The sequence below is a fragment of the Pseudomonas sp. KNUC1026 genome (assembly GCF_021650705.1).
In the GTDB taxonomy this organism is placed as follows: domain Bacteria; phylum Pseudomonadota; class Gammaproteobacteria; order Pseudomonadales; family Pseudomonadaceae; genus Aquipseudomonas.
The window spans coordinates 1,429,012-1,484,399 of record NZ_CP087138.1; the positions used below are offsets into that span (position 1 = coordinate 1,429,012).

55 protein-coding genes, 1 tRNA gene, 4 pseudogenes and 1 riboswitch (2 of these 61 only partly in view) are annotated in these 55,388 nt (G+C 63.5%); of the genes and pseudogenes, 39 read left to right on the plus strand and 21 right to left on the minus strand.

Annotated features, from left to right (window positions below; translation table 11 throughout):
* Positions 1-608: the 5' portion of a transcriptional repressor LexA gene (gene lexA, locus LN139_RS06405; RefSeq protein ID WP_236359204.1), read on the minus strand. It extends 1 nt beyond the left edge of the window; 608 of the gene's 609 nt are visible here — the first part of the coding sequence; it begins with the start codon at positions 606-608; its stop codon straddles the left edge of the window (only 2 of its three bases are visible, at positions 1-2).
* 188 nt (positions 609-796) lie between these two features.
* Here lexA and LN139_RS06410 point away from each other — a divergent pair, with 188 nt between their 5' ends.
* From LN139_RS06410 to LN139_RS06420, 3 genes are read left to right on the plus strand one after another with little or no spacing between them, the layout of a single operon-like run.
* Entirely contained in the window at positions 797-1,501 is a 705-nt protein-coding gene (locus LN139_RS06410) for a TetR/AcrR family transcriptional regulator (RefSeq protein ID WP_236359205.1), read from the plus strand.
* A gap of 58 nt (positions 1,502-1,559) precedes the next feature.
* Positions 1,560-2,570 (plus strand): beta-N-acetylhexosaminidase, encoded by a 1,011-nt coding sequence (gene nagZ, locus LN139_RS06415; RefSeq protein WP_236359206.1) that lies wholly within the window; start codon positions 1,560-1,562, stop codon positions 2,568-2,570.
* 14 nt (positions 2,571-2,584) lie between these two features.
* Positions 2,585-3,319, plus strand: a complete 735-nt coding sequence (locus LN139_RS06420; protein ID WP_236359207.1) for an S-methyl-5'-thioinosine phosphorylase — start codon at positions 2,585-2,587, stop codon at positions 3,317-3,319.
* On the opposite strand, the gene LN139_RS06425 is transcribed toward LN139_RS06420, so the two are convergent.
* Entirely contained in the window at positions 3,240-3,866 is a 627-nt protein-coding gene (locus LN139_RS06425; protein ID WP_236359208.1) for a TetR/AcrR family transcriptional regulator, read from the minus strand. The genes LN139_RS06420 and LN139_RS06425 overlap by 80 nt on opposite strands.
* A 289-nt stretch (positions 3,867-4,155) precedes the next feature.
* On the opposite strand from LN139_RS06425, the gene LN139_RS06430 reads away from it, so the two are divergent.
* From LN139_RS06430 to LN139_RS06460, 7 genes and pseudogenes are all read left to right on the plus strand, one after another.
* Positions 4,156-5,184 (plus strand): efflux RND transporter periplasmic adaptor subunit, encoded by a 1,029-nt coding sequence (locus tag LN139_RS06430; RefSeq protein ID WP_329611017.1) that lies wholly within the window; start codon positions 4,156-4,158, stop codon positions 5,182-5,184.
* A pseudogene (locus LN139_RS06435) lies at positions 5,162-8,292 on the plus strand (multidrug efflux RND transporter permease subunit). Before LN139_RS06430 ends, LN139_RS06435 begins: the two are co-directional and overlap by 23 nt.
* A 239-nt stretch (positions 8,293-8,531) precedes the next feature.
* Positions 8,532-8,873, plus strand: a complete 342-nt coding sequence (locus LN139_RS06440; RefSeq protein WP_236359210.1) for a hypothetical protein — start codon at positions 8,532-8,534, stop codon at positions 8,871-8,873.
* Between the two features lie 62 nt (positions 8,874-8,935).
* A riboswitch (yybP-ykoY riboswitch) is annotated at positions 8,936-9,108 on the plus strand.
* The gene (gene mntP / locus LN139_RS06445; RefSeq protein ID WP_236359211.1) at positions 9,107-9,685 is read left to right on the plus strand and encodes a manganese efflux pump MntP; all 579 of its coding nucleotides are present in this window, start codon (positions 9,107-9,109) and stop codon (positions 9,683-9,685) included. Its footprint overlaps the riboswitch before it by 2 nt.
* Complete coding sequence (locus tag LN139_RS06450) at positions 9,682-10,524, plus strand: hypothetical protein (protein ID WP_236359212.1); 843 nt, start codon at positions 9,682-9,684, stop codon at positions 10,522-10,524. Before mntP ends, LN139_RS06450 begins: the two co-directional genes overlap by 4 nt.
* A gap of 264 nt (positions 10,525-10,788) precedes the next feature.
* On the plus strand, positions 10,789-11,346 hold the full coding sequence (locus LN139_RS06455; protein WP_236359213.1) for a cytochrome b: 558 nt from the start codon (positions 10,789-10,791) through the stop codon (positions 11,344-11,346).
* 141 nt (positions 11,347-11,487) lie between these two features.
* Positions 11,488-12,732 carry a DUF1835 domain-containing protein gene (locus tag LN139_RS06460; protein ID WP_236359214.1) on the plus strand — a complete coding sequence of 415 codons (1,245 nt, stop codon included), beginning with the start codon at positions 11,488-11,490 and terminating at the stop codon, positions 12,730-12,732.
* Here the strand turns inward: LN139_RS06460 and LN139_RS06465 are convergent.
* From LN139_RS06465 to LN139_RS06485, 6 genes and pseudogenes are all read right to left on the minus strand, one after another.
* Entirely contained in the window at positions 12,698-15,226 is a 2,529-nt protein-coding gene (locus LN139_RS06465; RefSeq protein ID WP_236359215.1) for a bifunctional diguanylate cyclase/phosphodiesterase, read from the minus strand. The two genes, LN139_RS06460 and LN139_RS06465, sit on opposite strands and share 35 nt — an antisense overlap.
* A 70-nt stretch (positions 15,227-15,296) precedes the next feature.
* Positions 15,297-16,478: an MFS transporter gene (locus LN139_RS06470; RefSeq protein WP_236359216.1), complete on the minus strand. Its 1,182-nt coding sequence runs from the start codon at positions 16,476-16,478 to the stop codon at positions 15,297-15,299.
* Positions 16,479-16,613: 135 nt separating this feature from the next.
* Positions 16,614-17,141 (minus strand): GYF domain-containing protein, encoded by a 528-nt coding sequence (locus tag LN139_RS06475; protein ID WP_236359217.1) that lies wholly within the window; start codon positions 17,139-17,141, stop codon positions 16,614-16,616.
* 232 nt (positions 17,142-17,373) lie between these two features.
* Positions 17,374-18,237, minus strand: coding sequence for a methyl-accepting chemotaxis protein (locus LN139_RS25495; protein ID WP_442964416.1), 864 nt, complete (start codon positions 18,235-18,237; stop codon positions 17,374-17,376).
* A pseudogene (locus LN139_RS25500) lies at positions 18,232-18,999 on the minus strand (MCP four helix bundle domain-containing protein); the annotation flags it as partial. The pseudogene LN139_RS25500 and the gene LN139_RS25495, both read right to left, overlap by 6 nt.
* Positions 19,000-19,138: 139 nt before the next feature.
* Complete coding sequence (locus LN139_RS06485; protein WP_236359219.1) at positions 19,139-19,759, minus strand: LysE family translocator; 621 nt, start codon at positions 19,757-19,759, stop codon at positions 19,139-19,141.
* Positions 19,760-19,880: 121 nt separating this feature from the next.
* On the opposite strand from LN139_RS06485, the gene pdxR reads away from it, so the two are divergent.
* The 3 genes from pdxR (at position 19,881) to LN139_RS06500 (ending at position 22,803) form a co-directional block, all read left to right on the plus strand.
* Positions 19,881-21,323: a MocR-like pyridoxine biosynthesis transcription factor PdxR gene (gene pdxR / locus LN139_RS06490; RefSeq protein WP_236359220.1), complete on the plus strand. Its 1,443-nt coding sequence runs from the start codon at positions 19,881-19,883 to the stop codon at positions 21,321-21,323.
* 170 nt (positions 21,324-21,493) lie between these two features.
* A complete protein-coding gene (locus tag LN139_RS06495) occupies positions 21,494-22,030 on the plus strand; it encodes a cysteine hydrolase family protein (RefSeq protein WP_236359221.1) in 537 nt (178 codons plus the stop codon).
* An 83-nt stretch (positions 22,031-22,113) separates the two neighbouring features.
* The gene (locus LN139_RS06500; RefSeq protein WP_236359222.1) at positions 22,114-22,803 is read left to right on the plus strand and encodes a hypothetical protein; all 690 of its coding nucleotides are present in this window, start codon (positions 22,114-22,116) and stop codon (positions 22,801-22,803) included.
* Positions 22,804-22,817: 14 nt separating this feature from the next.
* Here the strand turns inward: LN139_RS06500 and LN139_RS06505 are convergent, their stop codons facing one another.
* From LN139_RS06505 to LN139_RS06530, 6 genes and pseudogenes are all read right to left on the minus strand, one after another.
* Positions 22,818-23,381 (minus strand): NUDIX hydrolase, encoded by a 564-nt coding sequence (locus LN139_RS06505; RefSeq protein WP_236359223.1) that lies wholly within the window; start codon positions 23,379-23,381, stop codon positions 22,818-22,820.
* A gap of 2 nt (positions 23,382-23,383) precedes the next feature.
* A complete protein-coding gene (locus LN139_RS06510) occupies positions 23,384-24,133 on the minus strand; it encodes a GntR family transcriptional regulator (protein WP_236359224.1) in 750 nt (249 codons plus the stop codon).
* A gap of 227 nt (positions 24,134-24,360) precedes the next feature.
* Positions 24,361-24,846 carry a flavin reductase family protein gene (locus LN139_RS06515; protein ID WP_236359225.1) on the minus strand — a complete coding sequence of 162 codons (486 nt, stop codon included), beginning with the start codon at positions 24,844-24,846 and terminating at the stop codon, positions 24,361-24,363.
* Positions 24,847-24,863: 17 nt separating this feature from the next.
* A complete protein-coding gene (locus LN139_RS06520; RefSeq protein ID WP_236359226.1) occupies positions 24,864-26,345 on the minus strand; it encodes an aldehyde dehydrogenase in 1,482 nt (493 codons plus the stop codon).
* A pseudogene (locus tag LN139_RS06525) lies at positions 26,342-27,176 on the minus strand (alpha/beta fold hydrolase). The gene LN139_RS06520 and the pseudogene LN139_RS06525 overlap by 4 nt, the downstream one beginning before the upstream one ends.
* The gene (locus tag LN139_RS06530) at positions 27,176-27,769 is read right to left on the minus strand and encodes an amino acid synthesis family protein (protein ID WP_236359227.1); all 594 of its coding nucleotides are present in this window, start codon (positions 27,767-27,769) and stop codon (positions 27,176-27,178) included. The pseudogene LN139_RS06525 and the gene LN139_RS06530 overlap by 1 nt, the downstream one beginning before the upstream one ends.
* 156 nt (positions 27,770-27,925) lie before the next feature.
* Between LN139_RS06530 and LN139_RS06535 the strand changes: the two genes are divergently transcribed.
* Both LN139_RS06535 and LN139_RS06540 read left to right on the plus strand, forming a co-directional pair.
* On the plus strand, positions 27,926-29,362 hold the full coding sequence (locus LN139_RS06535; RefSeq protein ID WP_236359228.1) for a short-chain fatty acid transporter: 1,437 nt from the start codon (positions 27,926-27,928) through the stop codon (positions 29,360-29,362).
* 30 nt (positions 29,363-29,392) lie between these two features.
* Positions 29,393-30,205 (plus strand): AraC family transcriptional regulator, encoded by an 813-nt coding sequence (locus tag LN139_RS06540; RefSeq protein ID WP_236359229.1) that lies wholly within the window; start codon positions 29,393-29,395, stop codon positions 30,203-30,205.
* Here LN139_RS06540 and LN139_RS06545 read toward each other — a convergent pair.
* From LN139_RS06545 to LN139_RS06555, 3 genes are all read right to left on the minus strand, one after another.
* A complete protein-coding gene (locus LN139_RS06545; RefSeq protein WP_236359230.1) occupies positions 30,184-30,765 on the minus strand; it encodes a LysE family translocator in 582 nt (193 codons plus the stop codon). The two genes, LN139_RS06540 and LN139_RS06545, sit on opposite strands and share 22 nt — an antisense overlap.
* A 78-nt stretch (positions 30,766-30,843) precedes the next feature.
* Complete coding sequence (locus LN139_RS06550; protein ID WP_236359231.1) at positions 30,844-31,104, minus strand: hypothetical protein; 261 nt, start codon at positions 31,102-31,104, stop codon at positions 30,844-30,846.
* A gap of 12 nt (positions 31,105-31,116) precedes the next feature.
* Positions 31,117-31,452, minus strand: a complete 336-nt coding sequence (locus LN139_RS06555) for a hypothetical protein (RefSeq protein WP_236359232.1) — start codon at positions 31,450-31,452, stop codon at positions 31,117-31,119.
* Between the two features lie 266 nt (positions 31,453-31,718).
* On the opposite strand from LN139_RS06555, the gene ilvA reads away from it, so the two are divergent.
* Positions 31,719-33,275, plus strand: a complete 1,557-nt coding sequence (ilvA, locus tag LN139_RS06560; RefSeq protein ID WP_236359233.1) for a threonine ammonia-lyase, biosynthetic — start codon at positions 31,719-31,721, stop codon at positions 33,273-33,275.
* A 57-nt stretch (positions 33,276-33,332) separates the two neighbouring features.
* Here the strand turns inward: ilvA and LN139_RS06565 are convergent, their stop codons facing one another.
* Both LN139_RS06565 and LN139_RS06570 read right to left on the minus strand, forming a co-directional pair.
* Positions 33,333-33,545, minus strand: a complete 213-nt coding sequence (locus LN139_RS06565; protein ID WP_236359234.1) for a cold-shock protein — start codon at positions 33,543-33,545, stop codon at positions 33,333-33,335.
* A 137-nt stretch (positions 33,546-33,682) separates the two neighbouring features.
* Complete coding sequence (locus LN139_RS06570) at positions 33,683-33,979, minus strand: hypothetical protein (RefSeq protein ID WP_236359235.1); 297 nt, start codon at positions 33,977-33,979, stop codon at positions 33,683-33,685.
* A 271-nt stretch (positions 33,980-34,250) separates the two neighbouring features.
* Between LN139_RS06570 and thrS the strand changes: the two genes are divergently transcribed.
* The 23 genes and pseudogenes from thrS to LN139_RS06685 all read left to right on the plus strand — a co-directional run bounded on the left by thrS (position 34,251) and on the right by LN139_RS06685 (position 52,755).
* Positions 34,251-36,173: a threonine--tRNA ligase gene (thrS, locus tag LN139_RS06575; protein ID WP_236359236.1), complete on the plus strand. Its 1,923-nt coding sequence runs from the start codon at positions 34,251-34,253 to the stop codon at positions 36,171-36,173.
* Between the two features lie 17 nt (positions 36,174-36,190).
* Complete coding sequence (gene infC / locus LN139_RS06580) at positions 36,191-36,724, plus strand: translation initiation factor IF-3 (protein ID WP_236359237.1); 534 nt, start codon at positions 36,191-36,193, stop codon at positions 36,722-36,724.
* Between the two features lie 59 nt (positions 36,725-36,783).
* Positions 36,784-36,978: a 50S ribosomal protein L35 gene (gene rpmI, locus LN139_RS06585; RefSeq protein WP_236359238.1), complete on the plus strand. Its 195-nt coding sequence runs from the start codon at positions 36,784-36,786 to the stop codon at positions 36,976-36,978.
* A 31-nt stretch (positions 36,979-37,009) separates the two neighbouring features.
* Positions 37,010-37,366 carry a 50S ribosomal protein L20 gene (gene rplT, locus LN139_RS06590; RefSeq protein ID WP_097083861.1) on the plus strand — a complete coding sequence of 119 codons (357 nt, stop codon included), beginning with the start codon at positions 37,010-37,012 and terminating at the stop codon, positions 37,364-37,366.
* 114 nt (positions 37,367-37,480) lie between these two features.
* A complete protein-coding gene (pheS, locus tag LN139_RS06595; RefSeq protein WP_236359239.1) occupies positions 37,481-38,497 on the plus strand; it encodes a phenylalanine--tRNA ligase subunit alpha in 1,017 nt (338 codons plus the stop codon).
* Between the two features lie 24 nt (positions 38,498-38,521).
* The gene (gene pheT / locus LN139_RS06600; RefSeq protein ID WP_236359240.1) at positions 38,522-40,900 is read left to right on the plus strand and encodes a phenylalanine--tRNA ligase subunit beta; all 2,379 of its coding nucleotides are present in this window, start codon (positions 38,522-38,524) and stop codon (positions 40,898-40,900) included.
* A gap of 3 nt (positions 40,901-40,903) precedes the next feature.
* The gene (ihfA, locus tag LN139_RS06605; RefSeq protein WP_002553164.1) at positions 40,904-41,206 is read left to right on the plus strand and encodes an integration host factor subunit alpha; all 303 of its coding nucleotides are present in this window, start codon (positions 40,904-40,906) and stop codon (positions 41,204-41,206) included.
* On the plus strand, positions 41,187-41,543 hold the full coding sequence (locus LN139_RS06610; protein ID WP_097083864.1) for a MerR family transcriptional regulator: 357 nt from the start codon (positions 41,187-41,189) through the stop codon (positions 41,541-41,543). The genes ihfA and LN139_RS06610 overlap by 20 nt, the downstream gene beginning before the upstream one ends.
* Before the next feature lie 156 nt (positions 41,544-41,699).
* Positions 41,700-41,776 (plus strand) — tRNA-Pro (locus LN139_RS06615).
* Positions 41,777-42,043: 267 nt separating this feature from the next.
* Entirely contained in the window at positions 42,044-42,262 is a 219-nt protein-coding gene (locus LN139_RS06620; protein WP_236359241.1) for a hypothetical protein, read from the plus strand.
* A gap of 199 nt (positions 42,263-42,461) precedes the next feature.
* A complete protein-coding gene (locus tag LN139_RS06625; RefSeq protein ID WP_236359242.1) occupies positions 42,462-42,977 on the plus strand; it encodes an acyloxyacyl hydrolase in 516 nt (171 codons plus the stop codon).
* Positions 42,978-43,286: 309 nt separating this feature from the next.
* Complete coding sequence (locus tag LN139_RS06630; RefSeq protein ID WP_236359243.1) at positions 43,287-43,466, plus strand: hypothetical protein; 180 nt, start codon at positions 43,287-43,289, stop codon at positions 43,464-43,466.
* 17 nt (positions 43,467-43,483) lie between these two features.
* Positions 43,484-43,675 (plus strand): hypothetical protein, encoded by a 192-nt coding sequence (locus LN139_RS06635; protein WP_236359244.1) that lies wholly within the window; start codon positions 43,484-43,486, stop codon positions 43,673-43,675.
* Positions 43,676-44,145: 470 nt separating this feature from the next.
* Positions 44,146-45,282: a phosphoribosyltransferase domain-containing protein gene (locus LN139_RS06640; protein WP_236359245.1), complete on the plus strand. Its 1,137-nt coding sequence runs from the start codon at positions 44,146-44,148 to the stop codon at positions 45,280-45,282.
* Positions 45,272-46,027 carry a trehalose phosphatase gene (locus LN139_RS06645; protein WP_236359246.1) on the plus strand — a complete coding sequence of 252 codons (756 nt, stop codon included), beginning with the start codon at positions 45,272-45,274 and terminating at the stop codon, positions 46,025-46,027. Before LN139_RS06640 ends, LN139_RS06645 begins: the two co-directional genes overlap by 11 nt.
* Positions 46,020-47,110, plus strand: a pseudogene (locus LN139_RS06650) (cysteine protease StiP domain-containing protein). Before LN139_RS06645 ends, LN139_RS06650 begins: the two are co-directional and overlap by 8 nt.
* Positions 47,110-48,069, plus strand: coding sequence for an HpcH/HpaI aldolase/citrate lyase family protein (locus tag LN139_RS06655; protein WP_236359247.1), 960 nt, complete (start codon positions 47,110-47,112; stop codon positions 48,067-48,069). Before LN139_RS06650 ends, LN139_RS06655 begins: the two are co-directional and overlap by 1 nt.
* Before the next feature lie 209 nt (positions 48,070-48,278).
* On the plus strand, positions 48,279-48,866 hold the full coding sequence (locus LN139_RS06660; RefSeq protein ID WP_236359248.1) for a TerD family protein: 588 nt from the start codon (positions 48,279-48,281) through the stop codon (positions 48,864-48,866).
* On the plus strand, positions 48,863-49,993 hold the full coding sequence (locus LN139_RS06665) for a TerD family protein (RefSeq protein ID WP_236359249.1): 1,131 nt from the start codon (positions 48,863-48,865) through the stop codon (positions 49,991-49,993). Before LN139_RS06660 ends, LN139_RS06665 begins: the two co-directional genes overlap by 4 nt.
* Before the next feature lie 44 nt (positions 49,994-50,037).
* Positions 50,038-50,487, plus strand: coding sequence for a tellurite resistance TerB family protein (locus LN139_RS06670; RefSeq protein ID WP_236359250.1), 450 nt, complete (start codon positions 50,038-50,040; stop codon positions 50,485-50,487).
* An 11-nt stretch (positions 50,488-50,498) separates the two neighbouring features.
* Positions 50,499-51,533, plus strand: coding sequence for a TerC/Alx family metal homeostasis membrane protein (locus LN139_RS06675; protein WP_236359251.1), 1,035 nt, complete (start codon positions 50,499-50,501; stop codon positions 51,531-51,533).
* A gap of 30 nt (positions 51,534-51,563) precedes the next feature.
* Positions 51,564-52,142 carry a TerD family protein gene (locus LN139_RS06680; protein WP_236359252.1) on the plus strand — a complete coding sequence of 193 codons (579 nt, stop codon included), beginning with the start codon at positions 51,564-51,566 and terminating at the stop codon, positions 52,140-52,142.
* A 34-nt stretch (positions 52,143-52,176) separates the two neighbouring features.
* Complete coding sequence (locus tag LN139_RS06685) at positions 52,177-52,755, plus strand: TerD family protein (RefSeq protein WP_236359253.1); 579 nt, start codon at positions 52,177-52,179, stop codon at positions 52,753-52,755.
* Between the two features lie 48 nt (positions 52,756-52,803).
* Here the strand turns inward: LN139_RS06685 and LN139_RS06690 are convergent, their stop codons facing one another.
* Positions 52,804-54,552: a hypothetical protein gene (locus LN139_RS06690; protein ID WP_236359254.1), complete on the minus strand. Its 1,749-nt coding sequence runs from the start codon at positions 54,550-54,552 to the stop codon at positions 52,804-52,806.
* 32 nt (positions 54,553-54,584) lie between these two features.
* Positions 54,585-55,388, minus strand: partial view of a bpX6 domain-containing protein gene (locus tag LN139_RS06695; RefSeq protein ID WP_236359255.1) — the 3' portion only. It continues 378 nt past the right edge of the window; 804 of the gene's 1,182 nt are visible here — the last part of the coding sequence; its start codon lies off the right edge, out of view — the gene reads right to left on this strand; the stop codon is at positions 54,585-54,587.

Consider the following 55,388-nt stretch of genomic DNA (forward strand, 5'->3'; position numbering starts at 1 on the left):
TAGCGGCGGATAACGCCGACACTCAGCCCCTCGATCACCACGTCCTGCTCTCGAAGATCGACTTCGATAGGGGCGAACTCGGGGTTTTCTGCCAGCAGGCGAACCTTGTGGCCGCTGCGCTGGAAACGTTTGACGGTGACTTCCTCACCAATGCGCGCCACCACGATCTGGCCATTGCGCGCTTCGCGGCAGGTGTGTACCGCAAGCAGGTCGCCATCGAAAATGCCGACGTCCTTCATGCTCATGCCGTGCACGCGTAACAGGTAATCGGCACGCGGATGGAAGAATGAAGGGTTGATGTTGCAGGACTCTTCGATGTGCTGTTGGGCGAGAATGGGAGCGCCGGCGGCGACACGGCCGATGATGGGCAGGGTGTCCTCGTTGCGCGCTTCGCTCGCGCCCGGGATACGGATGCCACGGCTGGCGCCGGGGGTCATCTCGATCGCGCCTTTGCGTGCCAGTGCCTTGAGGTGTTCTTCTGCGGCATTGGGCGACTTGAAACCCAGTTGCTGGGCGATTTCGGCGCGGGTCGGCGGGAAACCGTTCTCGTCGATGCAGCGCCGGATGAAGGCCAGGATCTCCGCCTGGCGGGGCGTCAGTTTCAGCATGGCAATGGGCTCTGGCTTTTTATACAGTGACTGGAAGTATATACAGTAGAACGGTGTTGGCAACTCTTCTTTTCGCCCCGCCTTGCTTGAAATGCCTGCTCGTACAGCTGGAAAATATTCCGTTACCTTGACAAGCCCGCCTGCTGAAACGTAAGTTTCAAACACCTGTTTGCCCCGCCGGAGACCCCATGGCCCAATCGGAGACCGTAGAACGCATCCTCGATGCCGCTGAACAGCTGTTCGCCGAGAAAGGCTTCGCGGAAACGTCGTTGCGGGTCATCACCGCCAAGGCTGGGGTGAACCTTGCTGCGGTGAACTATCACTTCGGGTCCAAGAAGGCTCTAATTCAGGCGGTGTTCTCACGCTTTCTCGGGCCGTTCTGCGCAAGCCTGGAGCGCGAACTGGAGCGCCGTGCCGCCGAGCCGGAGCCTGCCGCCTCCTTGGAGGAACTGCTGGAGATGCTGGTGGACCAGGCGATGGCGGTGGAGCCACGCAGCCATGATGACCTGTCGATCTTCATGCGTTTGCTGGGCCTTGCCTTCAGTGAGAGCCAGGGCCACCTGCGGCGTTACCTCGAAGACATGTACGGCAAGGTGTTCCGCCGCTACATGTTGCTGGTACACCAGGCCGCGCCCAACGTCGCGCCGCTGGAGCTGTTCTGGCGCGTTCATTTCATGCTTGGTGCCGCGGCCTTCAGCATGTCGGGCATCAAGGCCCTGCGGGCGATTTCCGAGAACGACTTCGGTATGGACACCTCCATCGAGCAGGTGATGCGCCTGATGGTGCCGTTCCTGGCAGCAGGCATGCGCGCCGAAAGCCAGGTCACCGACCCGCGCATGCTCAGTGCCCAGTTGCGCCCTCGCAGCAAGCCGCCCACTGCCGCCAAGGCCTGAGCCAAGCCGGCTTCGATCGGGTACAGTAGCGGCTTTTGAGCCACTGCAAGGACGTCACATGCCCTCCAGCCTCCACGGCGCCCTGATGGTCGACATCGCGGGCACCTGGCTGACCGCCGAAGACCGCCACCTGCTGCGCCAGCCCGAAGTGGCCGGCCTCATTCTATTTGCCCGCAACATCGACCATCCGCGCCAGGTGCGCGACCTCTGCCAGGCCATCCGTGCCATCCGCCCCGACCTCATCCTGGCGGTCGACCAGGAAGGCGGCCGTGTGCAACGCCTGCGCCAGGGCTTCGTCAAGCTGCCGGCCATGCGCGCCATCGCCAGTTGCCCTGGCGCCGAGGCGCTGGCCGAGCATTGCGGCTGGCTGATGGCTACCGAAGTGCTGGGCGTCGGGCTCGACCTCTCGTTCGCCCCGGTGCTTGACCTCGACTACCAGCGCAGCGCCGTCATCGGCCGGCGTGCCTTCGAAAGCGACCCCGAGCGCGCTACCGAACTGGCTGGGGCCTTCATTCGCGGCATGAACCAGGCCGGCATGGCTGCCTGCGGCAAGCACTTCCCTGGCCACGGCTGGGCGGAGGCCGATTCCCACGTGGCCATCCCGGTGGATGAGCGCGACCTCGACACCTTGCGCCAACAGGATCTGGTCCCGTTCACGCGGCTGGCCGGCCAACTGGCGGCAGTGATGCCCGCGCACGTCATCTACCCGAAGGTCGATGCAGGCCCGGCGGGCTTTTCCCGGCGCTGGTTGCAGGAGATCCTGCGCGGCGAGCTGGGCTTTGACGGCGTGATCTTCAGCGACGACCTCTCGATGGCCGGCGCGCACGTGGTGGGCGATGCCGCAGCGCGGGTCGAAGCGGCCTTCAGCGCCGGCTGCGACATGGGCCTGGTGTGCAACGACCGCGCTGCCGCCGAGCTTGCTCTGAGCGCCGCGCAGCGGCTGAAGGTGACCCCCGCAGCGCGTATCGCACGCATGGCCGGGCAGGGCACCGCCGGGCTGGATTATCGCCAGCAACCTCGCTGGCTCGAAGCGCTGGGCGCACTACGCGCCGCGCACCTGATCGACTGACACGGAGCCTGGCCATGACGGTCTACGCAATCATCGGCGGTACCGGCCTCACTCAACTCGAAGGCCTGCACATCGAACGCACCCTGGCGCTGGACACCCCCTGGGGCGCTCCGTCTTCGGACGTGACGCTGGGCCATTACGCCGGGCGCGAGGTGATGTTCCTCGCCCGCCATGGCCACCCGCACCGCGTCCCGCCGCACAAGGTCAATTACCGGGCCAACCTGTGGGCGCTCGAGCAGGCCGGGGCCGAAGCCGTGTTGGCAGTCAACGCCGTTGGCGGTATTCACCCCGCCATGGTTACCGGGCACTTCTGCGTGCCGCACCAGTTGATCGACTACACCAGCGGCCGCGAGCACACCTACTTCGCCGACGACCTGGAGCAGGTCACGCACATCGACTTCAGCTACCCCTACCACGAGCCTCTACGCCAGCAACTGGTGGCGGCGCTCAAGGCCGAGGGCCTGGCGTTCAGTGATTTCGGCACTTACGGCTGCACCCAGGGGCCACGGCTGGAGACGGCCGGCGAAATCGCGCGGATGGAGCGCGACGGTTGCGACATCGTCGGGATGACCGGCATGCCGGAAGCGGCGCTGGCCCGCGAACTGGGCCTGAGTTACGCAAGCCTGGCGCTGGTGGTGAACCCTGCCGCAGGCAAGGCCCAGGCGGTCATCACCATGGAAGAGATCGAGCAGGCGCTGCGCGATGGTATTGGCCAGGTGAGGGCAGTACTGGCGCGGGTATTGGCTTAAGCCCTGGCGCCATCGAGAAAAACAGCTCCACCGTGCGCGCCGAACCCGCCGGCGCCGCACGCCCGACCCGCTCGGAGTCGATCATCCCGCACAGCAGCGAGGCGAAGAGGTCTGCCAGCACCGGGGCGGGCACGTCGATACGAAACAGCCCGCGCTGCTGGCCGTGCAGAAAGAACGCATCCAACCCGTCCACGTAAGCCTTCCAAGGGCTATAGCGGTCGGCCCAGCGCAGTGCGTCGGGTGTGTACTGAAAGATCAGGAACAGCATCAGCTCACGCTCGGCGAGATGGCGCTCGATCAGCGTGCGCAGCGCCTCGGCGGGGTTTGCCGTCTTCATGTCGACACTTTCGAGCAGGGCCAGCATCACCTGCGAGGTGTGGGTCATGAGCTGATCGACCAATTGCTCACGGGTACCGCAGAGCCGGTGCAGCGTCGCCTTGCTCACACCCACGCTGTCGGCCAGGTTCTTCAGGCTTGCCCGCGGCTGGTCGACGATGGCCACAGCCAAAGCCTTGAACAGGGAATCATCGAGGAGGACGCGACGCATTGAATCGAACCTGCGGCTGCACGTTATGAAGAGGGTGGCCATTGTGCCGAAAACCAGCTGTGACAGAAAGTTAAAAAGTTACTAAAGGTTCCACTGAGACGATATTGTCTCAATGCCTTTTTTGCCTATCATCGCCGTTTCTTGTTGCCTGCCTCGAAGGAACGTCCCATGCCGCGCCTGCGCTTCACTGTCCTAGCCCTTGGCCTGTTGGCCTTGGCGGGGTGTCGAAAAGCCTTCCACTCCCGAACACCCTGCCGCTGAAGCCAAGCCGGTTCAGGTAATAACGACCGTGGCCGAGCCGCTGGAGCTGTTTGCCGAGCTGCCCGGCCGTATCGAGCCGGTACGGGTGGCAGAGGTGCGCGCGCGAGTTGCCGGTGTGGTACTGCACCAGCAGTTCAAGGAAGGCGCCGACGTCAAAGCGGGCGATTTGCTGTTCCAGATCGACCCCGCACCCCTGCGTGCAGCACTGGCACAGGCTCAAGGGGCGTTGGCCCGCGCCCAGGCGCAGGTGGTGGAAGGCCGCGCCAGGCTGGGCCGCTATCAGGCGCTGGCAGAGGTAGAGGCCATCAGCCGCCAGGATGTGGACAGCGCCCGCGCCACTTTGGCCAGTGGCCAGGCCGATGTGCAAAGCGCCCAGGCGCAGGTACAAACTGCACAGTTGAACCTGGGGTATGCCTCGGTCCGCGCCCCGATTGCAGGGCGCATCGGCCGTGCGTTGGTCACAGAAGGTGCGCTGGTGGGGCAGGGCGAGTCGACCCTGCTGGCACGTATTCAGCAACTGGACCCGATCTACGCCGACTTCAGCCAGCCGGCCGCCGATGCGCTGCGCCTGCGCCAGGGCCTTGAAGACGGCAGCCTCGGCAGCGCAGCGGGCCAACCCTTGAGCCTGCAGGTCGATGGCATGGCCCGCCGCACCGAGGGCACCTTGCTGTTCACCGATGTAAGCGTGGACCGCCAGACCGGCCAGCTCGCCTTGCGCGGGCGTTTCGCCAACCCCGACAAGTGGCTGCTGCCAGGGATGTACGTGCGCGTGCGTGCGCCCCAGGGCCTGGAGCCGGCAGCGGTGCTGGTGCCGCAGCGGGCCGTGCAGCGTGACCAGGCCGGCCAGGCAAAGGTGCTGCTGTTGGTCAGCGGCAAGGTCGAGGCTCGCCCAGTCAGCACCGGGGTGATGCGTGATGGCCGCTGGCAGGTCACCCAGGGCCTGGCGCCCGGCGAGCAGGTGATCGTGGGCGGCCCCGCCGGGCTCAACCCGGGTGATGCTGCGCAGGTTGCCGAGCCGGCCGCTGCGCCCTCGGCTGCAAAAGCCACAGCACGATAAGGGGCCGTACCATGTCGCGTTTTTCATCGAACGGCCCAACCTTGCCTGGGTCGTGGCGCTGTTCATCTGCCTCGGTGGGCTGCTGGCGATGCGGCTGCTGCCGGTGTCGCAGTATCCCAACGTGGCGCCGCCACAGATCACCATCACCGCCAGCTACCCCGGTGCCTCGGCGCAGGTGCTGGCCGACACCGTGACCAGCGTGATCGAGGACGAGCTCAACGGCGCCGAGGGGCTGCTGTATTTCGAGTCCACCAGCAACGCCAACGGCATTGTCGAGATCGTGGTCACCTTCAAGCCTGGCATCAGCCCCGAGTTTGCCCAGGTAGATGTACAGAACCGCCTGAAAAAGGCCGAGTCGCGCCTGCCGCAGCCGGTGCTTACCCAAGGCCTGGACGTGCAGCAGACCAGCGCGGGCTTTCTGCTGATCTACGCCCTGAGCTACAAGGCAGGTGCCACGCGTGATGACCCGGTGGCGCTGGCCGATTACGCCGCGCGTAACGTCAACAACGAAATCCGCCGCCTGCCCGGTGTGGGCAAGCTGCAGTTCTTTGCCGCCGAGGCGGCCATGCGCGTGTGGGTTGATCCCCAGGCGCTGATTGGCTACGGGCTTTCGATCAGTGACGTGAGTGCTGCCATCGCTGCGCAGAACATCCAGGTACCGGCCGGGTCGTTCGGCGCCGCACCGGCGGCCAGCACTCAGGAACTGACCGCGACCCTCGCAGTGCAAGGCACCCTCGATACCCCCGAAGCCTTCGGCGAGATCCTGTTGCGGGCCAACCCTGACGGGTCGGTGGTGCGCCTGCGTGATGTGGCGCATATCGCACTGGGCAGCCAGGACTACAACTTCGCTACCCGCCTGGATGGCAAACCGGCCGTGGGTGCTGCGGTGCAGCTGGCGCCGGACGCCAACGCCCTTGCCACGGCCGAAGCGATCCGCCAGCGCCTGGGCGAACTGTCGGTGAATTTCCCCAGCGACATCGAGTGGTCGGTGCCCTATGACACCTCGCTGTTCGTCGATGTCGCCATCGGCAAGGTGTTGCAAACCCTGGTCGAGGCCATGGCGCTGGTGTTCCTGGTGATGCTGCTGTTCCTGCAGAACATTCGCTATACGCTGATCCCCAGCATCGTGGTGCCGGTGTGCCTGCTCGGCACACTGGGGGTGATGTATGCGCTGGGCTTCTCGGTGAACATGCTGACGATGTTCGGCATGGTGCTGGCTATCGGCATCCTGGTGGATGACGCCATTGTGGTGGTGGAGAACGTCGAGCGGCTGATGGCCGAGGAGGGGCTTACCCCGGTGCAGGCGACGATCAAGGCCATGGAACAAGTCTCCGGCGCCATCGTCGGCATCACCCTGGTGCTGGCGGCAGTTTTTCTGCCGCTTGCGTTCATGAGCGGTTCGGTCGGGGTGATCTACCGCCAGTTCTCGCTGTCGCTGGCGGTGTCGATCCTGTTCTCGGGTTTTCTGGCGCTCACTTTCACGCCGGCCCTGTGCGCCACCCTGCTCAAGCCGGTGGCAGCAGGGCATGGGCAAAAGCGCGGCTTTTTCGGGGCCTTCAACCGTGGCTTCGCCCGGCTCACCGAGCGCTACAGCCAGCTCAACCATGCACTGGTGCGCCGCACCGGGCGCCTGATGCTGATCTACGGGGGCATCCTGGTATTGCTGGGGTTCTTCTACCTGCGCCTGCCCGAGTCCTTCGTGCCCATCGAAGACCAGGGTTATCTGATCGTGGACGTGCAACTGCCGCCGAACGCGACCTTGCAACGCACCCTGGCCACCGGCGAGCAGCTTGAGCAGTTCCTCGGCAGCCAGCCGGCAGTGAAGAGCAACTTTCTGATCCTGGGCTTCAGCTTCTCGGGCATGGGTGAAAACGCCGCGCTGGCTTTCCCAACGCTGACCGATTGGTCCAGGCGCGGTGCCGATGCATCGGCCCAGTCGCTCAGTGAGGCGGTCAACAAGCGTTTCGCCACCCATGGCGACGGCACGCTGATGGCGGTGACGCCGCCGCCCATCGATGGCCTCGGCAACTCCGGCGGTTTCGCGCTGCGTTTGCAGGATCGCGCAGGCTTGGGCCGCACGGCGTTGCTGGCCGCCAGGGATCAGGTGCTCGGTGCGATCGCCGGCAACCCGGCGTTTCTCTACGCGATGATGGAAGGCCTGGCCGATGCGCCCCAGTTGCGCCTGGTCATCGACCGTGACAAGGCCCGCACCCTGGGCGTGAGCTTCGACACCCTCAGCCGCGCGTTGTCCACGGCGTTCGGTTCGGCGGTGATCAACGACTTCACCAATGCCGGGCGCCAGCAAAGGGTGGTGGTGCAAGCCGCGCAAGCGGCGCGGATGACCCCGAAAGCGTGATGGGGCTGTACGTGCCCAACGCGCAGGGCGAGCTGGTGCCATTGCGCGCGTTCGTCGACACTCATTGGGAAAGCGGCCCGGTGCAGGTTGCACGCTACAACGGCTACCCGAGCATCCGCATCACCGGCGACGCTGCGCCTGGGGTGAGCACCGGTGCGGCCATGGCAGAGGTTGAAAAAATCCTCGCTCAGCTGCCGGCCGGCATCGGTTACGAATGGACCGGACTCTCCTATCAGGAGCGCATCGCCAGCGGCCAGGCGTCGCAACTCTTTGTGCTGGCCATTGTGGTGGTGTTCCTGCTGCTGGTGGCGCTTTACGAGAGCTGGGCAGTGCCGCTTTCGGTGATGCTGATCGTGCCGGTCGGTGCGCTTGGGGCAGTGCTTGCGGTAACGGTGGCGGGCTTGCCGAACGATGTGTACTTCAAGGTGGGCTTGATCACCATCATCGGGCTGGCGGCCGAGAACGCGATTCTGATCGTCGAGTTCGCCAAGGCCTTGGTCGCCGAGGGCCACAGCCTGCGCGAGGCAGCGGTGATGGCGGCGCGCTTGCGCTTCAGGCCGATCGTGATGACCTCCATGGCGTTCATGTTGGGTGTGATGCCGCTGGTGCTGGCCAACGGCGCAGGTGCGGCCAGCCAGCGGGCCATCGGGACCGGGGTGATCGGCGGCATGCTCAGTGCCACGCTGCTGGGGGTGGTGCTGGTGCCGGTGTTCTTCGTGGCGGTGCTGGGGTTCGCGCGGCGCCGGAAGTAGATTCTGTTCTGCGCCCGCCCGATTCTCCGGGTGGGTGCAGCACGTTCAGACCGCCCGTCTCGAATGTGTAATGGTATTGCAAGGCTACTAGCACAACTGGCCCGGAGCCACTACGCTCTTGGGATCCATCTGCCAAGGAGGCGCGCAAATGCCTGACCACCCCACGTCCACGCCGCTGACCCTCGATTTGCCCAGGCACTCACTCGCTGAGCGAACTGCTCGACAGTCTCAAAACCGCCTTGCGCGAAGACAGCTATCCGGTTGCCACCCCACGCATGTGTGAGTTGGCCCGGGAGGTGGTGAGCATCCGCCACGCCGACTCCTTCGGCTCGCACCTGCATCAGGCGCTGGCCCACCCCGACGAGCCGGTACACCCTCTGTGCATGCTGGCACTGTACGAAGATCTGTTGCCCAGAGTAGGCCGCGAGGTCGGCCTGCGTGCCGGCGGGCCGCCGCACCGTTGGCTGCCCAGCGACATGCCACGCACCCGGGTGCTTGCCAGGCGCTGGCAGCAGTACGCCAATGCGGTGCTCGAAGAAATGAGCCAGGCCATGCGCCGCAGTGCCCAGGCCGGCGCTTGATCGGCCGGCAGGCGATAAGCTCGCGAATTGTCACTATTTTTTGCCTGAAGGCATGTTAAGGTAGCGCCCTCTTTGGGGAGTAACCTGCCTTCACCTGTGAAGGCGCCCTGGTCAACATTCTCGGCGCACGCCGTGGTCAGGGCATCCAGCGGATTGGTGAGACCAACGACACCTGTGTGCCATTAGCCGGGCGCGCGCGGAGGTCGTTGTCCTGTGCCCGGCTGGAGCGTCTCTTGAGCCCCATTTCTCTTGTTTTCCTGGCGTTCGCCATGTCGACCGATGCCTTTGCGGCTGCGGTGGGCAAAGGCGCGACGCTTTCTCGCCCGCGTGTTTCCGAAGCACTGCGCACCGGGCTGATCTTCGGTGTGATCGAAGCGGCGACGCCACTGCTGGGCTGGCTGCTGGGGCGGGCCGCCAGCCAGTTCGTCACCGAGTGGGACCACTGGATCGCCTTCGTGCTGCTGCTGGGCCTGGGCCTGCACATGGTCTATGCAGGCATTCGCCCGGACAAGGACGAACCGGAAGAAACCGGGCAGAAGCGCCACGGCTTCTGGCTGCTGGCGGTCACCGCTTTTGCCACCAGCATCGACGCGCTGGCCGTGGGTGTGGGCCTGGCGTTCGTTGAGGTGAACATTCTGGTCGCGGCGGCGGCCATCGGCCTTGCCACGATGCTGATGGTTACCCTCGGCACGCTGTTGGGCAGGGTGATCGGTGCGGTGGCCGGCAAGCGCGCCGAGATCGCCGGTGGCGTGGTACTGATGCTGGTGGGTGCGACCATCCTCTACGAGCATTTGAGCGGTGCCGCTGCATGAAGGCGCTGTTACGACTGCTTGCCTGCGCCGTTGGCGGCTTGCTGACGCTCACATTGGGGTTCTTCGCCTGGCAGGCCTTCTGGCCGGTACAGGCAGCGCCGGGCTGGGCCTGGGAAGTGGCCCACGATGACGTGCCCAAGGCGGCTGCGTTGGTGCGCGAGCGCGATGGTGCCGTATTGATCAGCCAGGAATTGCAGGCAGGCGAGGGCAGTTTGTTGCGCATCGATGCCCAAGGTGTACGGCATCAGGTGCTGGGCGGGCTGAGCAAGCCCGATGGCTTGGCCTTGACCCCGCATGGCGTCGCCTTCAGCGAGGAAGTGGGCGGCGCGGCGGTCAGCCTGCTGGGGCCGGGTGGCGCTACGCCGCTATTTCGAGGCGATAACCTGCAGCATTTATGGAGCGAGGGCGACGACCTCTACAGCGTCGAAGACCGCAAGGGCCAGGGCCGCTTGCTGCGTTTTCGCTTCAGCACCGGCGAGCTTGAGGTATTGCGTGAAGGCCTGGCCGAGTCCGAAGCGGTGACCCGCTGCGCCGGTGGGCCTTTGCTCTACACGGAGAAGACCAAGGGCGTGGTGCGGCAATACCAGCCTGGTGGCCAGGACAGTACGTTGGTCAGTGGCCTGAGCAACCCGACCTTTCTGATGTGCGACGCCCGCGGCCTGTGGATCAGCGAAGACGACACCCATCGGGCGCGGCTGCTGCTGCGCGACCCTCAAGGGCAATTGCACACCGTGTTGAGTTTCCTCAAGGCGCCACAGGCATTGCTTGCCGATGGCCCAGACGGTTACCTGCTCGCCGAAGGCGGCCGTGACCGCGTCCTGCGCCTGCACGTCGAGTGAGCGCACGGCTTCGGTAGCCAAAGGCTTACAGCACGGCGCAGCGATCACCTCTTGGGCGGCGACGGCCAGCGCCGTAATCTACATCCATCCAACGGCGCCACGGATCAGGCGCCGACGGTCAAGGATGATCGACCATGGGCCTGGGAGGCCGACGACAGGAGTTGCATGGCTTGGACACAGAACCCGCTTCGGCGGGTTTTTTAATGCCTGTGCGGTTAAGCTTGCGCTCGGTTATCCATAACACTAACGACCGTGAGCCTGACCATGACCACTCTCCCTCTGGGCGCCAGCGTGCCCGCTCAACGTTATCACCGGTTATCGATCACTCTGCATTGGCTGACCGTGCTGCTGTTCATCGGCGTTTACGGCTGTATCGAACTCAAAGGCTATGTGCCCAAGGGCCAGCCACTGCGCGCTGCTTTGGTGGGCGGGCATGGCATTCTGGGCACGCTCATCCTGCTGCTGGTGGCCGTGCGGCTGATCGCACGGTTGCGTTACCCGGCCCCGCCTATCGAGCCGCGCCCGCCGCGCTGGCAAACGGGAGTAGCGCATGCAACGCACGGGCTGCTGTATCTGCTGATGATCGTGACGCCGATCCTCGCCTGGTTGATGCTGGCCATCGCCGGCAAGCCCTTTCCCTGGCTGGGCTTCGAGATTCCACTGCCGGTGACGGTGGACGAAGTGCTGGCCAAGCGTATCAAGGGTGTTCACGAATGGATCGGCAATGCAGGCTACTGGCTGATCGGCCTTCACGCGCTGGCGGGGCTGTTCCATCACTACGTGGTGCGCGACAACACCTTGCGCCGCATGGTGCGCGGTTGACCGAACGCGGGGCAGCCCTTAGAGTGGCGCCGGGGCGTGCGCCACGCCTGCGGTCCGCGCAAAGGGTTGCCCACGGCGTGTTTCAACGCTTCACTCACCAGCTCCTGGCTTGTGGCGGGCCCAGCCATTGAAGGAGTTGGCATGTCCACATCACCGTCTTCACGCCACCACGGCCGCCTCGAACTGCCGTTTCTGCGCAAACAGGCCAAACGCCTGCTCAAGGCGCTCAACGCAGGGCACGCACCCGACGAAGCTCGCCAGCTGGCCGAGCTTGGCCTTGCGGGGCCCGCTTACCAACTGGCCGATGCCCAATGGCTGACCGCCCGCGCGCAGGGCTTCGCCAGCTGGCCAAGGCTCAAGGCCCATGCCGATGCGCTCGACTTCGCCGCGCGCCACCCAGGCCCGCGCCAGGGCGATAGCCCACAGGTCATCCATTGGCGCTGCGGCAACGATATCGAACACTCACTGAAGGTCGCGGGCTTTACCGGGCAGTTCCGGATGCTCAGCGATCCGCTGGCGATGGGCCCGGTGCCGGCGCTTGAGCCTGCTGGATTTCAGGCGGCGCGGGCTCGGTTCATTGCTCAGGCATTCAACCTGGCGCCGGCCGATGCGGCAGCGCGCCTTGCAACAGAGTACGGAGCGCTGGCGGCCATCGGTGCCGACAGCGAGGTGGTGCTGTGGTGCGAAGCCGATGCCTACGATCAGCTGTTCCTGATCCGGCTGTTGGCAGGTTCGAGCACGCAGCCTCGCCGGCTGGAGCTGGTCGAGGCGGCCAGTGTGCCGGGCGTCGAGCGTTTTATCGGAGTGGGCCAACTGGCCCCGGACGTGCTCGCCTGGCTCTGGCCGCAGCGGCGCGCGCTTGGCGCCCCTGCACTGGCGCTGGGGCGAAAGGCCTGGGCGGCCTACTGCGCGCCAGATCCGCGCGCCTGGGCCTCGCTTGCGGCTGCGCCCACGCCGCCGTTGCCGCTGCTGGGGCCAGCACTGGCCCGCCAGCTCCAGGAGCTGCCCAGGGAATCCGATGGTTTGAGCCTCACCGAGCGCTTGAGCTTGCACCACTTGGCTGAGCGGGGGCCAATGGCCGCCGGTCAGGTGTTTGCGTGGTTGATGAAGCAGGGTGATCCCTTGCCTTGGCTGGGTGACATGATGTTCGAGGCGCTCTCGCGGCATTGGGTGCAAGGCCCTGAGCCGTTGCTGCACGAGGCACCGGGCGCCAGCTGGGCACAGCGGCAGTGGCGCCTGGCGCCATTGGCAGAGCGGGTACTGGCGGGGCAGGCGCACTGGCTGGACCACGTTCAGGCCGAACGCTGGGTTGGCGGGGTTCAGCTTTCGCCGGGCCAGCCTTGCTGGGTGGTCAGCTCGGAGGGGATGGTTCGGCTGCGCCATTGAGGCAGGTGGTGGCCAATCGCTCGGCGGGCAGGGCGGGGCTGAAGTAATGCCCCTGGGCCTCGTCGCAGCCCAGATGTGCGAGGCTGGCCATTTGCTCGGCGTCTTCTACGCCCTTGGCGGTGACACGCAGGCCCAACTCGCCGGCCAACTGAACGGTAGCGCGGACGATGGCTTGGTCCGGGCTGGCAGCCTGGACCGTTTGCATGAACTGCCGCGCCAGGGTAAGTCGATCGAACAGGCCGTCCCGCAGCCATGAGAGGCCGGCAGTGCCGCTGCCGAAGTCGTCCAGGCTCAACTGCAGGCCCAGTGCCTTGAGTGCATGCAGGGTTGGCAGCACCGCTTCGTTCAGCAACACGTGTTCGCCAATCTCCAGTATCAGCCGCGACGGTGCCAGGCCGCTGCCAGCCAGCGCGTCGACCACCGATTTGATCAAGCGATCCGGCTCGGCGAACTGCCCGGCCGAGAGGTTGACCACCAGCAATGTGCCCTCTGGCCATTGAGCGGCCTGCATGCAGCTTTGGGCCAGGGCCCAGCGCCCGAGTGGGCGGATCAGCCCGCTGTCCTCGGCAAGGTCCAGAAACGCCTCGGGCAACAGCAGCCCTCGTTGCGGGTGCTGCCAGCGCAGCAAGGCTTCGAAGCCGCACAGGCGCTGGCCGGCTAGCGCGAAGCGGGGCTGGTAATGCAGGCGCAGCTCACCCTGGCCTTGGGCGCGGCGCAGCGCCTGCTCCAGGTCCTGGCGTGCCAGCAGGCGGCCGTTCATGGTTTCGGTATAGAAGCGCCAGGTGCTGCGGCCGGCGGCCTTGGCCTGGTACAGCGCGATGTCGGCCAGGCGCAGCAACTCTTCAGCGCTGCTGGCATGCATGGGTGCCAGCGCCACGCCGATGCTGGTCCCCAGAAATACAGTGTGCTCGCCCACCTGCAGCGGTTGGCAGACCGCCTCGACCAGGCGCTGGCAAAGGGCATCGATGGCGCGTGTGTCGCTCAGGCCGGGCAGGGCGATGATGAATTCGTCGCCGCCGACCCGCGCCACGAAGTCGGGCTCACGCAACTGCCGCGGCAAGCGTTGGGCGACAGCCTGCAACACCAGGTCACCGACGCCGTGGCCGTAGGTGTCGTTGACCGGCTTGAAGCGGTCCAGGTCCAGGCTCAGCAGTGCCAAGGGGCCTGGCAGCATGGGCGCCAGGCGCTGGTGCAAATGGTGCCGGTTGGGCAGGCCAGTGAGGCTGTCGTGCAAAGACAAGTGGCGCACTTCGGCCTGAGCATGCACTTCCTCAGTGATGTCCGTGGCAGTGCCACGGTGGCCTTTGCCATCTTCGATGGCGCGTGCGGTCAGCCGGCATAGGCGGGCGTTGCCGTGCTGGTCCTGGTAATTGCACACCAATGTACCGCCCTGATTAGCCGCAAGCCAGGGCGCCAGGCGCTGGCCTTGCGGTTGCAGCAGGTGTTCCAGTGGCTGGCCAAGCCAATACTGTGGGGCTGCGCCGGTGACGTGTGTGAAGCGTTCGGACAGGTAGGTCAGGCGGCCCTGCGCGTCGGTTTCCCACAGCCAGTCCGAGGAGCCTTCGGCCATGTCGCGAAAGCGTTGTTCGCTGTGGCTCAGGTCAGCCTGGCTGGCTAGCAGGGCGTCGAATTGCGCGTCCAGCTCACGTGCCGAGGCCAGTGCGTAGCGCAGCAGCGCGCCCAGCACCAGCAGCAGGGCCAACACGCCTGCGACGAACATCGGCAGCGTCTGGGCGAGCAGCTCCTGGCCGGGCCGCGGCGCCTTCCAGTTGACCCAGAGCGTCGACCCCAGCAGCGGCATCGATTGCAGGTCCAGCAGCGGCGCCGCGCTCAAGGTGAGCTCGGGCAGGCCGTAGGTCTGGCTCATGCTGCGCAGCTTGTGGCTGTCGAGCAGGCTGACGAACAGCATCACCGAATCCGGGCCGGGCACCCGGGGTACGTCGGCGGCGCCGGTGCTGATGGTCGCGGCGGCAACCAGCGCCGGGATGCCGCCGACCGTCAGCACCCCGACCACACCGCTGTCGTCGCTGTCATGGGCACGGGCGTCGGCGAGCAGGTGCGGCAGGTCGCCCTGCAGCCAGCGCTGGGCCTGTACCTGTGCAGGTAGCCCTTCGATCACCGAGTAGACCGTCTGGTCCTGGCCGTCGGTGACCAGCACGCCGTCGTAGCCGTAGAGCTCGAAAGGCACCGAGCCTACGTTGCGTTGGTCGTCTGCCCAGTGCAGGTCCACGTTCACATGCAGGTGAAGGTAGGCCTCGCCCCATTTGGAGTAGTTGACGATGTTGCGGCTGATTTCCGTGCTGGCCTGGTGCAGGGTACGGTCGATGTACAGCGCCGAGCGCTTTTGTACATCAGTGTCCTGGCGAAGCGCACTGCTGACCAGCAGGTAGCCACCCAGCCCGATCAGCGCCAGCAGTGCCGCGATTGCTGGCAGCAGGCGCAACAGGAGTTCACGGCTGCGACGAGCCGCGCGGGCTGCGGAACGTAGTGGCATAGGCGGGGTGTCGCAATTAGTGGCGTAACGCTATCTTACGCGCCGACCACGAGCCCCGCCAGCGCCCTCGTCAGGTCGCGGGGCAGGCCATTTTTGGCTGCCAGGCGGCTTTTGGCCACAGGCTTGCCAAGCCTAGCAGCGCCATGGCTGCACCTATCCACAACGGGCCTTGCAGGCCCAGGCCGGCGTCGATCGATTCCCCACCCGCCCAACTGCCAAAGGCAAGGCCGGCGGTGATCACCGAGCTGTGCAGGGTATTGACCAGCGCGCCTGGCTCGGCAGCGCGCATCACGCGCGCCACCATTGCAGGGTTCAACGCTACGCCGGTCAGGCCCAGGCCGATGAAGCACACCAGCCCCAGTGCGGGAATGTTGACACTCAAGGCCATGCCTGCAAGCAGCAGCACCATCATGGCCAGGCCCCAGGCCTGGGCGCTGCGGGTGTGGCGGTCGGCGATGCGGCCCACCAGGGTGTTCCCGATCACGTTGGCCACGCCATACAGCGCCAGCAACGGTGCCACGTGGGTGGGGCTTACGCCCATCAACTGGATCAGGATAGGGGTGCAATAGCTGAAGGCTGCGAAGGTCGCGCCGATGATCAGGCCGCTGGTGACATAGGCGCCCCACAATGGGCGGTTGCGCAGGCTGGCCCATTCGCGGCGCAGGTCAGGAGTGGCGTCGTTGTGTTCCGCCGGCAGGCGCCAGGCGGCCAGCATCGTACACAGCAGTGCCAGGCCCACGACCAGCCAGGCACTGGCGCGCCAGCCATGGTGCTGCTCGACCCAGGTGGTCAGCGGCACGCCGGCCACAGGGCTCAGCATCAGGCCGGCAAGCACCACCGCTACCGCGCGGCCGCGTTCCTGCTGGGGTACAAGGCTCGCGCAAATGGTCATGCACAAGCCGATGCACGCGGCACTGGCTACCCCCATCACGATGCGCGCCAGCGCCAGCACCTCATAGCTTTGCGCCAACGCCGCCAGCACGCCGGCGGCAACATACAGCGCCAGCAGGCCCACCAGCGCGGTCTTGTTGCCCACCCTCAAGGCCAGCAGCGCCACGGTCATCGGCGGCCCGCCCAGGCACATGCCCAAGGCGTAATAGGCGATCAGGTTGCCCAATTGCGCCAGGCTCACCGAAAAGGCTTCGGCGAGCGCCGGCATCATGCCGGCGACCATGAATTCGGCGGTTACCAGGGAAAAGATGGTCAGGCCCAGCAGGTAGACCGTGGGAGGGAGAGGGGGGCGTTGCGGCATCGGGGGGCAGCTCTTAGGCGGGGGAAAACGGCCCACACTACGGGAGAGTTGACGGGTTGGTCAAATTTGGCCGCGGCTCGGCGGAGATCGGCCGCGGGCTTGGCGAACAAGTGGGAAATCGGGGCTCGGGAGTCGCTACTGCGCGAAGGAAGCGCTTGAATCAATGGGCAAGGTCAATGGCGTTATCATCATCGACAGGATCAACATGGCCAACCACGTGTAGAAATAATATCTGTTGTCACCTACGCGCGTGCCTCTTCGCCACAAATACACAGGCGCCAACAGTATGTTCCACCCTGAAAGAGGAAGGTAGCCTGCTTCAATCAGTCGAGCGCAATCGGCCCGATACAAGACGATATACAGGACCACGTAATACAACCAGGTAGTCCAACCGGACATCAGTTCGAGGATCGCGCCCATGACGGGAACGCATGCCATCGCCCATATACAGAAATTATCCAGCGGTCTGGCCGATGTGTTGCATTCGGTCGTCGAGTCACTGGCCAGCACGGATCTGCTGTAGGCAGTCCAGTTGGCCGCCCTTGCGCCCACCATCGTATCTGTCGAGATCACCCCGGTGATGAGGAAGTCATTCATCTGTCGGGAAGTGTACGGGCCTTTTGTCACACCGCCGTGCTGATAATACCAATCCTGTTTCAACATCTTCGCAGTTCCTGAGTGCATGTCGCATCAACCTGATGCGGGCGTGTTCAGGATACTGAGGGAGCCGATAATTGCTTTAAGGCCAACTCGTAAAAAGACCGTGATGGTTTTTGTTTCATACAAGTCCTGGGTGCCAATGGCCGTGTCGAATAGCCTGAGTTCGCTGTTTCGGAACTTCAGTGCTCATCGACGCCCGCCCTGTACCTTCAGGGCGAGCACTGCATCGAGCCACTTAAAAACTGAACCTGGCCACCACCCCATTCAAATTCACCGCCAACCGCGACAACTCCGCGCTGGCTTCCGCCGTTTGAGTTGCCGCCGAGGCACTATGCCCGGCCAGGTCCTTGATGCTCACCAGGTTGTGGTCTACCGAGCGGGCCACTTGTGCCTGTTGCTCGGAAGCCGAGGCGATCACCAGGTTCTTTTCGCTGATCTCGCCAATGGCGTCGGTAATGCGGTGAATGGCTTCGCCAGCTTCCTGAGCCACACGCAGGGTTTGCCCGGCTTCGCTGCTGCTTACCGCCATGGCCTGAACGGCCTGCTGGGAACCCAGCTTGATGCCGGCGATCATTTTTTCGATGTCCTGGGTCGAGCTCTGAGTGCGGTGTGCCAGAGCGCGGACCTCATCGGCGACCACCGCAAAGCCGCGGCCTTGCTCGCCGGCGCGGGCGGCTTCGATGGCGGCGTTCAGTGCCAGCAGGTTGGTCTGCTCGGCGATGGCGCGGATCACTTCCAGCACCTGGCTGATGCTCTGAGTCTGGTTGGCCAGTTGGCTGACCTGGTCGCTGGTGCTGGCCACCGAGTCGGACAGCCGCGCGATGGAGGAAAGGGTCTGCACTACGCGCTCGCGGCCTTGGGCGGCGGACTGTTGCGAAGCCTGGGTGGCCTGGGCGGCGAAGGTGGCGCTGCGGGCCACTTCCTCGACGGCGGCGGTCATCTGGTTCACCGCCGTGGCAGCGAGCTCGGTTTCCTGGCCCTGGCGAGAGATGCCCTGGCGCGCCTGCTGGGTGATCTGCGCCAGCTCTTCAGCGGCGGCTGCCAGTTGCACGGCGGAGTCGGTGATCAATTGCAAGGTGGAGCGCAGGTTGCTCTGCATCGCTTCGGTGGCGCTTTGCAGTTCGGTGATTTCATCTGCGCCGTTCACTTCCACCACGCTGCCGAGCCGGCCCTGTGCGATTTCGCGGGTCACGCCCATCAGTTTCTGCACCGGCAGCACCACGCTGCGGGTGAAGAGCAGGGCGACCAGCAGAGTGAGCACGATGGCCAGGGCAATGATCGAGCCGGTAATCACCAGGCCATGCTGGTACTGCGCCTGCGCGCTGGTGTAGGCCGCCTCGGCGCCGGTGTTGTTCAACGCAACAAGAGCGTCGACGTCGGTTTGCGCGGCATTGGCCAGTGGCACGGTGGTGGTATTGACGTAGGCCACCAGCTGATCAGCCGGCACGCTCGAGGTCAGGATCGGCTTGAGCGCATCAAGGTAGCCGGTGGTGCTGCGCTTGAGGTTTTCGTACAGCTGGCCTTCCTGGGTGCTGGAAACGTCTGCCTCGTAGTCGGCCAGGCTCTTTTTCAGGGCATCACGGCGGGCTTCCAGGGTGTTACGCAGATTCGCCTTGTCGTCCTCGGTCACATAGTGCAACAGCGCCAGCCGCAACCGCAGCGTGTCGGCCTCGATCACATCGGCCTGGCGTACGCTGGGCATCCAATCGGTGCCCAGTGCCTTGGCGGCCTGGTTGATGTCGCTCATCTTCGACAACGCGATCACGCTGAGCAGGATCAGCAACAGGCAGATCAGGCCGAAGCTCAAAGCGGCGCGTGTTTTGAGGCGAAGGTTACGTAGCATGGCAATGCTCCTTGGCATGGGTAGGGGGACCCGACTCCATGTCAAGTTGCCATCATTAATGGCTCAGGAATGCCTGGCTGGCAACTTGCCAGTGCTACCGTTCATCAGCTGATCGGTGGCGCTGCGTTAATTGTCATAACGGCCGATAAAACACCACTCATGCGCCTACCGCTGCGGCCAATATCGAAGCGGCGAACAGCATCAGCACTGTGCCTGCCGCACGCCTGCTCCAGCGAGCAGCACCCGGGGCTTGCAGGCGCCGGGCAAAGAACGGGGCCAGGCATGCATACAGCGCGGACACCAACAGCTTCACTGCAACGAACAACGCCACCAGTGTGATCATCGTTGGCGCCTCACGACCGCCTGACGGCAGGAACTGCGGCAGCAGGGCTGCGAAAAACACGATCGCCTTCGGATTGCTCAACCCCACCATGAATGCCCTCCACCACAGGCCCGATGTGCCCGCTGAAGGGCGCGTGATTGGCTGGAGTGGCGCGGCTGCTCGCAGGTATTTCAAGCCCAGCAAGGCCAGGTAAGCCGCCCCCGACAGTTGCAGACCGATGAATACCTGAGGGTGCGCGTGCAGCAAGGCAGCCAGCCCAAGCAGCGCGGCCAGTGCCATCAACGCCACCGCCAACGCATCCGCGCTGCCGATCAGCCAGGCACGCCACGGGCCATGCCTGACAGAATTGTCGATCAGGTTGAGGGTAGAGGGGCCGGGCGTTGCCGTCTGGAAGGCAGCAACCAGGCAGAAGGTGAGGTAGTAGGTCAGTGGCATGGCGCAGCTCTCTAAAAGGACTGCCCAAGCGTGACGTTAAAGTGGCCTAATATTGAGCGCCATATAAACGAAAGATGACTGGACCATTATGGCCAAGGGCCGAACCGCGACCTCATTCGACTTGCCTCGCCCCGTATCACTGCCCGGGCAGACCCGCCAGGAAACGGCCTACCGCGCGCTGCGCGACGCGATCCTGGACGGCCTGCTGGCACCGGGCAGCGCAGTGCCCTCGAGCCGCAGCCTTGGCGCGCGCTGGGAAATGGCCCGGGGCACGCTGGAAGCTGTGCTCGACCGCTTGCGGGTAGAAGGCTACATAGAGCGCCGTACAGGGGCCGGCAGCCGCGTTCAGGCAGCCTTGCCGGAGCATTACTCAACGCCCGCCGTCAGCACCAGAGCGCCGCGGCGCCAGCCCGGGCCGGGCGCCTTGCCGGCCTTGGCGCCTGGCCATGCTCAAGTGGGAGTCCCTTTCGTGGCGCGGCTTGCCAACCCGGCATTGTTCGATCGCCAGGAGTGGGCCAGTTGCCTGCAACGTGCCTTGCGCCAGCAGCCGCTGGAGAGCTGGAGCCGGGCGGAGCCCGCAGGTGCGCAGGCGCTGCGTGAGCAAGTGGCACAGTATCTGCGCCGCCATCGTGGCATCGCCTGCACCCCGGATGAGGTGCTGATTACCCATGGCATCCGCCACAGCGCCGACCTGGTTGCCCGGTGCTTGCTGCGCCCGGGTGATCAGGTATTGGTAGAAGACCCGGGCTACCCCGCCTTGCACGGGATCTTCGAGCGGGCTGGCGCTTGCCTGGCCTACGTGCCGGTCGATGAGCAAGGGCTGCGTACCGAACACCTCGCCAGCTACCCCATGGCACGCCTGGCGTGCGTAACATCGGCGCACCAGGCCCCGTTGGGAGCGAGCCTCGCGGCGGCACGCAGGGTCGCGCTGCTGGCGTGGGCCGAGCGCGCTGGCGGCTGGGTGCTCGAAGACGACTACGACAGTGAATTCAATTACCGCAGCGCGCCACTGCCTGCACTCAAGGCCATCGACCGACAGGAGCGGGTGATTCACTGCGGCAGCTTCAACCAGGGATTGTTCGCCAATCTGCGCCTGGGCTACTTGCTGGCACCGGCGCCGGTACGTGACCAGGTGCTGGCTCTGTGGCAAAGCGTGGGGCGCAGTGCCGGAGTGAGCGAGCAGTGGGGGCTGGCGGCTTACATGCACAGCGGCGCGCACCAGCGCCACCTGCGCAGGGCTCGGCTCGCCTGCCAGGCCGTACGCGACGTGCTGTTGGCCGCCCTGAAGGAACATGGCCAGGGGCGCCTGCGGGTGACAGGTGAGCATGCGGGGTTTCACCTGACGCTGTGGCTGCCCGCCGATTGCGACATGGCCGCGCTGCTGGCTGCCGCCGGTCCACAGGGCCTGGTACTGCAGAGCCTGAGCGACCTTTGCCGCACTGTGCACCTGCCGCCGGCCTTGATACTGGGGTATGCCGCGCTCACTCAGGCGCAAGCTCGCGAGTCAGGCCGCACCTTGGCGAAACTGATAGTTGCCTGTTGCCGTGGCGGCGAGGCAGGATAGTGGCCATGATTTCATTCAGCCGCACCACCTCGACCACCACCCTGACCGCCATCGGCGGGGCAGGCGGGTAGGCGCGCGGCAGTCACGCACTTCACCCCACGGCCCCGCCCGAAACGGCGGGGCCTTTTCACAGGCGTCGCCTCCTCGGGCCTCATGCAAGGAGACGCACCATGCACGCACTGCTGATTCTCGACTTCCAGGTTGGCCTGTTCCATGGCCCCCACGCGCCGTGGCAAGGCGCTGCACTGCTCGACCGCATCAATCGGTTGCTGGCCAAGGCCCATGCGGCTGAGGTGCCGGTGTTGCTGGCCCGCCACGTGGGCCCCGCCGGCTCGCCGCTGGACCCTGCCGGGACGCTCACGCAACTGCTGCCGGAGCTTGCGTTGCGCGGTGATGAATGGGTATTCGAAAAGCAGCGGCCCAACGCCTTTCATGCCACGGCGCTGCTTGAACACCTGCAAGGCCTGGGCGCGAGCCAACTGTTGGTGGCAGGGATGAAAACGCAGGTGTGCGTCGACAGCACCTGCCGTGCGGCCCGTGATCTGGGGGTAGAGGTGCTTTTGGTAGCGGATGCGCACGGCTGTTGCGACACCCCGGAATTGCCGGCCGAGCGGATCATCGCTCACCACAATGCTACGCTGGGGACGGCGTTTTGCGGGTTGGTAACGGCGGATGCATGGTGCCCGGAAGGCCCTGACATCCGCTGACACCTTCGGTGGCGATCTGCCGACTTAGCAGCTTCTTCCAGTGCCTTTAGACTCTGCGCCCTTTCACATGGGCAGGTGTTCGGATGCAAGGGAAGTTTTCGTGGGTGTTGGTACTGGCGATGGCGCTGATGGGCTGCACGAGCACGCGAGGACCCTTCACGCACCAGGAGCGGCAAGCGATGATCGAGGAGGCGAATGCCAGTATCGGCAGCGATTTGCAGATGGCCAATCACCCTTGGCGCAGCGGCACCGTATGGGTCGAACTGGTGATCGATCGTGACAACCGACTGGTGGACTGCACCGCGCAAAGCGCCTCCAGGCACTTGGCCGATCTGGTCGGCCAGGCGTGTTGGGGGGTCATTCTTGCTCCCATCGATTCACGCCATTTCGCTCACGCACCTGAGCTCAGGTTTCGGTTTCCCCTAGTGATTCCGCCCAGGCTCGAGCAGCCCAACAGCAGGAAGCTCAAGCTGTTGCGCGAGGCCGGGCAGGTTCGTGAGCAATTCATGCAACGCCTGGGTGGGCCAGGGAGCATCCCGGGTATCGGTTTGCTGGTGATGAACTGGACGGCAACGTCCGAGGGGAAGATTCACAGCTGCCAGGTCAAGACGCTGCCTTTGGGCATTCGCAAGGGTGAGTACGTACGGGATGAGGCGTTCCTGGCGCGGGCCTTCGAGGTGTGCCAGCGCCTGGACATGGCGCCTTTCACCGAGCATGGAACAACGCCGGTGAGGGTCGACTTGATTACCACCTATGCACCGTGGATGAAATGACACCGATGCTCGCATCAGCGCATGAAATGCACCGTCCCCTCATCGTCGTTGCCGGTATAGATCCCGAACACCCCATGCTGCCGCTCCTCGATGTAGCGTTCCAGGATCTGGCGGATGGCGGGGTAGTAGATGTTGTCCCAGGGGATTTCGCCCGGCGCGAAGAAACGCCGGTCCAGCGACTCCTCGCCCCAGTGCTCGTCCATGCTCAGCAAGGTGGCGCGGAACAGGATGTACACCTCACTGATGCGCGGCACGCTGAACAGCGAATAGGGGGCGATCAATTGCGCGCGCACACCGGCTTCTTCGAAGGTTTCGCGCAGGGCGGCCTGTTCGGTGGTTTCACCGGCTTCCATGAAGCCGGCCGGCAGGGTCCAGGTGCCCGGGCGGGGGGCGATGGCGCGCTGGCAGAGCAGGTAACGCCCATCGTGCTCCACGATGCAGCCGGCAATGATCTTGGGGTTCAGGTAATGCACATAGCCGCACCCGGGGCAGTGGAGCCTGCGGTGCGTGTCACCGGCCGGGATGCCCTCGGCCAGTTGCGCGTTGCCGCACTGCGGGCAGTAGCGCGGCAACGGCATGTTCAGCGGCCTACGCCGGGTTCGGCGAGGGCGATGGGCGACAGCAACTCGCGCACCTGGCTGCCTTCCTGCTGCTGGCGAAGGTAGTCCAGCGCCACCTTGGCGGCTGCGCGCACGTGGTCTACCGAGGCCTGGTGCGCGGCGGCGGCGTCACCGCCCTTGATCGCTTCGACGATGCGTTCCATCTCGGCGTTGGAGGCGCCGCGGCGGTTCTTTTGCGAGACCGAGGTGGCTCGCAGGTAGCTGATGCGGGCTTGCAACTGGCGCAGCTGGGTGGCAGCGGCAAGGTTGCCGCAGCCTTCGAGCAACACATCGTAAAAGCCCTGCACCGAATCCAGCACCTGAGGCAGCTCGGCCTGTTCCAGTGCCTTGCGGTTAACCTCCAGGGCCTTTTCCAGGGCGCGGATGTCCTTGGCCTTGGCGCGCAGCGTGAACAGTTGCACGATCAAACCCTCAAGCACTGCACGCAGCTCGTACAGGTCGCAGGCATCCTCCAGGGTGATGATCGCCACACGCGGGCCTTTGGCATCGGCGAACTCCACCAGGCCTTCCGATTCCAGATGGCGGAGCGCTTCGCGCACCGAGGTGCGGCTCACCCCCAGGCGGTCGCACAGGTCGCGCTCCACCAGGCGGTCGCCGGGCAGCAACTGGAAATTGAGAATGGCACTGCGAAGTTTGTCGAGCACGATCTCCCGCAGGGTGACGGGGGTACGGTTGACCTTGAAGCTGTCGTCGAGGGGCAGGCGTTTCATCGGGTGCTCTTGAATAAGGGGCTTACTGGCAAACCTTGGCGCGTTCGGCATTCGGCAGGGAGAGGGGGTGTGGGAGGGCGGCTATGCCGTGCGACGCATTCATCTTCAAGATGCGCACCTCGCGCGGCATAGCCGCCCTCCCACATTCCAGGTCCATGTCGACACTCGAGCCGGCCAAACATGCTGCGTATCTTTCCATTGCTACGCGCCAAGCTCAACAGCCACTGTCAGCAGAACGCCGGCAGCGCGCCCATCTTGCCCTTGTGGTAGATCATCGGTACTACCGGCTCCTGCGGCAGGATCAGGTTTTGTACCTCGCCGACGATGATCGCGTGATCACCGCCTTCGTACTCGCGCCACAGGCTGCACTCGATGATCGCCGTGGCGCCCTTGAGCAACGGGTTGCCCAGCTCGCTCAGCTCCCATTCGTGCAAGCGTGCCTTTTCCTTGTCCTTGCTGGCGAAGGCGAAGGCATGGGGCTGCATTTCGCCGGCGAGCAGGTGAATGGCGAACTGCTTGTTCTTCACCAGCAGCGGGTAGGTGTTGCTGGTGTAGTTGGGGCAGAACAGTACCAGTGCCGGGTCCAGCGACAGCGCGCTGAAGGCGCTGGCGGTGATGCCGACGATCTGCCGGTCTGCATCCAGGGTGGTGACCACGGTCACGCCCGAGGGGAACGAGGCCATCACTTCTTTGTAGGTGTTCGGGTCGATCATGATCGTTAACTCCAGGCTCAGCGCATGACGAACGGGTCGGGCATGGGCGCAGTGGACAGGTTGATCCACACGGTTTTCTGCTCGGTGTACGCCAGCACTGATTCGATGCCGCTCTCACGGCCATAGCCGCTGTTCTTGAAACCGCCGATCGGCGCCATGGCCGAGACTGCGCGGTAGGTATTGACCCAGATGATCCCCGAACGCACGTCACGCGCCAAGCGGTGGGCACGGCCCAGGTCGCGCGTCCAGATGCCGGCGGCCAGGCCGAACTGCGAGTCGTTGGCCAGTGCCAGGGCCTCTTCTTCGGTGTCGAAGGGTATCACCGAGGCGACCGGGCCGAAGACTTCCTCCTGCATGATGGTCATCGAGTGGCTGTCGCATTCGAACAGGGTTGGTTCATAGAACCAGCCGTCGGTACCGGTTTGTGCGCGCTTGCCGCCCAGGCGCAGGGTCGCGCCTTCGGCCAGCGCCGTGGCCACCAGGCGCTCGACCACCTCCAACTGCTGCGCCGTGGCCATCGGGCCCATCTCGCTGTCGTCAGCCTGCGGGCTGCCGATGCGGATGCGTTTGGCGCGCTCGATTAGCCTTTCGATGAAACCGTGATAGATCGAACGTTGCACCAGCAGGCGCGAGCCGGCCACGCAACTTTGCCCGGAGGCCGCGTAGATGCCGGCCACCACGCCGTTGATGGCGCTGTCCAGGTCTGCGTCTTCGAAAATGATGTTGGGCGACTTGCCGCCCAGCTCCAGCGACAGTTTGGCGAAGTTGTCAGCAGTGCCGCGCACCACATGCCGGGCCGTCGCTGCGCCACCGGTGAAGGCGACCTTGCGCACCAGCGGATGGCGCACCAGCGCAGCGCCGGTGCTCGGGCCGAAGCCTGTGACCACGTTCACCACGCCCGGTGGAATGCCGGCTTCCAGCGCCAGGCGTGCCAGCTCAAGCAGGGTGGCCGAGGCGTGTTCGCTGGGCTTGAGCACGATGGTGTTGCCGGCCGCCAAAGCCGGCGCCAGCTTGATCGCGGTCAGGTACAGCGGGCTGTTCCAGGGAATGATCCCGGCCACCACGCCCAGCGGCTCGTGGGTGGTGTAGGCGAACAGGTCGGGCTTGTCCAGCGGCAGGGTGCCACCTTCGAGTTTGTCGGCAAGGCCTGCGGTGTAATAGAAGAACTCGGGCAGGTAGCCCACCTGGCCGCGGGTTTCGCGGATCAGCTTGCCGTTGTCACGGCTTTCGAGCTGGGCCAGGTGCTCCTTGTTTTCGGCGATCAGGTCACCCAGCCGGCGCAGCAGTTTGCCGCGCGCGGTGGCGGTGAGCGTCCGCCAGGCGGGGCTTTCAAAGGCGTCTTGAGCAGCCTGCACAGCGCGCTCCACGTCTTCCTCGGCCGCATCGGGCAGGCGTGCCCAGGGTGTGGCGGTGGCCGGGTCGAGGCTTTCGAAGGTGCGGCCACTGGCGGCGTCCTGCCACTGGCCGCCGATGCACATCTTGAACTGGGCGAGGCTCATGCAACATTCCCCTTGGCCTGGTGCTCCAGGCGGTTTGCATTGGCGAGGAAAGGCAGCAGCATCTGGTTGACCAGGCGCGGCGATTCCACTGCCATCATATGCCGTTGTTCTTCGAGGATCTGTACCTGCGCACCCGGGATGCGTGCGGCCAGCTGGCGGGCCATTTCCGGCGTCGAGCCGGGATCGAGCTCACCGGTGGCGACCAGGGTCGGGGCGGTAATGCCGCCCAGTTCATCGGCGCGGTACATGTCCTGAGTGGCGAACAGCGCGTAAGTGGTCAGGTAGCCTTGCGGGTGATTGCCAGACAGCACCTGGCGGATGGCCTGGATTTGTGCGGCGCTGGCAGCCTGATACTCCAGGCTGAACCAGCGCGCCAGGGCGGCCTCGACGTTGGCGTCCGGGCCGAATTCGGCCACCTGCTGCGTGCGTGCGACCACGCCCGCGCGCTGCTCGGGGCTGCGGTCGAAAACGCTGTTGAGGACCACCATCGCGCGCAACCGCTCGGGGAACTCCAGTGCAAAGGCTCGGGCGACCAGGCCGCCCATGGAAAAGCCCACCACCGCCGCACGCTCGATACTCAGATGGTCGAGCAGTTCCTGAAGCTGGGCTGCATACGTCTCAAGGCTGGCGTCCGGCGGGGGCAGAGCGCTGTCACCGTGGCCAAGCATGTCGTAGGTAATCACCTGGAAGTGGCCGGCCAGGCCTACGACCTGGCCGCCCCACATGTGCTGGTTCAGGCCTACGCCGTGGATCAACACCACGGCGGGGCCCTGGCCGGCCACCCTGATAGGCAGTGCCGGCGGGTGTGCATTGCGCGGTGGCGGCCTTCATTACTGCTGCGCCTTTTCCGCGGCCAGCTCTTCCAGATCGATGTAGCGGTTGCCGATGCGCGGGTGCAGGCGGCCGCCGTCGGCGGCACCCAGCACGATGACGATCTCGTCGGCGCGCGGCGAATCTTCGATCTGCATTTCCAGGGTGATGTAATGCGAGCGCAGGCCTTCGTCGTCCTTGTGCATCATCGGGATCTGGATCGAGGTGCCGGGGCCGCCGCGCTTGTTGGTGAAGCTCAGGTAGCTCTTGGCCTGTACCGCTTCACGATAGTGGTTGCCAAAGCGCAGGGTATGGATCACGGCCGAGGCGTGTTCGATCTCGCCGTCGGCGCCGATCACGGCGGCTTTGCCGTAAGCCTGGATGCGCTCGGCACCACCGATGGCCGCGGTCAGGCGCTCGACCATCAGCGCGCCCAACTCGGAGCAGTTGGCCTTGATGACCGGCTTGAGGTCTTCGACGAAGCCTTGGCCGGCCCACGGGTTCTTGATCACAGCGGCCAGGCCGACCATGGTCACCGGGGTATCGGTGGCTTTGCCGGCTTCGATGAAGGTCTGCTCGGAGTAGGTGACGATCTTGCGGATTTCAAAGGCCACTTGGATTCCCCTTTTTGGAATTCTGGTTGGTGGTGTGTGGTATTACGGTATACCAAGAACCAAGGTCGCACAAGTGTCCCCACAGCGCATTGCGCGGCCTGGGAGCAGCGAGCTGCTTTAATGCAGTACACAACAATTCCAAAAAGGTACTGCCCAATGCCTGCGTCCGCTCAAGAAAGACCACTGGCCCGTTTCGCGTTGATGTGTTCGAACTTTGCCGAACGCTGGTTTCCCGATGCCTGGGTGTTCGCGGCCGTGGCTGTTCTGGCGGTTGCCCTGGGCGCAATGGCGATGGGCGGCTCGCCGGCAGCGACGGCGGGGGCCTTTGGTGACGGCTTCTGGAGTCTGATCCCGTTCACGTTGCAAATGGCCTTCGTGGTCATTGGCGGTTATGTGGTTGCCAGTTCACCGCCAGCGGCTGCGTTGATCGCCCGCCTGGCACGGCTGCCGCGCAGTGGCCGCAGTGCGGTAGCGTGGGTGGCGCTGGTGTCGATGCTGGCCTCGCTGCTCAACTGGGGGCTTTCACTGGTGTTTGGCGGCCTGCTGGTGCGGGCGCTGGCTGCACGTACCGATTTGCGCATGGACTACCGCGCAGCAGGTGCTGCGGCCTATCTGGGCCTGGGCGCTGTCTGGGCGTTGGGGTTGTCGTCTTCGGCAGCGCAGCTGCAGGCCAATCCGGGCAGCTTGCCGGCATCCATCGTCGGCATCACCGGCATCATTCCTTTCACCCAAACCATCTTCCTGTGGCAGTCCGGTGCATTGCTGCTGGTGCTGATGGTGGTTTCCGTGGCTTTGGCCTGGGCCACCGCGCCAGGGCCGGAGGCTGCCCGTGATGCACATGCCTGCGGCGTGACGCCTGGGCTGGAGCCCCCTGCGCCAATCGTGCGCACCCGGCCGGGTGAATGGCTGGAGCACAGCCCGCTGCTGACCCTGGTGCTGGTGGCGCTGGCGGCGGGCTGGTTGTTTCGCGAGTTCAGCAGCAAGCCGGCGATCATCGCCATCTCCGGGCTCAATACCTACAACTTCCTGTTCCTCATGCTCGGCGCGCTGCTGCACTGGCGCCCGCGCAGCTTCCTCGATGCAGTAGCCCGCGCGGTACCCAGCACCACTGGCGTGCTGATTCAATTCCCGCTCTATGGCTCGATCGCTGCGATCCTGACCACAGTCAAGGGCAGTGACGGCCAGGCGCTGGCTCATCACATCGCCACCGCGTTTACCCAGGTGGCGACTCACGATACCTACGCCGTGCTGATGGGGCTGTATTCTGCAGTCCTGGGTTTCTTTATTCCCTCCGGTGGCGGCAAGTGGGTCATCGAGGCGCCCTATGTGATGCAAGTGGCACATGACCTGCAGTACCACATGGGCTGGGCGGTGCAGATCTACAACGCCGCTGAAGCGCTGCCAAACCTGATCAACCCGTTCTACATGTTGCCGCTGCTGGGTGTGCTGGGGCTGCGCGCCCGGGACCTGATCGGTTTTTGTTTCGTGCAGCTGCTGGTGCATGCACCCCTGGTGTTGCTGCTGCTCTGGTTGTTGGGCAGCACGCTTGCCTGGGCGCCGCCGGTGCTTCCCGCCGCAGGTGCAGGCGGCTAAGCTGAGCGCCCTGCCACGGAGGCTACCGGCATGAGTGAACCGTCCACATTCTGGCGTGACCCTGCCTTGCCCGCCATCGAGGCCCGGCATGTGCTCGACGGCCGCTGCCATGGGCACGCGGCCCATAGCCATGAAACCTTCTCCATCGGCGCCATCACTGCCGGGCGCAGCGGGTATCTGAACCTGCGCCAGCGCCAGCAGGTGGCTGCCGGCAGCGTCGTGCTGGTGAACCCTGGCGACCTGCACGCCTGCAACCCCGTGGCCGGTGAGCCATGGGCGTACCTGATGTTCTATGTGGACGTGGCCTGGCTGCACGAATGCCAGCGGCAGGCCGGGCTCAAAGGCGGCCTTGGCTGGCAGCCTTCCACGATCACTCACAGCTGTGCGCCTTCGCTTTACAACGGGCTGATCGAACTTCATCAAGGCTTGCGCCAGCCCGACCTGCTGGGCCGCCAGCAGTCGCTGGCAGAGTGGGGGATGGCGCTGGTGGGGCACCTGCATCCCTTCGCCTGCCCCGTGGCGGAAGATGACCGCCGCCTGCGCCGTACCGAAGCTTTCATCCGCGAGCACTGCGAGCAACCGCTCACGCTTGAGCAGCTATGCGCCGTGGCTGACCTTTCACCGTCCCAATTGATTCGCAGCTTCAAGCGCCGCTACGGCTTCACTCCTCATGCCTTCGTGCTCGACCGCCGCTTGCAGCGGGCGAGGGCGCATTTGCGCAGCGGCGCGAGCATCGCCGAGGCGGCACAGTGGGCCGGGTTCGCCGACCAGGCGCACCTGCAACGCACCTTCAAACGCCACTTGGCCGCTACGCCCGGCCACTACCGTGCCAGCCACAGGTAGCCGGCGCTAGCCGCCAGCAGCGCTGCCATCGAACGGTTGAACAGCCGCCAGCGCCTGGCGTCACCCAAGCGATGTTGAAGGAATGCGCCTGCCCAGGCCCAGCACGCCAGCGACAACCAGCACACCACCAGGTAGATCGCAGCGAATCGCGCGATGCTCTGTGGGCCCTCGACGAATGCCGCGACCCCGGCCGCACAGGCCATCCAGGCCTTGGGGTTGAGCCACTGCATCAGCGCGCCGCGCCAGTAGCCGGGAGGCCCGCCCGTGGCGGCGCCGAGTTCGCCGTTGTCACGTGCAAGCCCCCAGGCAAGCCACAGCAGGTAGGCGATGCCGCCGACGCGCAGCGCCTGGTTCACCCCATCGAAGCTGGTCAATACCGCCAGAAGGCCCGCGCCATTTGCCAACAACAGCACGATAAACCCCAGCGTTGCCCCGGTGACATGGCGCAGGGCAGGGCGCAGCCCATGACGGCTGGCACCGGCCAGCGCCACCAGGTTTACCGGGCCGGGAGTGATGGAAGTCGCCAGCGCGAAGCCGGCCATTGAAAGGTCCAGATGCATAAAGCCCCTCGAAGCTGTACAAGTTCGAGGGGCACGTTAGGGCTACGGCGTTCTCACGGTATTGAACGAAATGCGCAATCAGCCGCCGTCGGTATCGATGTCCGCGTCGCGAGGCGTTTTCCCCGGCGCTTGCTCAGGCTTGCGCTCAGGCTCGAAATCGGGGCTGTAGCTGTTGCCTTCGGCGGTGGTGCTGTCGCCGTTCTGTGGCTTGGCCTTCTCGGGCTGGCTGTGTGCGGAACCGGCCTCGGGTTCACCCTTCGGGTCGATGGCCGGGTCGTTCCGGCCGCTGTCTGGTGCCGGTTGACCCTTGGCGTCATCGTTAGGGGCTTTGCTGGTCATGGTGAGCTCCTCTTATTTGCTTGCGCCGCCTGAGGCGCCACCCTCGGAGCCCGTGCCGCCGTTCTGGATAGCGTCTCTGCTGTTCTGCGGCTCGGTTGCACCCATGCTGCTGCCTTCGGGGTTGCCGCCATTTTGCGGTTTGCCCATGCTATTGCCGGGCGCACGCGGGGTGGCCGAGCCATCGGTATTGCCATTGGGCATACCGCTGCCTGATCCCGAAGGCACGCCTACGGAGGATGGGTCGCTGCCTTTTGGCGAGGGTTGAGTAGTGCCGGTGCTGGCATCGGCGAAGGCGCCTGCGCTGAACAGGCCAAGGGTGGCCGCGAGGGCCAGGGAGGTGATTTTCATGATGACCACTCTCAGGATGGGTACCTAAGCTTTGGCTGCGCATCGAGCGGGCCAGTGCCTGCTGTTCGACGAACGGTTGACGGGGCGGCTCGGGCCGGGTTAGCTTCGCCGCCATGAGCACATTCCAGCCACTGCGCCAGCCCAGCATTATTACCGCCATTATCAGCATGGCGGGCTAGCGCATTAGCACCTGACCCGCCCTGGAGGCGGGTCTGATCACCCAGCGCAACATGCTTCCGGGGCTTTTTGAAAACACCGGAGAACGCATGGCCGCCGTCGTCGAAACCCGCACCGCTTTTTACACCACCTCGCTGCTGGCTCATTACGTGCGCCGGATTCTGGCCGCTCGGGTGTACGACCTTGCGGTGCAGACCCCCTTGCAGGTAGCGCCGGCATTGTCCGAGCGGTTGGGCAACCAGGTGATGTTCAAGCGCGAAGACCTGCAACCGACCTTTTCCTTCAAGGTGCGCGGCGCCAGCAACCGCCTGGCGCAGCTGACCGAGCAGGAGCGCGCCCGCGGCGTGGTCACAGCCTCCGCTGGTAATCATGCTCAAGGCGTGGCGCTGGCCGCCCAGCACATGGGCATCAAGGCCACGATCGTGATGCCGACCACCACACCTGAGTTGAAAGTGGCAGGTGTGCTCGCGCGCGGTGGTGAAGCGGTGCTGCACGGTGATGCCTTCCCCCAGGCCCTGGCCGAAGCCCGGCGCCTCGCTGCGCAGGGCATGACATTCGTGCCGCCTTTTGACGATCCGGACGTGATCGCAGGCCAAGGCACCGTGGCCATGGAGATCCTGAGCCAGCACAGCGGCCGGCTCGATGCGGTCTTCGTGCCGGTTGGCGGCGGCGGGCTGGTGGCAGGGGTGGCCGCCTACATCAAATACTTGCGCCCAGAGGTGAAAGTGATCGGCGTCGAGCCGGAGGACTCCAATTGCCTGCAGGCGGCCCTGCGTGCCGGTGAGCCGGTGACGCTCGACCAAGTGGGCACGTTCGCCGACGGTGTCGCGGTGGCCCGGATCGGCGAGCACTGCTTCGAGGTGTGCCAGGTGGCGGTGGACGAGGTCATCACGGTCAGCGGCGACGAGTTGTGCGCAGCCATCAAGGACATCTACGACGATGCTCGGGCCATCTGCGAGCCGTCCGGCGCGTTGGCGGTGGCCGGGCTCAAGCGTTATGTGTCACGTGAAGGGATCGGCGGGCAAACGCTGGTGGCGGTGAACTCGGGGGCCAACGTCAATTTCGACCGGCTGCGCCATATCGCCGAGCGTGCCGAGCTGGGTGAGCAGCGCGAGGCGATCATCGCTGTGACCGTGACCGAGCAGCCAGGCAGTTTCAGGCTGTTCTGCCAGGCGCTGGGCCGGCGGCAGATCACAGAGTTCAATTACCGTTACAACGACCCACGCCACGCATGCCTGTTCGTGGGCGTGCAAACTCATCCCGAAAGTGACCCACGCGTGGCGCTGCTCGAAGATCTGGCTGGGCGTGGCTTCGATGTGCTTGACCTGACCGACAACGAGTTGGCCAAGCTGCACGTGCGTCACACCGTCGGCGGCCATGCCGCCTCGTCGGGCGAGGAGTTCGTCGTGCGCTTCGAATTCCCCGAGCGCCCAGGCGCGCTGCTGGAATTTCTGGAGCGGCTCGGCCAGCGCTGGAATATCAGCATGTTTCACTATCGTAATCATGGATCTGCCCACGCACGTGTGTTTGCCGGGCTGCAGGTGCCCGTGCATGAGCGGGGCGAGGTGTCCGCCTGGCTGGGCGGGTTGGGCTGCCAATGGTGGGATGAGAGCCACAACCCTGCGTACCGGCTCTTCCTGGGCTGAGCCCCGGAAAAAGAAAACCCGCCGTGAGGCGGGTTTCCCTTGAAGCGAGCGTGCGTGTTACTCAGGGCGAACCTGGGCGGCTTGCATGCCTTTCTGGCCTTTCTCAGCGACGAAAGAGACCGCTTGGCCTTCTTTCAGGCTTTTGAAACCGTCGGATTCAATCGCCTTGAAGTGTACGAACAGGTCATCACCACCGCTAGCGGGGGTAATGAAGCCGTAGCCCTTCTCATCGTTGAACCATTTGACGGTGCCTTGTTGGCGATTGGACATGGGGTGTATCTCCAGAAACATGAAAACGATCGTGCCGCCTCAGCTCCGCTGAGTGCGTCAGGCCATCATAGACGGAAATCGGCCATTGGGAACTGCCGTGCCGGAAAAAAGCATGCGCCAGGGCAAAAAATGCCTGATTACGACGCTTTGCATACCTGAACGGCCTTTTCGAGGCGGTCACGCAGCGCAACGGTGGGCGGTGGGTTGGTGCTCATCAGTTGAGTGATCTCGGCGGTGGTGAACTCTTTTTCGATCACCTGGGCGCCGCAACCGCAGTGTGCCTTGGCCTTGGCAGGGTCCACCGATTGCTGAGCAGTGGCCACGCAATCGTTCATGTACTGCTGTTGGGCGCCGGGTGGCCAGGCAGCGTTGGCGGCCAGTGGGGCGAAGGCGGCCAGGGCCGCGGTGAGGGGCAGCAAAGCGAGCAGGCGCATAAATAAGTCTCCTGGGTCATGACAGGCTCGTTGCATTCGAGAGGCTGGCACCGCTCAAGTTCACAGCCCGCACGCGGATAACTGTGCTAGCATCCCCGGCCCGGCTATGTTGGCCGGCCATTATCGAGTTTTGTTCCAGTTCACCGGTCTGCCCTGGGTTGGCCTAGCGGCTCCTGCCACTGTGAGGCAGGCGACCCGCGCGGATCGCGTACTGGCTCATCCCGACCCACGTGACCTTTGGTAGGGGTCACCACTAGGCAGAGGAAGCGCCATGCCCAATATTACCCTTCCCGACGGCAGCGTCCGTTCATTCGATCATCCCGTCAGTGTCGCCGAGGTCGCCGCCAGCATTGGCTCGGGCCTTGCCAAGGCCACCGTGGCCGGCAAGGTCGACGGCAAGCTGGTCGATGCCTGCGATGTGATCAGCAGCGATGCTCGCCTGGAGATCATCACGCCGAAGAACGACGAAGGCCTGGAGATCATCCGCCACTCCTGCGCGCACCTTGTAGGTCACGCGGTCAAGCAGTTGTATCCCACGGCCAGGATGGTCATCGGCCCGGTGATCGACGAAGGGTTCTATTACGACATCGCCTACGAGCGCCCCTTTACCCCGGACGACCTGGCTGCGATCGAAGCGCGCATGCGCGAGCTGATCGACAAGGACTACGACGTGGTCAAGAAGGTGACCCCGCGCGCCGAGGTCATCGAGGTGTTCCAGGCCCGTGGCGAGGAGTACAAGCTGCGCCTGGTCGAAGACATGCCCGACGAAACCGCGATGGGCCTGTACTACCACGAAGAATACGTCGACATGTGCCGTGGCCCGCACGTGCCGAACACTCGCTTTCTCAAGGCATTCAAGCTGACCAAGCTGTCGGGCGCCTACTGGCGCGGCGACTCCAAGAACGAGCAGCTGCAGCGTGTCTACGGCACCGCCTGGGCCGACAAGAAGCAGCTGGCCGCTTACATCCAGCGCATCGAGGAAGCCGAAAAGCGTGACCACCGCAAGCTCGGCAAGCGCCTGGGCCTGTTCCACACCCAGGAAGAAGCCCCCGGCATGGTGTTCTGGCACCCCAATGGCTGGACGGTGTACCAGGTGCTCGAGCAATACATGCGCAAGTTGCAGCGCGATAACGGCTATCTGGAGATCAAGACGCCCCAGGTAGTCGATCGCAGCCTGTGGGAAAAGTCCGGCCACTGGGCCAATTACGCCGACAACATGTTCACCACCGAGTCGGAAAGCCGCGACTACGCCATCAAGCCGATGAACTGCCCATGCCATGTGCAGGTGTTCAACCAGGGCCTGAAAAGCTACCGCGAGCTGCCGCTGCGCCTGGCCGAATTCGGCGCCTGCCACCGCAACGAGCCTTCCGGCGCGCTGCACGGGATCATGCGGGTGCGCGGTTTCACTCAGGACGACGGCCATATCTTCTGCACCGAAGAGCAGATGCAGGCCGAGGCCGAAGCCTTCATTCACCTGACCCTGGACGTGTACAAGGATTTCGGCTTCGAAGAAATCCAGATGAAGCTCTCCACTCGCCCGGAAAAGCGCGTGGGTGCCGACGAGCTGTGGGACAAGGCTGAGGCTGCGCTGGCTGCTTCGCTGAAAAATGCAGGGCTCGAATACGACCTGCAGCCGGGCGAGGGTGCCTTCTACGGGCCGAAAATCGAATTCTCGCTGAAGGATTGCCTGGGTCGCGTATGGCAATGTGGTACCTTTCAGCTCGACTTCAACCTGCCGATCCGCCTGGGTGCCGAATACGTCTCCGAAGACAATGACCGCCGCCACCCTGTCATGCTGCACCGCGCCATTCTGGGGTCGTTCGAGCGCTTCATCGGCATTCTCATCGAGCACTACGAAGGCGCGTTCCCTGCCTGGCTGGCCCCAACCCAGGTGGTGATCATGAATATCACCGACAACCAGGCCGAATTCGCCCGGGAAGTCGAGGCTTTGCTCACCTCAAGCGGCTTCCGTGCCAAGTCCGACTTGAGAAACGAGAAAATTGGCTTTAAAATCCGCGAGCATACTTTGCTCAAGGTTCCCTATCTGCTGGTGATCGGCGATCGGGAGGTTGAGACACAAACAGTCGCCGTGCGCACTCGCGAAGGCGCTGACCTGGGCTCGGTCCCGGTCGCGCGCTTCCAGGAAATGCTTGCGCAGGCGGTTTCCCGGCGTGGTCGCCAAGATTTGGAGTAACGATTATTAAGCGTGAAATGAGACAGGACAAACGTACTGCCCCCAAGGCCCCGATCAACGAAAACATCTCCGCCCGTGAGGTGCGGTTGATTGGTGCCGATGGCGAGCAGATCGGTATCGTCTCTATTGAAGAAGCGCTTCGTGTCGCTGAAGAAGCGAAGCTGGATCTGGTAGAGATCTCCGCGGAAGCCCTGCCGCCTGTTTGCCGGGTGATGGACTACGGCAAGCACCTCTTCGAAAAGAAGAAGCAGCAGAATGCCGCGAAGAAGAACCAGAAGCAGATTCAGATCAAAGAAATCAAGTTTCGTCCAGGGACGGAAGAAGGGGATTACCAGGTAAAACTGCGCAACCTGGTACGTTTCCTGAGTGAAGGGGACAAGGCCAAGATCTCTCTGAGATTCCGTGGCCGCGAAATGGCTCACCAGGAGCTGGGCATGGAGCTGTTGAAGCGGGTCGAAGCCGACCTCGCCGAATACGGCGCCGTTGAACAGCAGCCCAAAATGGAAGGGCGTCAACTGTTGATGGTCATCGCACCCAAACGCAAGAAATAACCTCCAGGGCACGGCAGGCCTTGCGGTTATCTTTATCCATATGAATGCGGAGTTTGAACATGCCAAAAATGAAAACCAAAAGCGGTGCTGCGAAGCGTTTCCGGGTTACCGGTAACGGCATCAAGCACAAGCACGCTTTCAAGAGCCACATCCTGACCAAGATGTCGACCAAGCGTAAGCGCCAACTGCGTGGTGCTTCCCAACTGCATGCCGCTGACATGCAGAAAGTCGAACGCATGCTTCGCCTGCGTTAATTCTTGCCCCCCGGATTAGAGGAAACTACTCATGGCTCGTGTTAAGCGTGGCGTCATCGCCCGTAAGCGTCACAAGAAAATTCTGAAACTTGCCAAAGGCTACTATGGTGCACGCTCGCGCGTGTTCCGCGTTGCCAAGCAAGCCGTCATCAAGGCTGGCCAATACGCCTACCGCGACCGTCGTCAGAAGAAGCGTCAGTTCCGCGCCCTGTGGATCGCTCGTATCAACGCCGGTGCCCGCACCAACGGTCTGTCTTACAGCCGCCTGATTGCTGGCCTGAAAAAAGCGTCGATCGAAATCGACCGCAAGGTTCTGGCCGACCTGGCTGTGACCGAAAAAGCAGCATTCGCTGCGATTGTCGAGAAAGCGAAAGCCGCTCTGGCTTGAGTCCCCGGCAATCACCGGCTAGCCGCTTGCGGCGATGCCGGTTGTTGAACCTTTGAATAGGGGAAGGGCCTTCAAGCTCTTCCCCTTTTCGTATCTGGTGCCTTGGAGTTCTACATGGAAAACCTGGATGCGCTCGTCTCCCAAGCCCTGGAGGCCGTGGAGCGCGCTGAAGACATCGCCGCCCTGGAGCAGATCCGGGTCAACTACCTTGGCAAGAAAGGCGAGCTCACTTCGGTAATGAAAACCCTCGGCGACATCCCCGCCGAAGAGCGCCCCAAGGTTGGCGCGTTGGTCAATGCCGCCAAGGAGCGCGTGACCGTCCTGCTCAACGCTCGCAAAGCCGCTTTCGAAGAAGCCGAGCTGAACCAGAAGCTCGCGGCCGAGCGTATCGATGTAACCCTGCCAGGGCGGGGCCAGACCTCCGGTGGCCTGCATCCGATCACCCGTACTCTCGAGCGCATCGAGAACTTCTTCACCCACATCGGCTACGGCATCGCCGAAGGCCCTGAAGTTGAAGACGACTACCACAACTTCGAAGCGCTCAACATCCCCGGCCACCACCCGGCGCGGGCGATGCACGATACCTTCTATTTCAATGCAAACATGCTGTTGCGCACCCACACCTCGCCTGTGCAGGCGCGCACCATGGAAAGCTCGCAGCCGCCGATCCGCATCGTCTGCCCGGGCCGCGTATACCGCTGCGATTCCGACCTGACCCACTCGCCGATGTTTCACCAGGTCGAAGGCCTGCTGATCGACAAGGACATCAACTTCGCCGACTTGAAGGGCACCATCGAGCAATTTCTGCGGGTGTTCTTCGAAAAAGACCTGCCGGTGCGCTTTCGCCCCTCGTTCTTTCCTTTCACCGAACCGTCTGCGGAAGTGGACATCGGCTGCGTGATCTGCAACGCCAAAGGCTGCCGCGTCTGCAAGCAGACCGGCTGGCTGGAGGTGATGGGCTGCGGCATGGTGCACCCCAATGTGCTGCGCATGAGCGGCATCGACCCGGAAGAGTACTCGGGGTTCGCCTTCGGGATGGGCGCCGAGCGCCTGGCGATGCTGCGTTATGGCGTCAATGATTTGCGCCTGTTCTTCGACAACGACTTGCGCTTCCTCGCGCAATTTCGCTAACAGGTTTCTGGAGAACGGATCAGCATGAAATTCAGTGAAAACTGGCTGCGCGGCTGGGTAAGCCCGCAAGCGAACCGCGACGAACTGGTCGCGCGCCTGTCGATGGCAGGCCTGGAAGTCGACGCGGTCATTCCCGCAGCCGGCCAATTCTCAGGCGTAGTGGTGGGCCAGGTACTGGCCACCGAGCAACACCCTGATGCCGACAAGCTGCGGGTTTGCCAGGTCAGCGATGGCAAGGAGACCTTCCAGGTGGTGTGCGGTGCGCCTAATGTGCGCCCCGGCCTGAAAATTCCTTTTGCGCAAATCGGTGCCGAGCTTCCCGGCGACTTCAAGATCAAGAAGGCCAAGCTGCGTGGCATCGAGTCCAATGGCATGCTCTGCTCGGCGGCAGAGTTGCAGATCAGCGAAGAAAACGACGGCCTGATGGAGCTGCCGGCCGATGCGCCCGTGGGCCAGAGCATTCGTGAGTACCTGGACCTGGACGATGCCAGCATCGAGCTGGGCCTGACCCCCAACCGTGGCGACTGCCTGTCGCTGGCGGGCCTGGCACGTGAAGTCGGCGCGCTGTACAACGCCAGGGTCACCCGCCCCGAAGTGCTGCCTGTCGCGCCGGTGAACCAGGAAACTCGGCCGGTCGAGTTGCTGGCGCCTGCTGCGTGCCCACGCTACCTGGGCCGTGTGGTCAAGAACGTGGACCTCTCCCGCCCGGCACCGCTGTGGATGGTCGAGCGCCTGCGCCGCAGCGATATTCGCAGCATCGATGCCGCTGTCGACATCACCAACTACGTGATGCTCGAGTTGGGCCAGCCAATGCATGCCTTCGACCTGGGCGAGATCCGTGGCGGCGTGCGCGTGCGCATGGCCGACGAGGGCGAAAAACTGGTGCTGCTCGACGGCCAGGAAGTCACTCTGCGCAGCGATACCCTGGTGATTGCCGACCACGAGCGCGCATTGGCCATCGCCGGGGTAATGGGCGGTGAGCACAGCGGCGTTGCCGCAGGCACCCGCGACCTGTTCCTGGAAAGTGCCTTTTTCGAGCCCGTATCGGTTGCCGGCAAGGCCCGTTCCTACGGCCTGCATACCGATGCTTCGCACCGCTTCGAGCGCGGCGTGGATTTCAACCTCGCCCGTGAGGCGATCGAGCGCGCCAGTGCATTGCTGCTGGAGATTACCGGCGGTGAACCGGGGCCGGTCATCGAGGCCCTCAGCGCCGAACACCTGCCTTGCATTGCGCCGGTCACCTTGCGTGCCGAGCGCGTCAGCCAGATGTTGGGCCTGGAGCTCAGTGCCGGCGAGATCGAGCAACTGCTCGGTGGGCTCGGCCTGGGTATCACCAGCAGCGCAGCAGGGCAGTGGACCGTCAATGTGCCCAGCCACCGCTTCGACATCAGCCTGGAAGTGGACCTGATCGAAGAGCTGGCGCGCCTGTATGGCTATAACCGCCTGCCGGTTCGTTACCCGCAAGCGCGCCTGGCGCCCGAGCAGCGCAGCGAAGAAAAAGCCGAGCTGCCGGCGCTGCGCCGCTTGCTGGTCGCCCGTGGTTACCAGGAAGCGATCACTTACAGCTTCATCGACCCGAAACTGTTCGAGCGCTTCAATCCAGGTGTTCAGCCACTGACCCTGGCCAACCCCATCTCCGCCGACATGGCCGCCATGCGCGTATCGTTGTGGCCAGGGCTGGTCAGCGCCGTCCAGCACAACCTGAACCGCCAGCAGACCCGCGTGCGCCTTTTCGAAAGCGGCCTGCGCTTCGTCGGCCAGCTCGACGGGCTCAAACAGGAGCCGATGCTTGCCGGTGTAGCGTGCGGCAACCGCCAGCCTGAAGCCTGGGCCAATGGCAATGACAAGCTCGACTTCTTCGACGTCAAGGCTGACGTAGAAGCGATCCTGGGGCACGCCGGTGCGCTCGCCAGCTTTACCTTCGTCCCTGGCAGCCACCCGGCGCTGCACCCTGGCCAGACGGCTCGTATCGAGCGCGACGGTCGCGAAGTGGGTTACATCGGCGCGCTGCACCCGGAGATGTCCAAGGCTCTGGGGCTGGATCGCACACTGTACGTGTTCGAGTTGCTGCTGTCGGAGGTTGCCGTGGGCCGCCTGCCGACGTTCAAGGAGCTTTCGCGCTTCCCGGAAGTGCGCCGCGACCTGGCGTTGGTGGTCGACCAAAGCGTAGCGGCCGAAGCGGTACTCAGTGACATCCGCAGCAATGCCGGGGAATGGCTTACCGACCTCAAGCTGTTCGATGTGTACCAGGGTAAAGGCATTGATCCGCATAGAAAAAGCCTGGCGGTTGGCTTGACCTGGCAGCATCCTTCGCGCACTCTTACCGACGAAGAGGTGAACACCACCACCCAAAGTATCCTCACCTCGCTTGAAACCAGGTTGAACGCCACGTTAAGGAAGTGACGTATGGGGGCTCTGACGAAAGCTGAGATGGCCGAACGTCTGTACGAAGAGCTGGGCCTGAACAAACGCGAAGCCAAGGAATTGGTTGAGCTGTTTTTCGAGGAAATCAGGCACGCGCTCGAAGACAACGAGCAGGTCAAATTGTCCGGTTTCGGCAATTTCGACCTGCGAGACAAACGGCAGCGGCCTGGCCGCAACCCGAAAACGGGTGAAGAAATCCCGATCACGGCGCGCCGCGTCGTTACCTTTCGTCCAGGGCAGAAATTGAAAGCCCGAGTTGAAGCCTATGCTGGAACCAAGTCATAACGACGAACTTCCGCCCATACCCGGCAAGCGCTACTTCACCATCGGTGAAGTAAGCGACTTGTGTGCGGTCAAGCCACATGTGCTCCGGTATTGGGAGCAGGAGTTTCCGCAGCTCAACCCGGTCAAGCGGCGGGGTAACCGTCGGTATTATCAGCGCCAGGACGTGCTGATGATTCGCCAGATCCGCGCGCTGCTCTACGACCAGGGCTTTACCATCGGGGGTGCACGCCTGCGCCTCTCCGGTGATGAAGCCAAGGACGACACCACGCAATATCGGCAGTTGATCAAGCAGATGATCAGCGAGCTGGAGGACGTGCTGGTAGTCCTGAAAAAATAGCCCACCTTGTGTGGGCTTTTTCATACCCGTCTCAGGCACATTTTGATCTGGCCTGGCGCTGCTGCAAAAAAGTGAAAAAAAGCTTCCTATATTCAGGGGTTAGAGTATCTTTCTCCCCGTTCCCGCTGCTAACGGGAACAGGTTTAAACGCCTAGTCGGGGCGTAGCGCAGCCCGGTAGCGCACTTGCATGGGGTGCAAGGGGTCGAGTGTTCGAATCACTCCGTCCCGACCATATTCTTCAATGAGTTAGCCCGGTTTCGAAAGAGCCGGGCTTTTTCATGTGCGCGACTTCTCTTTTTTCATGCCTGCCTCCTGTCAACATCGTAAGTATCAGCCTGCGCGAGCCCGCTGCTGATACCTCGTCGACCAACTCAATGTGCGCTTGCAGAGTCTGGTGCGAACACGGCGCGACCGTTCAGCCGATTCCCGGCACGACCCATGCGCCATCGCCTCCAATCTGTACGGCCAAGGCAAGTTGCCTTGGCCAATGGAGGTGCGTATGAACAACAATATCGAACAGGCCGGCGGCGCTGGCGGCAATTCTGGCTCAGGCAGCCCGGCCGATCCGGCTCGGCCCAGTGTCGATCCGACCGACCTTCCCGGCGGGGCCGATGCCCCCGGCCGGGAAGGTGAGATCCCATTGAACCCCGAGCATGAGCTTCCTTTGCCAGATGACGACCCCTTGGCTCCGGAGGATCCGCCCTCAGCGGCGATCTAGCGCTTCAGGCCCGGCTTAATGCCGGGCTTGTCACTTTCTGGGCCGCCGAGCCAGCCCAGAGCTTATCCATCACTTGTGACGCTAAACTCAAGTTGGAGCTTTTGTTCCAACTCATGAAGACTTTTTCAGATTTGTCAGCGCATAATTCCGATTTGCTATACAGCCATATTCCTAAAAACGCGCTGATGGGTTGTAAAAAATGAGAAAAAGTATTGCCCCTTTGCTTTTGGCCTTGAGTGCTTTGGCGACTCATGCACAGGCCGCCGATATCTCCGGCGCAGTAGGCGCCACCAGCCAGGGCGGTTACACCGCTCGTGCAGCTCTGGGTTTCAACTGGGACAAATCCTGGCTTGAAAGCTCTGCCGGCAAGGTGACCGGCTACTGGGACTTCGGCTATACCTACTGGGAGGCCGGTAAAGAGGCGGGCGGCCGGCATTCGATTTCCTTCGCGCCAGTGTTCGTCTATGAATTCGGGCAAGGCAACATCAAGCCTTTCCTGGAAGCGGGCATTGGGGTTTCGCTGTTTTCAGGTACCACCGCAGGCGATCAGAAGTTTGGCTCGGCCTTCAACTTCGAAGATCGGATTGGCGCAGGCCTCAAGTTCGGCGAGACCCAGAAAGTGGGGATCCGCGCGATCCACTATTCCAATGGCAGCATCAAGCAGCCCAACGACGGCATCGAGTCTTACTCGTTGTTCTACAGCCATGCGATCTGACTGTCGTAGATGATCAAACCCCGGCTCGCCGGGGTTTCTCGTCTAAGGTTCCACGGTACTGGTAGCAAGCTTTATGACGACGCCGAGGCGCTCTTGGCCTGCAAGGCTTTCGGGCTCGATCTGGCTGAAGCTTTCTGCTTCTTGCTGCGCGACAGTGCTTTGTTGGCTTGGTCAGCGCACTTCTTGAAGCTTCCGGATCGGTGCGCCGCTTTGGCTGCGGTATGCGGTCGGTTGCGTACGAGGTCGATTCAATAGCACTTTTCACCCTGCCCAGGGCTCCACTGCTTACCTATTGCCAACGAGGTGAACATGGAAATCAAGCCCAGTGACCCCGCAATGCCAGCGACTCGGCCTGTGGAACAGATCGAGCCCGACCTGACCCCAGCCCCGGGGACGCCCCGCGACGACTCCCAGGACCATTGGCCGGCCGGCTCTGACGAGCCAGCAGGTGGGGAAGATCCGGATCTCAAGCGCCCCAACCAACGGTAATCAGCAGGGAGAAGCCTATGGCGAGCAAAGACCAAACTGAAATCGATACCGGCGAGGATCATAGTTCAGGGCTGGAGCAAACCCCTTCCGAACCCAAGCAAGGTACGGAGCGGCCGGCCGATTGGACTCCGCCTGCCGGCAATCCTGGTTCTGATCAGGATGCTTTGGAGGAACGGGATAACGGAACGGCAAAGCCGCGTTCCCACTGAGCCTCTCTCACCGCAAAAGCCCAGCCATCGTGCTGGGTTTTTTTATGCTCCAGCCATTGCATTTGGTAAAGCCGCCTCTTGGGTGAGGGCCGACGATACAAAGGCCTTTGGCATTAAGCGCGGACCTGTATCTGTTCGCTTCTCCGTGTGCATGTGCGAGACGACCAGATTCAAAGCGCTGCAGAAAACTCTGCTTTGCCAACCTGCGCATGATCTTCGGATAACGCTCGAACGCCCATTCTGCGGGCTTTTCCCAAGAATATACATACACCGCAACACAAAGCAGCCCTTCGATACGGGAAGCCCTACTACGCAGAGCCCAGGCTCGAACGCATAATGTACGAACGTACCAGAAAGCGCATCGCTGCCTTCTGAGGCTTGGCGAATACCCTCCCAAGCCATAGTCAAATCACAGCAAAAATCAGGGTGAAGGCGGCCTGGCGACGGCCGATACCCGCAGGATTCATGGCATGGAACAGTCCGCAGTAACTCCAGCATTTTCCCGGCTTTGCGCATCGTTCGAACGTGGCGTGCTGGAGGTCGATGTTCATCCTTCCTCTGTCTTGCCGGAGTCGCTTTTCGGCTTTGCCGAGCGGCACAATCCAAAACGGGCATTTCTATTCGTCTCCCGGGTGCTCGGCAAGCACATCCCGGTAAAACCCTCGCTGATGCAGCGTACCTACCAAAGCCTGGCGGCCCGGATTCCAGCAGACCTGCCGGGGCCGGTCCTGGTCATCGGCATGGCCGAGACCGCTGTGGGCCTCGGCGCTGGTGTGCACCGCGCCTACAGCCAGGTGCGCCAGGACACGATGTACATCGTCAGCACTCGCCACTCGGTCGCTGCTGATGTGTTCGTGCGATTCGAAGAAGAACACAGTCATGCCAGCGCCCACCTGATTCACATTCCGCCGGACCCTGTGATGCGCGACATGATGATGCGCGCCCGCTCTCTGGTGCTGGTGGACGACGAAGCCACGACTGGCAGGACGTTCATCAATCTGCATCGCGCGCTGCTGGCTGCCGGCCTCGATCAACTTGAGCGTGTTGTCACCTGTGTACTGACCGACTGGTCCAACGGGGCCGTATCGCAGGGTGTTGGAGGCCAGGCGGTTCAGGTTTCACTGTTGAGCGGCGAATATCGGTTCATCAAGGCCCCGGGCACCCCGTCGCCTCAGGCACTCGATACCAGCGCCGTGAACGTCGGAAGGTGGGCGATCGACCCTGCAAACGACTGGGGCCGGCTCGGCACTCGGTCAGTGGAGGACACCCTCGGCCTGGACATCAAGGCCGAGCCTGGCGAAACGGTTCTGATACTGGGCACTGGCGAGTTCGTCTGGAAGCCTTTCCTGTTGGCTGAGCGCCTGGAGAGGGCGGGAGTGAAGGTGCATTTCAGCTCAACCACGCGCTCGCCAATTGCACTCGGGCACTGCATCGAGCATGCGCTCAGTTTTCCTGACAACTACGGGTTGGGCATCGCCAATTTTCTCTACAACGTGGCGCCGGGGCAATTCGACCGTGTGATCCTCTGTAGCGAAACCGATAAGCCCGCAGTTCCCGCCTGCCTGGTAAAGGCGCTCAATGCCGAGGTCATCGTCGATGGCCTGTAAGCATCCGCTGGTGTTGGTCGATCTGGACGACACGTTGTTTCAAACAGCCCGGAAAATGCCCTCGCAAGGTGCTCGGTATCCGGCCTCTTATGACCTGAGCGGCAATATCAGCGGCTATCAAACACCTGTGCAAAAAGCTTTCGCCGACTGGCTGTTGCACACCGCCGAGGTGATACCGGTCACCGCACGCAGCGCCGAAGCGTTCAGCCGTGTGCAGGTGGGCTTCAACGGGGCGGCGATCTGCGCCCATGGCGGGCTGATCCTGAACCCGGACCGTACGGTAGACGCCCAGTGGCATGCGTTGATGAACGAAAGGCTTGCCGGTTACCGGCAGCGCCTGCCGCAACTGCGCGATAGCGTTCTCGAGATCGGGACGCAAAACAGTCTCTCGCTGCGCAGCTGGGTAATCGAGGAAGCACAGCAACGCCACTATGTGGTGGTGAAGCATTGCGACGGCTCGGATGCTGAACTGGCATTCGTCGAGCGACAGCTGCGCGGTGCTGGCCTGCTCGAAGGGATGCATACCCACCTCAATGGCAACAACCTGGCGCTGATGCCTGCCGGGTTGTCCAAGCGCGCGGCCGTGGAACATTACCTGAAAACCCGCCTGCAGTTGCCCGACGAGCAGCCAGTGATCGGCATTGGCGACAGCCTCAGTGACCTGGGCTTCATGAGCCTGTGCGATTTCTGGGCGACCCCTTGCAACAGCCAGCTGGCCCGTGTGGTGGAGAGCGCCCATGCTTGACGCACCGCAGGGTTTCACCACCGTTGGCAGCGCAAGCTACTCGCCGGAAGACGTCCAGTTGCTGCTCAGGCCGGTGCAGCTCGAGCTGACACCGGTACGCGAAAAGAGCGCCTGATCCAGTCCAGTGCAAAGCACTACTCGGACATGATCGGCCAGGAAGATGCGCCCAGCGCCGCCCACCTGGCCTTGTTCGAGCGTGCCATGGGCCAGAATGCTTCGCGGATGGCCCGGGAGGTGCAGTCCCTGGCGCTTGCGCTGGCGAACCGTTCCACCGGCGCTCCCATTGCGCTGGTTTCCTTCGTACGGGCGGGGCTGCCATTGGGCGTACTGCTTCGCCGTGCCCTTACCGGGCTGGGCTGCCATGTACAGCATTACGGCATCAGCATCGTGCGAGGCCGTGGTATCGATTCGGTTGCTCTGGAGCATGTCATTGCGCTGCATGGCGCGGCGAACATCGTCTTCGTCGATGGTTGGACCGGCAAGGGTGCCATCCGCGACGAACTTCACCGAAGCCTTGCTTGCGACTCACGTTTTCCCGAGTGCCCCCGGCTGGTCGTGCTGGCCGATCCCTGCGGCAAAGCGTGGCTCGCTGCGTCGGCCGAAGACTGGATCATTCCCTCCGGGATCCTGGGTGCGACGGTTTCTGGCCTGGTGTCGCGCTCCGTCTGGCCTGCTGATGGAGGCATGCATGGTTGCGTAGTCTACGACCACCTGCACGAGCACGACCTGACCCAGCTGTTCATCGAACGAATCGAAACAGCCCGGGAGGGCGTCGAGGCCAGCCCTGCCAGCCCATGGTCAACCGAACAGGCCGTTGCGTTGCAGGCCCGGGCGAAGTGTGTGCTCAGCGACCTGTCCGCACGTGTGCACGTGGCCGACCCCAACCGGCTCAAGCCAGGCATCGCCGAGGCGACCCGGGCCGTGCTGCGCAGAGTACCGGACCGGGTGTGGGTACAGGATCGAAGCGACCCTGACGTCGAATTGCTCATCCACCTGGCCGAGCGTGCGGGAGTCGAAGTCCAGCAGGTGGGCCCTTTGCTAGGCCCCTACCGCGCCGTCACTCTGATTCGGAGTGTGTGCTGATGGCTCGGGTTTCTCCTTATGCACTGGGTGCCACCCTCTACATGCCAGCCACCCGTAGTGACCTTCTCGAGGTGATCAGCGGCCGCAAGCTGCCGAGCCTGCGCTCACTGGTGATCTGCCTCGAGGACTCGGTCGCCGGCAGCGACGTGGAAGCAGCACTCGGGCAGCTCAGGGCCGTACTGAGGTCCATCCGTGCCGAGGGCCAGCGCCGCACCTGGAGCCCGCTCATCTTCGTGCGACCGCGTGATGCGGTCATGGCGGCGGTAGTAAACGACTGGCCCGAGATCGAAGCGATCGACGGTTTCGTGCTGCCCAAATGTTCGCTGACGTCGTTGCCTCGCTGGGCCGCGGCAGTGGAGAACCCGGCGCTGCTGGTGATGCCGACGCTGGAGACCCGCGAGGTGTATAGCCCTGCCGCCATGCTCGAGCTGGGCACTGCACTGCGCCAGGCCTTCAATGATCGGGTTCTGGCATTGCGTATCGGGGGTAACGACCTGATGGGCTGCCTCGGCCTGCGGCGCAACCCTTGCACCACGCTGTACCAGACCCCTATGGGGTATGTGATTCCCATGCTGGCTGGCGTGCTGGGTGCTCAGGGCTTTTCGCTGACCGCGCCGGTGTTCGAGCAGTTGGCAAGCCCCGCCCTGCTCGGGCAGGAGTTGCAGCTGGATATCTCCCACGGGCTTGTCGGCAAGACCGCCATCCATCCGGCGCAGATCGCACCGATCAACGAAGCCTTCCGGGTGTGCGCCAAGGATCTCGATTGCGCGAGGTTGATCGTCAGTGAATCCGCGCCTGCCGTGTTCAAGCACGGCAGCGCGATGGTCGAGCCCGCCACACACCTCAACTGGGCCCGAAAAATCATCGAACGGGCCCAGTGGCAGGGCGTCAGGGCGCCCGAAGCGGCAGTTGCCGAAAGTGCCCGTCGACCGTTGACGTGCTCGAAATACATGCCTTGAGCGTTTTCACACTGAGGCTGCGAAGTACCCGGCGACCTTGAGCCACGAGCCACGGTTCAGGCGCCTTATTGGTGGCACTTCCATCCGCGCTGGCAGCGTAGACGGTGGCCACTCAGGAATCGAAGCGCGCGATCGCACAGGCGGCGCCATTCGATAACGGATACCTCTGCAGGCAAGCAGCGGTACGACGATTGAAAAGGAGCGTGAAAATGGCACTTAGCCTTTCCAAGAATCAGACGATCTCTCTTGAGAAAACGCAGGCTTCAGGCCTCGGCAAAGTCACCCTCGGCCTGGGTTGGGACCCGATGAAGGCTGGTTTTTTCGGCAGGCTGATCGGGCAGGGCGGTGACATCGACCTGGATGCATCCTGCATTCTGTTCGATGCGCAGATGCAACCGGTCGACCTTGTGTGGTTCCGCCAACTGCAATCCAGAGATGGCTCGATTCGCCACTGCGGAGACAACCGTACCGGCGAAGGCGATGGCGACGATGAGTCCATCGAGCTCGACCTGCTGGCACTGCCGCCTTCGGTGGTGCAACTGGTGTTCACCGTCAACTCCTTCACCGGCCAGACCTTCGAGCGCATCGAGAATGCGTACTGCCGCATTGTCAACGCGGGCAGCGGGGCGGAGCTTGCGCGCTTCTACCTTTCCGAGCAGGGCGCCCACACCGGCGTGGTCATGGCCAGCCTGAGCCGCACCGCTGCGGGTTGGGACTTCAAGGCGCTGGGCGTAACGACTCAGGGCCGCACGGTAGATGATCTGGTCAACCTGGCAGCACAGGCGGCGCGCGCATGACCGCTCTGCTACCAGGCGGCAACGCCTCCGTGGCCAGTGAACGGGTGCAAGTGCAGATCGCCTACAGCCCGATACCGGGCGCGGATATCGACGTCTCGGCGTTTGTGCTTGCCGCCGATGGCAAGGTACGCAGCGATGCCGACATGTGTTTCTACGGGCAGCCTCAGGTGCTCTGCGGTGCTGTCAGGCTGGCCCAGGCCTCGGTCGGGGAGGCGATCTTCGAGCTGGACCTGGGCCGGCTGGATACATCGGTCGAAAAAGTATCGCTGGCCGCGACCATCCACCAGAACAAGGCCAGTTTCGGCGCTGTATCGAGCTTGTCGCTCGAGATGACCGGCGGCCTCGAAGCTCGGCTTCCAACATCCGGCATGAGCGAAACCGCATTGATTCTTGGCGAGTTCTATCGCCGGCAGGGCCAGTGGAAGTTTCGCTGCATTGCACAAGGCTTCGCCGGTGGGCTGGCGCCGCTGTCGACTCATTTTGGTGTCGACATCATCGAATCGGCTCCCGCTGCAACGCCGCCAAAGCCTGTACTGAGCTTGAGCAAGATCACGCTCGATAAGCATCGCGCCTCCATCAGCCTCGAAAAGACCGCCGCAGGCTTCGGTCAGATACGCGTCAACCTGAACTGGAACCAGCGAAAGAAGGGCCTGTTCGGAGGGCTCCGGCAGGTCGACCTCGACGTCGGCTGCCTGTACGAGCTGCAGGATGGGCAAAAAGGTGTCGTCCAGGCACTGGGCAACAGTTTTGGCGACCTGGAGCGAGCGCCCTTCATGCAGTTGATGGGGGATGACCGCACCGGCTCGGTTCAGGGTGGCGAGTGGATTCACATCAATGGCCAGAGGTGGGCCGAGATCAGACGCATCCTGGTCTTTGCCTTCATCTACAAGGGCGCACCCAACTGGCGCGAGACCGACGGTGTGGTGACGCTGTTCATCCCCGGCCAGCCCGAAATCGAAGTTCGCCTCAATGAAGAGGGCGGAAGGCTCGGCTGCTGCGCTATCGCTTTGCTCGAAAACGACAACGGCGCGGTGAAGGTTACCCGACGGGTCGACTTCCACGCCTCTCAAGCCCCCATGGACAAGGCTTATGGCTGGGGCATGCGCTGGACCACCGGCTCGAAGTAGATCGCGCGACTGCGAGGGCGAAGCCTCGCTGAGGAGAAACAGCAATGTTGGACTGGTTTAAAACGAACGCATCCAAGGCTCGCGCGGCGCTGGCCCAGGAGGTCGGCAAGTTCGGTAACCGCCGCTTCATGGAGGCGGTTGCTGCCGCCTGCGCAATGATTGCCGCAGCCGACGGCGAGGTGTCGGCAGCCGAGAAGCAGAAAATGATCGGCTTCATGCAGAACTCCCCGGAGCTCAGGTTCTTTGACGTCGATGAGGTCGTCACTGCGTTCAACGTGGCTGCTGCCAAGTTCGATCAGGACCGCCAGATCGGCCAGGCGCAAGCGCTGAAGATCATCATCAGGATCAAGCCCGATGAGGGTGCGGCGCGCTTGCTGGTTCGCGTGGCCTGCGCGATCGGTGCCTCGGACGGCCACTTCGATCAACACGAAAGAGCGGCTTGCCGCCTTATCTGTCTCGAGCTGGGCCTGAACCCGGCTGATTTCGAACTCTAAGGTATTGAACTGTGGAAGTAACTTCTATCGGATTCCCGCCATTGACGGTGGCGGTGTTTGTCGCCATGGCTGTGGGTGCCCTGTTGATCGATGTGCTGACCCACCGGGGTGACAAGCCGGTGAGCCTGGCAAAGGCATCGTTCTGGACGGTCATGTGGATCGCCATTTCGCTGGCGTTTGCCGGGTTTCTTCATGTGCAGCACGGCCCTGAAGTCGCAAGCCTGTTCGTCACAGGTTACGCACTCGAAAAAGTGCTGAGCGTCGACAACCTGTTCGTGTTCATGGCCATCTTCGCCTGGTTCAAGGTCCCGGACGCACTGCGCCACCGTGTTCTGTACTGGGGCATCATCGGTGCGATCGTGTTCCGCGGCATCTTCGTGGCCATCGGCACCGGGCTGCTGGCATTCGGGCCTTGGGTCGAGGTTGTGTTCGCAGTGATCGTTGCCTGGACAGCGGTGATGATGCTTCGCGGCGGCGGGAATGAAGACGAGGAGCCGGATTATTCCACGCACATGGCTTACCGCTTCGCCAGGGCGCTCTTCCCGGTATGGCCAAAGCTGCATGGCAATCGGTTTTTCGTCAGCCGCAAGGTTCTGGAAAAAGAGCTGCAAAAGCCCGAGAACACAGGCATGAGCCTGGTTGGCAAGGGCACGATCTTCGCCACACCGCTGTTCCTGTGCCTGGTCGTCGCCGAGATCAGCGACGTGCTTTTCGCGTTCGACTCGGTCCCGGTCATCATCGCTGTGAGCCGCGAACCGCTGATTGTGTACTCGGCCATGCTCTTCGCGATCCTCGGGCTGCGAACCATGTATTTCGTGCTCGAAGCCCTCAAACGCTACCTGGTGCATCTGGAAAAGGCAGTGATCGCCTTGCTGTTCTTCATCGCGATCAAGCTGAGCCTCAATGCCACCGACCACCTCTTCCAACACGGCCACAGCATCGATGCCAACACCAGCCTGGCCGTGGTGATGGCGGTATTGCTCATCGGTATCGTCGCCAGCGTTCTGTTCCCCGCAAAGCACGCCTCACCGGCCGAGCCCAACTGAATCATCGCAACCCCACAAGGAGTTCAACTCATGGCTTTGTCCTTATCCAAAGGCGCCAACCTGTCGCTGACCAAGACCGACCCGAGCCTTTCGCGTATCAGCGTTGGCCTGGGCTGGGACCCACGCGCCACCGACGGCAAGGAATTCGACCTGGATGCCAGCGCATTCCTGCTCACGCGGGCTGGCAAGGTTCGTAGCGATGCAGACTTCATCTTCTACAACCAGCTCAAAAGCGTCGAAGGCTCGGTCGAGCACACCGGCGACAACCGCACAGGCGCCGGCGAGGGTGACGATGAGGTGATCAATGTCGACCTGGCCCGCGTGCCTGCCGACATCGAGAAGGTAACGTTCACGGTCACCATCCACGATGCCGAGCAACGCCATCAGAACTTCGGCCAGGTGGGCCGCGCGTTCATTCGCGTCATCAATGAAGTGACCGGGGTTGAAGTCGTTCGTTTCGATCTTGCCGAAGATGCCTCGACAGAAACCGCGATGATTTTCGCCGAACTGTACCGCTACAACGGCGAGTGGAAGTTTCGCGCGATCGGCCAGGGTTACTCCGGTGGCCTCAGGGCAGTCGCAAACGGTTTTGGCCTGAATTTCGGCTGAGCCACTTTTCCAATACCTACCAAAGGAATGACGCATGGCTGTTTCACTGCAAAAAGGCGGCAACGTTTCGTTGTCCAAAGAGGCTCCAGGGTTGGCCGAGATTATCGTTGGCCTGGGTTGGGACGCGCGCAAAACCGATGGCGCCGAGTTTGACCTCGATGCTTCGGTGTTCGTGACGGGTGAGGACGACAAGGTGTTGAACGACGGATCGTTCATTTTCTACAACAACACACGCTCGGCCGATGGCTCCATCGAGCACCTGGGTGACAACCGTTCAGGCGCGGGTGATGGCGATGATGAGCAGGTCAACGTCAAATTGGCCAGCCTTGCACCTGATGTGAAGAAACTGGTGTTTGCGGTAACGATCCACGACGCCGAAGCGCGTCGGCAATCCTTCGGCCAGGTCAGCAATGCCTACATCCGGGTCGTGAACAAAGCAGACGGCAAAGAGCTTGCCCGCTTCGATCTGAGCGAGGATGCCTCGAACGAAACCGCGATGATCTTCGGGGAGTTGTACCGCCATGGTGGCGAATTCAAGTTCAAGGCCATCGGGCAGGGTTTTGCCGGCGGGTTGAAGCCACTGGCGTTGGCCCACGGCGTCAGCATCGGCTGATTGCCGTGAGCAAGGAGCCCTTGCGTTGCCGCAAGGGCTATCCAGGCGTCACTTCACCGAAACCGAATGCACCATCGAAGTGGCCGAGTCGATATGCAACAACCGGCCCTCATGATCGAACAGCAACCAGTGCTCACCGATGCTGCGCAACTGCGCATGTTGCAACGGCCAGCGCAGTTCGGCGCACAGCTGGTCTCGGTTGCGATGGATGAACCGCCAGCAGGTTTCTGCGCCAGCGACCGTATAACCGGCGATCAGCCAGGCGTCGCTGCAATGGACCAGCAGCGGGTCTTCCGACTCTTCGACCAGGCCGGGCAACCGATAGCCTTTACTGGCGCTGGCCTGGCGTACCACCAGCACGGTATCGGTATCTTCGCTGTACTTAAGGCGCAGCTCGGTGGCCTGGCCGCGGGCGTTGAACACTTGCCAGCCGTACTTGAATTCCCGTTCAGGCGCGGGATCGCGGCCAAGCAGCCGGTGATCAGGCAGGCGGTAATGCCAGAGCTCGATGCCCTCGCGGGTGCGCAGCACCGCGGTTTCATTGTGGGCGTCGTCGTAAATGCGCTCGACCGTCCCGGGCAGGTCGCCGACATGCCACAGCGTCTCGAAGCGCTGGTCGACGTCCACCACACGCAGTTGCCGGCCTCGGGCGATGGTCCACGCGCTGCCGTCGAACAGGCTGGAAAACGCATCCAGCATCAGCACGCCCAGGTCATTGGCGCTGCGGTTGACCAGGTCGAGCTTGCAGACGCGCCACACCTCGCCACGGTTCGCCAGGGCGAGCGCCACCTGGCGGCTGTGGCCAAGCACGATCTGCTGGGTAGGCACCGGGAAGTGAAAGGCCGGCTTGCCGTTGCCTTCGATTACCAGCGCGCCGGCTTCGCCCAACGCCAGCAGGTAGCGGCCGTCGGAAAGCGGCACCGCATCGAGAATCGCCCGGTGGCCGGCCTCGGGTGCCGCCAGCGCAAGGGGGTCGCTACGGTGTTCCAGGCCGCAGGCATTGACCGGATGGCGGGGCAGGCCGCCGCTGGGCAGGTCGGCCTGGAGCAGTTTGTCGCGGCTCATTTTCACCAGCGTTTGCAGCTGGTTTTGAGACAGGGGTGAGGGTGCTACCGCGCGGTCATGAATGATCGCGCGCACCATCGCGGCCGCCAGCAGTGCGAGCTGAGGGCTGGGGTTACCTTTGTGCGCCAGCAGTTCCTGGGCGAGGGTGGTGCGGTCGGCCGCGCGGCCAGGGTCATCGCGCAGGTTCTCGATCAGGCTTCGCTGTGCGACGAGGGTGTCCGGGAGCAGGATGGCGCGCTTGACCAAGGCACCGATGGCCAGGCTGCCGCCTGCGGCTTCGGCCGCCAGCAGCCATTGCGCGGCACGCTCGCGCTGGCCGGGCACGCTCCAGATCACCTCTACCGCTTGCAGCCAGAGGCCTTTGTCCGTCAGCGCCTGCGCCCATTCCAGGCGCAGGCGATTGGCGGTTTCCGGTTGCTTGCTTTCGAGCAGCAGCACCGCGTCGGCGAAGGCATTGTCGCGCCGCGCCACCTGCACCGCGCGTTGCCAGTCTTCTGCCAGGCACAGCAGGCGCACGATCACCGAGGCCTGCATGTCCCAGGCCAGCGCCAGATCGGCCGCTTGCCGGTAGCGTTCGTGTTTTTCCAGGTAGTCGAGCGCCTCTTGCCGGGCCTTTAGCAGTTCGGCGAGCACGAACACTGCTTCTTCGATCCGCCCCTCGCGGTCGAGCCGCTCGAAGGATTGCCGGTAGACCTTCTTCAGATGCTCTTGCAGATCTTCCCCCAGCGCCATGCCCAGGCCAGGGTTCGACCTTGTGCTGAGCGTCAGGTCGTCGCGCCGATCCGGGTGCCGAACGCCTGCCCTTTGGGCGCATTGCCGTCGCCCAGAGGCAGAGCATGGCGCAGTGCTTCGTGCAAATCGCCAGCCTCGAACAGGTCGAGCATGCGTTGCAGGTAGGCGGCCTGGCGATTGCCGTAGAGCTTGGACAGGCTCGACTTCTCCGCGAGGCGTGCGAGCCAGCGCCGCCACACGGCTGGGCCGCGCGGCCGGCCATTGGCTCGTGGTGGCACGCCGGGCGCTGTGGGGCGAACCGGGCGAACCGGGCGAACAGGCCGCGCCACCTCCCGCGCGCCCTCGGTAGGGTAACGGCGGTTGAGCAAAGCCCTCAGCCCCATCAGCAGCAGTGTCAGCACCACCGCGCCAACCAGCATCGCCACCAGCAGCGTGCCCAGGTCCCAGGAAAACGAAGACGCGGCCGAATGCAGCGGCTTATCCGGCGCTGTGCCCGAGCTTGCCGGAACACGCGTACTGGATCGGTACTGGTGAAAACCGAAGAAGCCGGCAGCCAGCACCAGGGCGATCAGGTTGCGTGGGTTGTAGTTCGGCCCGCTGGCGCCTTGCCTGGGTTTTGCCCCGGTTGAGGCATTGCCCGGAGCTTTCGCTTGCTGGGCCCGGGCCTGGCGCTCCAACAGGGCGCGCATCACTTCCATACGCTCGGCGCTGGGCGCGCCCACCGCGTCGCCAAGGATTTCGCGGATGTCGGTCACCACCGGCTCTGGCTCGCTGAACGGTTCGGGCAAGGCGTCGCGGCAATCATAGGTGTCGAGCAGCGCGTATTGGCCAATCTC

Coding starts and splice junctions, on each gene's coding strand:
- LN139_RS06410 (WP_236359205.1), top strand. CDS start 797: ATGGCCCAATCGGAGACCGTAGAACGCATCCTCGATGCCGCTGAACAG.
- nagZ (WP_236359206.1), top strand. CDS start 1,560: ATGCCCTCCAGCCTCCACGGCGCCCTGATGGTCGACATCGCGGGCACC.
- LN139_RS06420 (WP_236359207.1), top strand. CDS start 2,585: ATGACGGTCTACGCAATCATCGGCGGTACCGGCCTCACTCAACTCGAA.
- LN139_RS06425 (WP_236359208.1), bottom strand. CDS start 3,866: ATGCGTCGCGTCCTCCTCGATGATTCCCTGTTCAAGGCTTTGGCTGTG.
- LN139_RS06450 (WP_236359212.1), top strand. CDS start 9,682: ATGAAGGCGCTGTTACGACTGCTTGCCTGCGCCGTTGGCGGCTTGCTG.
- LN139_RS06455 (WP_236359213.1), top strand. CDS start 10,789: ATGACCACTCTCCCTCTGGGCGCCAGCGTGCCCGCTCAACGTTATCAC.
- LN139_RS06460 (WP_236359214.1), top strand. CDS start 11,488: ATGTCCACATCACCGTCTTCACGCCACCACGGCCGCCTCGAACTGCCG.
- LN139_RS06465 (WP_236359215.1), bottom strand. CDS start 15,226: ATGCCACTACGTTCCGCAGCCCGCGCGGCTCGTCGCAGCCGTGAACTC.
- LN139_RS06470 (WP_236359216.1), bottom strand. CDS start 16,478: ATGCCGCAACGCCCCCCTCTCCCTCCCACGGTCTACCTGCTGGGCCTG.
- LN139_RS06475 (WP_236359217.1), bottom strand. CDS start 17,141: ATGTTGAAACAGGATTGGTATTATCAGCACGGCGGTGTGACAAAAGGC.
- LN139_RS25495 (WP_442964416.1), bottom strand. CDS start 18,237: ATGCAGAGCAACCTGCGCTCCACCTTGCAATTGATCACCGACTCCGCC.
- LN139_RS06485 (WP_236359219.1), bottom strand. CDS start 19,759: ATGCCACTGACCTACTACCTCACCTTCTGCCTGGTTGCTGCCTTCCAG.
- LN139_RS06495 (WP_236359221.1), top strand. CDS start 21,494: ATGCACGCACTGCTGATTCTCGACTTCCAGGTTGGCCTGTTCCATGGC.
- LN139_RS06500 (WP_236359222.1), top strand. CDS start 22,114: ATGCAAGGGAAGTTTTCGTGGGTGTTGGTACTGGCGATGGCGCTGATG.
- LN139_RS06505 (WP_236359223.1), bottom strand. CDS start 23,381: ATGCCGTTGCCGCGCTACTGCCCGCAGTGCGGCAACGCGCAACTGGCC.
- LN139_RS06510 (WP_236359224.1), bottom strand. CDS start 24,133: ATGAAACGCCTGCCCCTCGACGACAGCTTCAAGGTCAACCGTACCCCC.
- LN139_RS06515 (WP_236359225.1), bottom strand. CDS start 24,846: ATGATCGACCCGAACACCTACAAAGAAGTGATGGCCTCGTTCCCCTCG.
- LN139_RS06520 (WP_236359226.1), bottom strand. CDS start 26,345: ATGAGCCTCGCCCAGTTCAAGATGTGCATCGGCGGCCAGTGGCAGGAC.
- LN139_RS06535 (WP_236359228.1), top strand. CDS start 27,926: ATGCCTGCGTCCGCTCAAGAAAGACCACTGGCCCGTTTCGCGTTGATG.
- LN139_RS06540 (WP_236359229.1), top strand. CDS start 29,393: ATGAGTGAACCGTCCACATTCTGGCGTGACCCTGCCTTGCCCGCCATC.
- LN139_RS06545 (WP_236359230.1), bottom strand. CDS start 30,765: ATGCATCTGGACCTTTCAATGGCCGGCTTCGCGCTGGCGACTTCCATC.
- LN139_RS06550 (WP_236359231.1), bottom strand. CDS start 31,104: ATGACCAGCAAAGCCCCTAACGATGACGCCAAGGGTCAACCGGCACCA.
- LN139_RS06555 (WP_236359232.1), bottom strand. CDS start 31,452: ATGAAAATCACCTCCCTGGCCCTCGCGGCCACCCTTGGCCTGTTCAGC.
- ilvA (WP_236359233.1), top strand. CDS start 31,719: ATGGCCGCCGTCGTCGAAACCCGCACCGCTTTTTACACCACCTCGCTG.
- LN139_RS06565 (WP_236359234.1), bottom strand. CDS start 33,545: ATGTCCAATCGCCAACAAGGCACCGTCAAATGGTTCAACGATGAGAAG.
- LN139_RS06570 (WP_236359235.1), bottom strand. CDS start 33,979: ATGCGCCTGCTCGCTTTGCTGCCCCTCACCGCGGCCCTGGCCGCCTTC.
- thrS (WP_236359236.1), top strand. CDS start 34,251: ATGCCCAATATTACCCTTCCCGACGGCAGCGTCCGTTCATTCGATCAT.
- infC (WP_236359237.1), top strand. CDS start 36,191: ATGAGACAGGACAAACGTACTGCCCCCAAGGCCCCGATCAACGAAAAC.
- rpmI (WP_236359238.1), top strand. CDS start 36,784: ATGCCAAAAATGAAAACCAAAAGCGGTGCTGCGAAGCGTTTCCGGGTT.
- rplT (WP_097083861.1), top strand. CDS start 37,010: ATGGCTCGTGTTAAGCGTGGCGTCATCGCCCGTAAGCGTCACAAGAAA.
- pheS (WP_236359239.1), top strand. CDS start 37,481: ATGGAAAACCTGGATGCGCTCGTCTCCCAAGCCCTGGAGGCCGTGGAG.
- pheT (WP_236359240.1), top strand. CDS start 38,522: ATGAAATTCAGTGAAAACTGGCTGCGCGGCTGGGTAAGCCCGCAAGCG.
- ihfA (WP_002553164.1), top strand. CDS start 40,904: ATGGGGGCTCTGACGAAAGCTGAGATGGCCGAACGTCTGTACGAAGAG.
- LN139_RS06610 (WP_097083864.1), top strand. CDS start 41,187: ATGCTGGAACCAAGTCATAACGACGAACTTCCGCCCATACCCGGCAAG.
- LN139_RS06620 (WP_236359241.1), top strand. CDS start 42,044: ATGAACAACAATATCGAACAGGCCGGCGGCGCTGGCGGCAATTCTGGC.
- LN139_RS06625 (WP_236359242.1), top strand. CDS start 42,462: ATGAGAAAAAGTATTGCCCCTTTGCTTTTGGCCTTGAGTGCTTTGGCG.
- LN139_RS06630 (WP_236359243.1), top strand. CDS start 43,287: ATGGAAATCAAGCCCAGTGACCCCGCAATGCCAGCGACTCGGCCTGTG.
- LN139_RS06635 (WP_236359244.1), top strand. CDS start 43,484: ATGGCGAGCAAAGACCAAACTGAAATCGATACCGGCGAGGATCATAGT.
- LN139_RS06640 (WP_236359245.1), top strand. CDS start 44,146: ATGGAACAGTCCGCAGTAACTCCAGCATTTTCCCGGCTTTGCGCATCG.
- LN139_RS06645 (WP_236359246.1), top strand. CDS start 45,272: ATGGCCTGTAAGCATCCGCTGGTGTTGGTCGATCTGGACGACACGTTG.
- LN139_RS06655 (WP_236359247.1), top strand. CDS start 47,110: ATGGCTCGGGTTTCTCCTTATGCACTGGGTGCCACCCTCTACATGCCA.
- LN139_RS06660 (WP_236359248.1), top strand. CDS start 48,279: ATGGCACTTAGCCTTTCCAAGAATCAGACGATCTCTCTTGAGAAAACG.
- LN139_RS06665 (WP_236359249.1), top strand. CDS start 48,863: ATGACCGCTCTGCTACCAGGCGGCAACGCCTCCGTGGCCAGTGAACGG.
- LN139_RS06670 (WP_236359250.1), top strand. CDS start 50,038: ATGTTGGACTGGTTTAAAACGAACGCATCCAAGGCTCGCGCGGCGCTG.
- LN139_RS06680 (WP_236359252.1), top strand. CDS start 51,564: ATGGCTTTGTCCTTATCCAAAGGCGCCAACCTGTCGCTGACCAAGACC.
- LN139_RS06685 (WP_236359253.1), top strand. CDS start 52,177: ATGGCTGTTTCACTGCAAAAAGGCGGCAACGTTTCGTTGTCCAAAGAG.
- LN139_RS06690 (WP_236359254.1), bottom strand. CDS start 54,552: ATGGCGCTGGGGGAAGATCTGCAAGAGCATCTGAAGAAGGTCTACCGG.